The organism is Shewanella oncorhynchi (genome assembly GCF_012584455.1).
GTDB lineage: Bacteria > Pseudomonadota > Gammaproteobacteria > Enterobacterales > Shewanellaceae > Shewanella > Shewanella oncorhynchi.
Genome location: NZ_JABAEB010000001.1, coordinates 230,687 through 288,357 on the forward strand (window position 1 = coordinate 230,687; position 57,671 = coordinate 288,357).

Annotated in this window: 52 protein-coding genes and 1 tRNA gene (2 of these 53 running past the window's edge); 37 read left to right on the forward strand and 16 right to left on the reverse strand. The window is 45.9% G+C overall.

The window, feature by feature from the left end; genetic code table 11:
- Positions 1 to 718 carry the 5' portion of a substrate-binding periplasmic protein gene (locus HGO26_RS00955; protein ID WP_168822712.1) on the reverse strand. 140 nt of this gene lie to the left of the window's left edge, so the window shows 718 of its 858 coding nt (coding positions 1–718); the start codon lies at positions 716 to 718; its stop codon lies beyond the left edge, outside the window.
- Between the two features lie 151 nt (positions 719 to 869).
- Positions 870 to 1,421 (reverse strand): DUF924 family protein, encoded by a 552-nt coding sequence (locus tag HGO26_RS00960; RefSeq protein WP_168822714.1) that lies wholly within the window; start codon positions 1,419 to 1,421, stop codon positions 870 to 872.
- Positions 1,422 to 1,628: 207 nt separating this feature from the next.
- Between HGO26_RS00960 and HGO26_RS00965 the strand changes: the two genes are divergently transcribed.
- The 5 genes from HGO26_RS00965 (at position 1,629) to HGO26_RS00985 (ending at position 6,461) form a co-directional block, all read left to right on the forward strand.
- Entirely contained in the window at positions 1,629 to 1,955 is a 327-nt protein-coding gene (locus HGO26_RS00965; protein ID WP_028761704.1) for a winged helix-turn-helix domain-containing protein, read from the forward strand.
- A gap of 25 nt (positions 1,956 to 1,980) precedes the next feature.
- Complete coding sequence (locus HGO26_RS00970) at positions 1,981 to 2,301, forward strand: carbon starvation protein CstA (protein ID WP_168822716.1); 321 nt, start codon at positions 1,981 to 1,983, stop codon at positions 2,299 to 2,301.
- A 259-nt stretch (positions 2,302 to 2,560) separates the two neighbouring features.
- On the forward strand, positions 2,561 to 3,850 hold the full coding sequence (locus HGO26_RS00975) for an NCS2 family permease (RefSeq protein ID WP_168822718.1): 1,290 nt from the start codon (positions 2,561 to 2,563) through the stop codon (positions 3,848 to 3,850).
- A 202-nt stretch (positions 3,851 to 4,052) separates the two neighbouring features.
- Positions 4,053 to 5,171 (forward strand): glutamate 5-kinase, encoded by a 1,119-nt coding sequence (gene proB / locus HGO26_RS00980; RefSeq protein WP_105251651.1) that lies wholly within the window; start codon positions 4,053 to 4,055, stop codon positions 5,169 to 5,171.
- A 12-nt stretch (positions 5,172 to 5,183) separates the two neighbouring features.
- Positions 5,184 to 6,461 (forward strand): glutamate-5-semialdehyde dehydrogenase, encoded by a 1,278-nt coding sequence (locus HGO26_RS00985; protein WP_168822721.1) that lies wholly within the window; start codon positions 5,184 to 5,186, stop codon positions 6,459 to 6,461.
- A 104-nt stretch (positions 6,462 to 6,565) separates the two neighbouring features.
- Here HGO26_RS00985 and HGO26_RS00990 read toward each other — a convergent pair whose 3' ends face one another.
- From HGO26_RS00990 to HGO26_RS01000, 3 genes are all read right to left on the reverse strand, one after another.
- On the reverse strand, positions 6,566 to 6,874 hold the full coding sequence (locus tag HGO26_RS00990) for a hypothetical protein (RefSeq protein WP_105251653.1): 309 nt from the start codon (positions 6,872 to 6,874) through the stop codon (positions 6,566 to 6,568).
- Positions 6,875 to 7,082: 208 nt separating this feature from the next.
- A complete protein-coding gene (gene ybaK / locus HGO26_RS00995) occupies positions 7,083 to 7,559 on the reverse strand; it encodes a Cys-tRNA(Pro) deacylase (protein ID WP_168822729.1) in 477 nt (158 codons plus the stop codon).
- A 119-nt stretch (positions 7,560 to 7,678) separates the two neighbouring features.
- Complete coding sequence (locus tag HGO26_RS01000; RefSeq protein WP_131523197.1) at positions 7,679 to 8,599, reverse strand: DMT family transporter; 921 nt, start codon at positions 8,597 to 8,599, stop codon at positions 7,679 to 7,681.
- Positions 8,600 to 8,887: 288 nt separating this feature from the next.
- Here HGO26_RS01000 and dnaK point away from each other — a divergent pair, with 288 nt between their 5' ends.
- A complete protein-coding gene (gene dnaK, locus HGO26_RS01005) occupies positions 8,888 to 10,807 on the forward strand; it encodes a molecular chaperone DnaK (protein ID WP_105251655.1) in 1,920 nt (639 codons plus the stop codon).
- A gap of 110 nt (positions 10,808 to 10,917) precedes the next feature.
- The gene (gene dnaJ, locus HGO26_RS01010) at positions 10,918 to 12,054 is read left to right on the forward strand and encodes a molecular chaperone DnaJ (protein WP_113941183.1); all 1,137 of its coding nucleotides are present in this window, start codon (positions 10,918 to 10,920) and stop codon (positions 12,052 to 12,054) included.
- 64 nt (positions 12,055 to 12,118) lie between these two features.
- Here the strand turns inward: dnaJ and HGO26_RS01015 are convergent, their stop codons facing one another.
- Positions 12,119 to 12,268 carry a hypothetical protein gene (locus HGO26_RS01015; RefSeq protein WP_168822731.1) on the reverse strand — a complete coding sequence of 50 codons (150 nt, stop codon included), beginning with the start codon at positions 12,266 to 12,268 and terminating at the stop codon, positions 12,119 to 12,121.
- 295 nt (positions 12,269 to 12,563) lie between these two features.
- Here HGO26_RS01015 and HGO26_RS01020 point away from each other — a divergent pair, with 295 nt between their 5' ends.
- Entirely contained in the window at positions 12,564 to 13,508 is a 945-nt protein-coding gene (locus HGO26_RS01020; RefSeq protein WP_168822733.1) for a hypothetical protein, read from the forward strand.
- A gap of 2 nt (positions 13,509 to 13,510) precedes the next feature.
- Positions 13,511 to 14,098: a hypothetical protein gene (locus tag HGO26_RS01025; protein ID WP_211085779.1), complete on the forward strand. Its 588-nt coding sequence runs from the start codon at positions 13,511 to 13,513 to the stop codon at positions 14,096 to 14,098.
- 121 nt (positions 14,099 to 14,219) lie between these two features.
- Here HGO26_RS01025 and HGO26_RS01030 read toward each other — a convergent pair whose 3' ends face one another.
- The gene (locus HGO26_RS01030; protein ID WP_168822735.1) at positions 14,220 to 14,492 is read right to left on the reverse strand and encodes a DNA polymerase III subunit epsilon; all 273 of its coding nucleotides are present in this window, start codon (positions 14,490 to 14,492) and stop codon (positions 14,220 to 14,222) included.
- Positions 14,493 to 15,065: 573 nt separating this feature from the next.
- Between HGO26_RS01030 and HGO26_RS01035 the strand changes: the two genes are divergently transcribed.
- The 8 genes from HGO26_RS01035 to HGO26_RS01070 all read left to right on the forward strand — a co-directional run bounded on the left by HGO26_RS01035 (position 15,066) and on the right by HGO26_RS01070 (position 25,232).
- On the forward strand, positions 15,066 to 16,397 hold the full coding sequence (locus HGO26_RS01035) for a DEAD/DEAH box helicase (protein ID WP_168822737.1): 1,332 nt from the start codon (positions 15,066 to 15,068) through the stop codon (positions 16,395 to 16,397).
- Between the two features lie 137 nt (positions 16,398 to 16,534).
- On the forward strand, positions 16,535 to 17,119 hold the full coding sequence (locus HGO26_RS01040; RefSeq protein ID WP_168822739.1) for a GNAT family N-acetyltransferase: 585 nt from the start codon (positions 16,535 to 16,537) through the stop codon (positions 17,117 to 17,119).
- Between the two features lie 149 nt (positions 17,120 to 17,268).
- Positions 17,269 to 18,078, forward strand: coding sequence for a M48 family metallopeptidase (locus tag HGO26_RS01045; RefSeq protein WP_168822741.1), 810 nt, complete (start codon positions 17,269 to 17,271; stop codon positions 18,076 to 18,078).
- A gap of 219 nt (positions 18,079 to 18,297) precedes the next feature.
- Positions 18,298 to 18,915, forward strand: a complete 618-nt coding sequence (bamJ, locus tag HGO26_RS01050; protein WP_006083907.1) for a BamJ family beta-barrel-assembly machinery protein — start codon at positions 18,298 to 18,300, stop codon at positions 18,913 to 18,915.
- A 71-nt stretch (positions 18,916 to 18,986) separates the two neighbouring features.
- Positions 18,987 to 19,799: a 4-hydroxy-tetrahydrodipicolinate reductase gene (dapB, locus tag HGO26_RS01055; RefSeq protein ID WP_105251661.1), complete on the forward strand. Its 813-nt coding sequence runs from the start codon at positions 18,987 to 18,989 to the stop codon at positions 19,797 to 19,799.
- Between the two features lie 168 nt (positions 19,800 to 19,967).
- Positions 19,968 to 21,128 carry a glutamine-hydrolyzing carbamoyl-phosphate synthase small subunit gene (gene carA, locus HGO26_RS01060; RefSeq protein WP_113941188.1) on the forward strand — a complete coding sequence of 387 codons (1,161 nt, stop codon included), beginning with the start codon at positions 19,968 to 19,970 and terminating at the stop codon, positions 21,126 to 21,128.
- 27 nt (positions 21,129 to 21,155) lie between these two features.
- Positions 21,156 to 24,380, forward strand: coding sequence for a carbamoyl-phosphate synthase large subunit (gene carB, locus HGO26_RS01065; protein ID WP_168822749.1), 3,225 nt, complete (start codon positions 21,156 to 21,158; stop codon positions 24,378 to 24,380).
- Positions 24,381 to 24,500: 120 nt separating this feature from the next.
- On the forward strand, positions 24,501 to 25,232 hold the full coding sequence (locus HGO26_RS01070; protein WP_168822750.1) for an RluA family pseudouridine synthase: 732 nt from the start codon (positions 24,501 to 24,503) through the stop codon (positions 25,230 to 25,232).
- Positions 25,233 to 25,298: 66 nt separating this feature from the next.
- On the opposite strand, the gene HGO26_RS01075 is transcribed toward HGO26_RS01070, so the two are convergent.
- From HGO26_RS01075 to HGO26_RS01090, 4 genes are all read right to left on the reverse strand, one after another.
- The gene (locus HGO26_RS01075; RefSeq protein WP_168822751.1) at positions 25,299 to 26,072 is read right to left on the reverse strand and encodes a substrate-binding periplasmic protein; all 774 of its coding nucleotides are present in this window, start codon (positions 26,070 to 26,072) and stop codon (positions 25,299 to 25,301) included.
- A gap of 216 nt (positions 26,073 to 26,288) precedes the next feature.
- The gene (locus HGO26_RS01080; protein ID WP_028761511.1) at positions 26,289 to 27,377 is read right to left on the reverse strand and encodes a methyl-accepting chemotaxis protein; all 1,089 of its coding nucleotides are present in this window, start codon (positions 27,375 to 27,377) and stop codon (positions 26,289 to 26,291) included.
- 265 nt (positions 27,378 to 27,642) lie between these two features.
- Complete coding sequence (gene mgtE / locus HGO26_RS01085; protein WP_168822752.1) at positions 27,643 to 29,016, reverse strand: magnesium transporter; 1,374 nt, start codon at positions 29,014 to 29,016, stop codon at positions 27,643 to 27,645.
- A 19-nt stretch (positions 29,017 to 29,035) separates the two neighbouring features.
- Positions 29,036 to 29,743 carry a hypothetical protein gene (locus HGO26_RS01090; RefSeq protein WP_168822753.1) on the reverse strand — a complete coding sequence of 236 codons (708 nt, stop codon included), beginning with the start codon at positions 29,741 to 29,743 and terminating at the stop codon, positions 29,036 to 29,038.
- Positions 29,744 to 30,496: 753 nt separating this feature from the next.
- Here HGO26_RS01090 and HGO26_RS01095 point away from each other — a divergent pair.
- Positions 30,497 to 31,702 (forward strand): endonuclease/exonuclease/phosphatase family protein, encoded by a 1,206-nt coding sequence (locus HGO26_RS01095; RefSeq protein WP_168822754.1) that lies wholly within the window; start codon positions 30,497 to 30,499, stop codon positions 31,700 to 31,702.
- Positions 31,703 to 31,982: 280 nt separating this feature from the next.
- Positions 31,983 to 33,173, forward strand: a complete 1,191-nt coding sequence (locus tag HGO26_RS01100) for a class I SAM-dependent rRNA methyltransferase (RefSeq protein WP_168822755.1) — start codon at positions 31,983 to 31,985, stop codon at positions 33,171 to 33,173.
- A gap of 181 nt (positions 33,174 to 33,354) precedes the next feature.
- Here the strand turns inward: HGO26_RS01100 and rpiA are convergent, their stop codons facing one another.
- Positions 33,355 to 34,017, reverse strand: coding sequence for a ribose-5-phosphate isomerase RpiA (gene rpiA, locus HGO26_RS01105; protein ID WP_028761507.1), 663 nt, complete (start codon positions 34,015 to 34,017; stop codon positions 33,355 to 33,357).
- Between the two features lie 251 nt (positions 34,018 to 34,268).
- On the opposite strand from rpiA, the gene HGO26_RS01110 reads away from it, so the two are divergent.
- From HGO26_RS01110 to HGO26_RS01125, 4 genes are read left to right on the forward strand one after another with little or no spacing between them, the layout of a single operon-like run.
- The gene (locus tag HGO26_RS01110; RefSeq protein WP_105251669.1) at positions 34,269 to 35,201 is read left to right on the forward strand and encodes a DUF808 domain-containing protein; all 933 of its coding nucleotides are present in this window, start codon (positions 34,269 to 34,271) and stop codon (positions 35,199 to 35,201) included.
- A gap of 35 nt (positions 35,202 to 35,236) precedes the next feature.
- Positions 35,237 to 36,169, forward strand: a complete 933-nt coding sequence (locus tag HGO26_RS01115; protein ID WP_168822756.1) for a 3'-5' exonuclease — start codon at positions 35,237 to 35,239, stop codon at positions 36,167 to 36,169.
- Entirely contained in the window at positions 36,166 to 36,324 is a 159-nt protein-coding gene (locus HGO26_RS01120) for a hypothetical protein (RefSeq protein ID WP_168822757.1), read from the forward strand. The genes HGO26_RS01115 and HGO26_RS01120 overlap by 4 nt, the downstream gene beginning before the upstream one ends.
- A gap of 40 nt (positions 36,325 to 36,364) precedes the next feature.
- Positions 36,365 to 37,309: a hypothetical protein gene (locus HGO26_RS01125; protein ID WP_168822758.1), complete on the forward strand. Its 945-nt coding sequence runs from the start codon at positions 36,365 to 36,367 to the stop codon at positions 37,307 to 37,309.
- 98 nt (positions 37,310 to 37,407) lie between these two features.
- Here HGO26_RS01125 and HGO26_RS01130 read toward each other — a convergent pair whose 3' ends face one another.
- Positions 37,408 to 37,746: a PBPRA1643 family SWIM/SEC-C metal-binding motif protein gene (locus HGO26_RS01130; protein WP_028761503.1), complete on the reverse strand. Its 339-nt coding sequence runs from the start codon at positions 37,744 to 37,746 to the stop codon at positions 37,408 to 37,410.
- A 381-nt stretch (positions 37,747 to 38,127) separates the two neighbouring features.
- Between HGO26_RS01130 and HGO26_RS01135 the strand changes: the two genes are divergently transcribed.
- The 3 genes from HGO26_RS01135 (at position 38,128) to HGO26_RS01145 (ending at position 41,480) form a co-directional block, all read left to right on the forward strand.
- Positions 38,128 to 38,204: transfer RNA gene (locus HGO26_RS01135), tRNA-Trp, on the forward strand.
- A gap of 671 nt (positions 38,205 to 38,875) precedes the next feature.
- Positions 38,876 to 40,087, forward strand: coding sequence for an NnrS family protein (locus tag HGO26_RS01140; protein ID WP_168822759.1), 1,212 nt, complete (start codon positions 38,876 to 38,878; stop codon positions 40,085 to 40,087).
- Entirely contained in the window at positions 40,071 to 41,480 is a 1,410-nt protein-coding gene (locus HGO26_RS01145) for an ammonia-forming cytochrome c nitrite reductase subunit c552 (RefSeq protein WP_168823064.1), read from the forward strand. Before HGO26_RS01140 ends, HGO26_RS01145 begins: the two co-directional genes overlap by 17 nt.
- A gap of 286 nt (positions 41,481 to 41,766) precedes the next feature.
- Here HGO26_RS01145 and HGO26_RS01150 read toward each other — a convergent pair whose 3' ends face one another.
- The gene (locus HGO26_RS01150; protein WP_168822760.1) at positions 41,767 to 43,344 is read right to left on the reverse strand and encodes an ATP-binding cassette domain-containing protein; all 1,578 of its coding nucleotides are present in this window, start codon (positions 43,342 to 43,344) and stop codon (positions 41,767 to 41,769) included.
- Complete coding sequence (locus HGO26_RS01155) at positions 43,341 to 44,942, reverse strand: ATP-binding cassette domain-containing protein (protein WP_168822761.1); 1,602 nt, start codon at positions 44,940 to 44,942, stop codon at positions 43,341 to 43,343. The genes HGO26_RS01150 and HGO26_RS01155 overlap by 4 nt, the downstream gene beginning before the upstream one ends.
- Before the next feature lie 319 nt (positions 44,943 to 45,261).
- On the opposite strand from HGO26_RS01155, the gene HGO26_RS01160 reads away from it, so the two are divergent.
- The 9 genes from HGO26_RS01160 to HGO26_RS01200 all read left to right on the forward strand — a co-directional run bounded on the left by HGO26_RS01160 (position 45,262) and on the right by HGO26_RS01200 (position 55,868).
- Entirely contained in the window at positions 45,262 to 47,379 is a 2,118-nt protein-coding gene (locus HGO26_RS01160) for a TonB-dependent receptor (protein WP_168822762.1), read from the forward strand.
- A gap of 92 nt (positions 47,380 to 47,471) precedes the next feature.
- The gene (locus HGO26_RS01165) at positions 47,472 to 48,182 is read left to right on the forward strand and encodes a TetR/AcrR family transcriptional regulator (RefSeq protein ID WP_168822765.1); all 711 of its coding nucleotides are present in this window, start codon (positions 47,472 to 47,474) and stop codon (positions 48,180 to 48,182) included.
- A 72-nt stretch (positions 48,183 to 48,254) separates the two neighbouring features.
- On the forward strand, positions 48,255 to 49,196 hold the full coding sequence (locus tag HGO26_RS01170) for an iron chelate uptake ABC transporter family permease subunit (RefSeq protein ID WP_168822766.1): 942 nt from the start codon (positions 48,255 to 48,257) through the stop codon (positions 49,194 to 49,196).
- Positions 49,193 to 50,143, forward strand: a complete 951-nt coding sequence (locus tag HGO26_RS01175; RefSeq protein ID WP_168822769.1) for an iron chelate uptake ABC transporter family permease subunit — start codon at positions 49,193 to 49,195, stop codon at positions 50,141 to 50,143. The genes HGO26_RS01170 and HGO26_RS01175 overlap by 4 nt, the downstream gene beginning before the upstream one ends.
- Positions 50,140 to 50,922 carry an iron ABC transporter ATP-binding protein gene (locus tag HGO26_RS01180; RefSeq protein WP_113939275.1) on the forward strand — a complete coding sequence of 261 codons (783 nt, stop codon included), beginning with the start codon at positions 50,140 to 50,142 and terminating at the stop codon, positions 50,920 to 50,922. Before HGO26_RS01175 ends, HGO26_RS01180 begins: the two co-directional genes overlap by 4 nt.
- Positions 50,919 to 51,920: an ABC transporter substrate-binding protein gene (locus HGO26_RS01185; protein WP_168822771.1), complete on the forward strand. Its 1,002-nt coding sequence runs from the start codon at positions 50,919 to 50,921 to the stop codon at positions 51,918 to 51,920. The genes HGO26_RS01180 and HGO26_RS01185 overlap by 4 nt, the downstream gene beginning before the upstream one ends.
- A gap of 154 nt (positions 51,921 to 52,074) precedes the next feature.
- Positions 52,075 to 52,365: a DUF2607 family protein gene (locus HGO26_RS01190; protein ID WP_028761491.1), complete on the forward strand. Its 291-nt coding sequence runs from the start codon at positions 52,075 to 52,077 to the stop codon at positions 52,363 to 52,365.
- 85 nt (positions 52,366 to 52,450) lie between these two features.
- Positions 52,451 to 54,622 (forward strand): TonB-dependent siderophore receptor, encoded by a 2,172-nt coding sequence (locus tag HGO26_RS01195; RefSeq protein WP_168822773.1) that lies wholly within the window; start codon positions 52,451 to 52,453, stop codon positions 54,620 to 54,622.
- On the forward strand, positions 54,612 to 55,868 hold the full coding sequence (locus HGO26_RS01200; RefSeq protein WP_168822774.1) for an acetyltransferase domain-containing protein: 1,257 nt from the start codon (positions 54,612 to 54,614) through the stop codon (positions 55,866 to 55,868). Before HGO26_RS01195 ends, HGO26_RS01200 begins: the two co-directional genes overlap by 11 nt.
- A gap of 94 nt (positions 55,869 to 55,962) precedes the next feature.
- Here the strand turns inward: HGO26_RS01200 and dpsA are convergent, their stop codons facing one another.
- Positions 55,963 to 56,430 (reverse strand): DNA starvation/stationary phase protection protein DpsA, encoded by a 468-nt coding sequence (dpsA, locus tag HGO26_RS01205; RefSeq protein WP_028761488.1) that lies wholly within the window; start codon positions 56,428 to 56,430, stop codon positions 55,963 to 55,965.
- A 243-nt stretch (positions 56,431 to 56,673) separates the two neighbouring features.
- On the opposite strand from dpsA, the gene HGO26_RS01210 reads away from it, so the two are divergent.
- Together HGO26_RS01210 and rimI are read left to right on the forward strand one after the other, a co-directional pair.
- The gene (locus HGO26_RS01210) at positions 56,674 to 57,039 is read left to right on the forward strand and encodes a hypothetical protein (RefSeq protein ID WP_168822776.1); all 366 of its coding nucleotides are present in this window, start codon (positions 56,674 to 56,676) and stop codon (positions 57,037 to 57,039) included.
- Between the two features lie 47 nt (positions 57,040 to 57,086).
- Positions 57,087 to 57,671 carry the 5' portion of a ribosomal protein S18-alanine N-acetyltransferase gene (rimI, locus tag HGO26_RS01215; RefSeq protein ID WP_168822778.1) on the forward strand. 3 nt of this gene lie beyond the right edge of the window, so only the first 585 of its 588 coding nucleotides appear in the window; the start codon lies at positions 57,087 to 57,089; its stop codon lies off the right edge, out of view.

Below are 57,671 nucleotides of genomic sequence, written 5' to 3' on the forward strand. Positions count from 1 at the left end.
CATTAAAATCATCCCGAATTTGTTCACTGAGAAACGCGAACTTGTATTCTGTAGGTGGGAATATTTGGTGGCAAATCGCCTGTTGTTTTAAGTCTTTCTCATTGAGTTTGCCCTCAAGATAGGCCTGCTTTAAGTAGTATTTGAAAATATTTTTATCCATCACAACGACATCGGCCCTGCGCTTCATCAGCATATAAACCTGCTGCACTTGCCTCGCTTGTTCTTGGTAGCCACTATTGGTTTTAACCATGTTGGCAAACTCTTCCCCCAGTAACGATGATGCACGTTGAAAGGCGACGACTTGTTTGTTGTTTAAATCGTTTATGCTATTGATGTTAAATTGATTACTCTCGAGGCTGATGGCGCAGTTTTGGTAGGTTATCGCAACGTTGGAATAAAAAACGTTGTTAATCATTCCTTCTTTGATGTTGATGATGCCATCGAGTTTACCCTCCCTGAGTTCATGGAAAGTGCGCGCCAGTGGTAAGTAGTGGATAGAAGCAGTATGGCCTTTAACGGCGAGGGCTTGGTTAAGTAATTCGAGTTCGATCCCGCTATTTGTTGCTTGGATGATATAGGGTGGGATAGACATGCTGACGCCTATCTTAATTTCAGCCGCTTGGCCGAGCTGAGCGCCGCATAGGATGAGTAACCCCATTAATTTGTAGCGGTTACGACGAGCCACTGAGCTATTTGGCTTATTTAGTTTATGCGCCATAAGTTACCAACACCTCCGCGGTATACACTTGTAACTGTGTTTGATACTCGCCAAATCATTCCATGACTTTCTTGAGTAAGTGTAGTGTGTCTGTGAACTCAGCACGGCTTTATTTATCAAATACACATTAACGCTTTAACCTATGACAAGCTCAAAAGGATGAGCCCGGTTCAGTCAGAAAAGCAATTTCTTCCGCCGTAGACTCCCTGCCTAAGATAATATTTCTATGTGGATAGCGGCCAAACTTGTCGATAATCGCTTTATGGCGCAGTTCAAACGTTAGGTTTGTTATCGCAGCTTCGCGATTAAACAGTTTTACTGCTACTTGGTGAATGGTTGCCGATTCGCTGTGCATATAGGGCATAAATAGAAAAGGGACTTGTTTGGATTTTAGTGCTGTATCGACCCGTTGGGCAACGGCCTCTTGGGCGAGCACTAAGGCTATCGCATCGGCTTCGAATGCGGCAGGCGTATCGCGGTAAATATTACGGGAGAATTGATCGAGCACTATGATCTCAGCTAATCGACCTTGAGGCGTGATTCGCCAATGTGAAAGCTCTCCCCGTTTAGCTTGAAGTAGTACACCTTCGAAGCGCTGTTTGATCTGGGTATCAAATTCAACATCTTTAATCCACCAGAGCTTTGGGTCAATGTCTTCAAACCAAAATGTCAGTATTTGGTCTGCTGTGATTGTCTGGCTCATTTTAGCCTTTCTTCATAGGTGTTGAGTGATATTAGAAATAACAGTTGTTGGGGGAGGATGACAAGTCGTTTCGTTTGATTTAAGTGCAGATTTGTTATCTGATGATCTTGTCGCGAACCGTAAGTATTTAGTATTGGCTATTGCCTTATTGACTGAATATAAAGTAGTTTTGATGATAATTACTTTTGTTTCCAGACAGGTCATCCTATGTCACTTTCAATGCCAGCATCCCAACAGGTTTCAAAGCAAAATAAGGCGTTTCTGCGTAAGTTATATTTGGCGCATTTAATGGATGATGACCGCCATAATCTATTATCACTCAATAAGTTAACCGGAATGCCTCGCCGAACTTTACAGGATGCTATCGCAGCTTTTGAGGATATAGGTATTCGAGTCGAGTTTGTGCAGGAAGGCAGCCGTAACAATTCAGGTTATTACCGCATAGTCACTTGGGGGCCAATCAGCAGCGCTTGGGTCGATACCCATCTAAGCGAAATCGCTGAGCTGATAGGATTTTACGAGAAGTCAATTTAAACGCTGTTTGTTACCAAGGACGAATTTGAGAACTCTTCAACTGTTAGGTTTTATTCTTGCCATCGCAGGCGTCATTTTGGGATATATAACGCTAGCATCTATTGACGGTCAAACATCTGAAGCTTCTGCTGGGGCTGCGGGTTTAGGCATGATTTTTATGGTATTACCAGCCTTCGGCTGTTCTGCGTTAATGTTGGTACCTTCTTCTTTAACATTATGCAAATCAGAAGTCAGGCTACGTACATATTTTAAAGGGAGTTTTTGGTTGAGTCTGTGGAAATTGAATTTAGTTATTTCTGCTGTATATATTCTTGTTACTCTTTATGTAGGCTATTTATGGCTATAAATCAGCATTGGTCGCTAACGAGTAAATCATCTTGTTCATAACGTGTTCATTTTTTAGACTTAACCTTCAACGCGAGTCTCACCCGAGGATATTGCATTCGTTTGCATAGATATTTGAGCATTTTCTCTTCGTTACTCCTTTGCCAATTTTCTGGCCTGACCAGCCTAAACTCCCTATAATCGGCGGCAAATGTCATCACGTTACATAGTGTTCACATCTAAATACCCTACATACTTAAAATAAAAAGGAACCTTGTTCCATGTTAGAAAAACTGTTCAAACTGAAACAAAATCAAACGAGCCTCAAGCAGGAAGCTGTCGCAGGTTTGACAACATTTATGACGATGGCCTACATCATTTTTGTGAACCCAATGATGTTAGCCGATGCGGGCATGGACCATGGTGCTGTATTTGTGGCGACCTGTTTGGCGGCGGCTGTCGGCTGTTTGGTTATGGGGTTGATGGCGAATTATCCCATTGCGCTTGCTCCAGGTATGGGACTTAATGCCTTTTTTACCTACACAGTCGTGGGTGAAATGGGTTACAGCTGGGAGACTGCGTTAGGCGCAGTGTTCCTGTCGGGAATTTGCTTTTTAATCTTGTCCTTAGTGCGTATTCGAGAATGGATTGTAAATAGTATTCCCATGTCGTTACGTATCGGTATTGCTGCAGGTATTGGTTTGTTCCTTGCACTGATTGGCCTTAAGAGCGCCGGTATTGTGGTGGCAAGTCCTGCTACGCTAGTGACGCTGGGCGATATCACGGCATTTCCGGCGGTTATGGCTGTGCTGGGCTTTTTCCTCATTATTGCTATGGTGCAGCGGGGAATGAAGTCAGCGGTGATTGCCAGCATTCTGATTATCACTGGCCTAGGATTAGTGTTTGGTGATGTGCAGTATCAGGGCATTGTATCAATGCCCCCTTCAATCGCACCTACATTTATGAAGATGGATTTATCCCAAGTATTTGAAGTAACTATGCTATCAGTCGTTTTTGCTTTCTTATTTGTGGATCTCTTCGATACCTCTGGCACCTTAGTAGCGGTTGCACAGCGCGGTGGTTTTCTCGATGATAAAGGCCGTTTACCACGTCTGAATCGTGCTTTAACCGCTGACAGTTTAGCAACGATTGCGGGGGCGGCTTTTGGCACTTCCACCACGACAAGTTATATCGAAAGCACCGCGGGTGTGAGCGCGGGTGGTCGTACTGGTTTAACGGCCGTTGTGGTGGGATTACTCTTTATTGCTGCGTTATTTGTATCGCCATTGGCGGGGATGATCCCGGCTTATGCGACTGCGGGTACACTGTTTTATGTAGCGATTTTGATGATGTCGGGACTGGTGCATGTCGAATGGGAAGATTTGACTGAAGCCGCGCCTGTGGTGGTTGTGTGTATATTAATGCCGCTAACGTTTTCTATCGCGACGGGCATTGCCTTTGGGATAATCTCATATGCAGCAATCAAATTACTCACAGGTCGCTTTAGCGATCTTAATGTGGGCATTTTAGTATTAGCCGCATTGTTTGTAGCTAAGTTTGTCTATGGTTGATGCTGTCGATTAATTCACCTGCACAGTAAAAACTCGCAGCGTAGATTGTTTACATTTTTTGAGGGCCATCTAATCGATGGCCCTTTTTAATGCGCGATTCTAAGCAAAAACGAAAATTTATCTCGAGTTAATAACTCCTTGCTACCAATTACTCAGCGGATTAGGTATAAGGATTGTTCGGTTATTTTGTTACAAATGAATAATGAACTTAAGTGAGATTGCGTATCGCCGCGTGGTAGTGAAGTTAGGGACGAGTGTGCTGACCTCTGGCAGTAAACAGCTAGATAAAGCCCACATGGTTGAGCTTGCTCGTCAAATGGCCGCACTGATGAAGTCAGGGGTCGAAGTCGTATTATGCACCTCAGGGGCAATTGCCGCTGGGCGTGAACATCTCCAATACCCGACGCTGCCCGACACTATGGCCAATAAGCAATTGTTAGCCGCTGTCGGGCAAAGTCAGTTGATCCTCGCTTGGGCACAACTCTTTAGTATTTATGGGCTGCATGTGGGCCAATTGCTGCTGACCCGTGCCGATTTGCAGGATAGGGAGCGTTACCTTAACGCCCGCGACACGCTCAATGCCTTGTTGGCGAATAATATTGTGCCGATCATCAATGAAAACGATGCCGTTGCCACCAATGAGATCAAAGTGGGCGATAACGACAATTTATCGGCGCGCGCAGCACTCTTATGTGATGCTGACTTATTGATTTTATTGACGGATCAAAAGGGCTTATTTGATGCTGATCCGCGCACTAACCCGAACGCTAAGTTGATTTCACAGGTGGTGAAGATTGACGATAGTCTGCGTATGCTGGCGGGCGGTTCTGTATCGGGTTTAGGCACGGGTGGTATGTCGACTAAATTGGAAGCGGCGGATATTGCTCGCCGTGCAGGCATTGAAGTGGTTATCGCCTCTGGCCATCACCCTGATGTGATCAAAAAGGTGGTCGCCAAAGAGTCAGTCGGTACTCACTTTAGTGCCATCGAAAACCCGCTCGAAAGCCGCAAACAGTGGATTCTAGCGGGACCTGCAACTCAAGGTTCTTTAGTGCTTGATGCGGGCGCGGTCAAAGCCGTGACTGACAAGGGCCGCAGTCTATTGTCTAAAGGTATCGTAGGCGTTAAAGGTCAGTTTGAACGTGGTGCGACGCTACAATTAGTTGATCAACAAGGTAAAGTGATTGCTAAAGGGATGACACGATACTGTGGCCAAGCCTTGAGTTTGATTGCAGGTAAGCATTCCGACGAGATCGAGTCTGTACTCGGTTACGATTATGGTGACGCAATAGTGCACCGCAACGACATGGTTGTCTTATAAGCGAGGTCTGTTTTGAGTCAAATGAATCAAGATCAGTATTTACAGCAACTTGGTCAAAATGCCAAACAGGCCAGTTATGCTTTAGCCAATTTAACGGCGAGCCAAAAGGCTGACTTACTCGAAGCTATTGCCGATGCGCTAACGGCAAACTCCGCCGCCATTTTAGCGGCTAATGCTAAAGACGTTGCCGCCGCTAAGAACGATGGATTAACTGAGGCGATGATCGACAGACTGTTGCTCGATGATGCGCGTTTAGCGGGCATTATCGGTGATATCAGCGATGTGATCCGCCTTGCTGATCCCGTGGGCGAAGAGTTTGGCAGCAAGTTATTAGATAACGGTTTAAGGCTGACTCGTCGCCGCGTACCGCTGGGCGTGATTGGGGTTATCTACGAGGCGCGCCCGAATGTGACTGTCGATATCGCGGTACTTGCCCTTAAAACGGGTAATGCGGTGATCCTCCGTGGCGGTAAAGAAACCCTTGAATCGAATAAGCTTATCAGCGAAGTGATCCGCGGCGCGATTGTCGCCCAAGGTTTGCCCATAGATGCGGTGCAATTTATTGATTCTTCAGACAGAGCCCTAGTGACAGGTTTACTTAAGCTCGATCAATATGTCGACATGATAGTGCCGCGCGGCGGTCAAGCATTGCAGCGCCTATGTGCCGAGCAAGCGACGATTCCAGTGATTTTAGGCGGCATTGGTATTTGCCACTTGTATGTCGATAAAAATGCCGACCTTGAGCGTGCCTTAGGCGTAATCGCTAATGCCAAAGTGCAGCGTCCAACTGTGTGCAATGCTCTTGATACCTTGCTGGTGGATGAGCGCGTGGCGAGCAGCTTTGTACCGCAAATTGCCGAATATCTGCATCGTCTAGGTGTGCGTTTTTCAGTTTGTGACACAAGTTTTAGTCTGCTGGATGGTTTAGGGTTCGATGTGACGCTTGCTAAGTCTGAGGATTTTGGCATTGAATGGTTGTCGTTAACCTTAGGTATCAAAGTCGTGAGCGATATCGATGCCGCCGTTAGCCATATTCGCCAGTATTCTAGCGGCCATTCGGAAGCCATTTTGACCGATGATATTCATGCAGCGGCGCACTTTATGAATGAAGTGAACTCAGCCGCCGTGTATGTGAATGCCAGTACTCGTTTTACCGATGGCGGTCAGTTTGGTCTTGGCGCTGAAGTGGCTGTGAGCACGCAAAAACTGCACGCTCGCGGTCCAATGGGGCTTGAGGCATTAACCACATATAAGTGGTTAGCTTGGGGTGATTACACTAGTCGTGTTTAGCGGTAAATACCGATAAACCCAAAGCCGTTAACTTACTACGTTGACGGCTTTTTTGTTTGCGGTATCCAACTGAATAGCGACATCAATGTGTTTGGCTAACGAGTTTAGCTGCTTATGGTGAGCGGGGTATAAGTAGCAAGTAACCAGATACAGAAAAATATCGTTGACATAACGACAGTGAATTTACGAAAGGCCTTGATGTATTCCAAGGTATAAATAAAGTACTTTTCTTGTACTCTGCGAGTGAGTAAAACCGAAGGCAGCATAAAACTGCAATAGAGCATGACTACCATAGTGGTAAAACTGTTTCCCCAGAAATGCTCATAAATAAATAAGGCGATGCAGAGTAGCATGGCACACCAACTGATAGGGCTGATGCTATTTTCTGGATTCCATTGGGTTGATTTTTCCATCTGACTATCCTTAGTCGATTTGTACCTCAGTACAATTTATAGACGGATATCTCGGGTTTATCAAACGCTTTCCACTTTAGACTCAGTACGCTGGCAGTTTGTTGCCGTTTGAGCCTTGTTCATCATTTATCTAATATGAGCGCGTACAACTTAAAGTGAATTGCTTACTTAACGCCGAATGACTTGTGCTTAATGTGGTCGAGATAGCTTAAAGCGTCTTGATATCGGCAAATTCGCCTTTGCAAAGCAGGGCTAAGTCTGTTGCCGCTAAGCTTATTTCTAAACCGCGTCTGCCGGCGCTCACATAGATTCTATCGAAGCCTTGAGCGCTGGCATCAATCAAGGTTGGCAATTGTTTCTTTTGCGCTAAGGGACTAATACCGCCAACCAGATAGCCTGAGGATTTTTGTGCTAGGTCGGCATCGGCCATTTGTAGTTTCTTTTGTCTTAAGCATTTCGCTACGGCTTTTAGATTAAGCTGATGATCGACGGGCACGAGCGCGACGGCAATAGGCGCATGGGCTTTGTCGATGGCAACTAAAAGGGTTTTAAATACTTGCGCGGGGTCGAGCCCTAAGGTGTTAGCGGCTTCTTCGCCGTAGGCGGCGCAGTGTGGATCGTGGCTGTACTCTAAGATATCAAATGCAATGCTGGCTTTTTTCGCCAATCGAACGGCCGGGGTCATTCTATACTCCTTCACAAAATGGGCGATATTAGCGCTTAATCTTGGCTTAGAATGTTAGCCAGCTCTTTTAATTGGCCCATTGCCATGAGCTAACATTATTTAAGGCTGTTACTCAACGATTATTCCGCTAGCTTTGTGCTTATCTTGTTTTTACGCTCTAAATAACGGGGCAGAAGTTGCTGTAACATCATCCCCGATAAAATAAAGGCTAGGCCGAGATAGGTCGCCATCGCAATCGTTTCCTGCAAAATCCACGCGATAAAACCAATCGACATCACAGGAGATAAAAACACCATAGTGCTGATATTCGCAGTGCGAGTGGCGGTTTTCAGCGCCATTAACCAGAGCACAAAGGTAATGCCCATCTCAAACAAGCCCACATACATACCTGCAAATATCGCCTTAAGACTAAAACTGGGCAGGGTATCTGTCAGCAATAAGGTGACGGCAATAAAAGGTAAGCCGATAAGAAAACTCAATAATAAACTGACCACGGGATCGCCTTGATCTTTAGTGTTGACGATCCAATATAGGCACCAGAGTAAGGTGCTGGTCAGCGCCAATCCGATACCGAGTGGGCTATCAAAACTAAAGCCGCTGATATCGCCGCCGGTGGCAATAATAAACACACCAGTGTAGGCAATCAGCGCGGCAGCAATATCGCTCTTACGCAAATGTTGCTTTAACAAAGGCGCGGCCAGTAACGGCAGTAATACCGCCCAAGTGTAATTAAGTGACAACGCTTGCTGCGCTGGCAGTAAGGAATACGCTTTAAATAGCACTACATAGTAAAGGAAGGGATTGATGAGTCCAGTCACCAGATAAAACATGGGGCGGCGTAAAAACTGTTGCTTGAGTAAGGAAAGCTTTTTTTGCCAAGCAAGGATTCCGGCAAGGGCAATAATCGAAGTGAGTACGGCAACAAACACCAGTTGCAGCGGTGTGTAGTAACTCAAGGCAATCTTAAAGGCAGTGGCCACTGTAGACCAGAGAAAGACCGCCGCCATGCCATACACGTACGCTAAATTCGAAGACTTCACTCTGCTACCTTACTAGGATAAACATCCGCCAAATGTGGGCAGATTGAATAACAGCTTTGGTTGATAAGCAAGACTATTTTATGTGATTGGATATTTTATCCCGCTGTAGATGCGAGAAAGATAAATCAGAAAATTTTTTTGTTCGCCCTTGTAATTAAATTCCCTGTCCCAATATAGGTATCAAGGCAGAGAAGGTGGCCAACGATGGACTTGATATTTAAACCGTCTAGCCCCATATCAAAACCAACTAAACAAATTTAGATTGAATGAAATTTTTCGGAGGACCTCATGGGTAAAATTATTGGTATCGACTTAGGCACAACAAACTCTTGTGTAGCTGTCCTCGATGGTGGCAAAGCACGTGTGCTAGAAAACGCTGAAGGCGATCGCACAACCCCGTCAATCATCGCTTATACAGATGATGAAACCATTGTCGGTTCGCCAGCAAAACGTCAAGCTGTGACTAACCCGACTAACACATTCTTCGCGATTAAGCGTTTGATTGGTCGTCGCTTTAAAGATGACGAAGTCCAACGTGACGTGAACATCATGCCATTCAAAATTATTGCAGCCGACAACGGTGATGCATGGGTTGAATCGCGTGGCAATAAGATGGCTCCACCACAAGTTTCTGCAGAAATCTTGAAAAAGATGAAGAAAACCGCAGAAGACTTTTTAGGTGAAGAAGTAACAGAAGCGGTTATTACTGTTCCTGCTTACTTTAACGATTCACAACGTCAAGCGACTAAAGATGCGGGTCGTATCGCAGGTCTTGATGTTAAACGTATTATCAACGAACCAACGGCTGCAGCATTAGCCTACGGTATCGATAAGAAACAAGGCGACAACATTGTTGCAGTATACGATTTAGGTGGTGGTACATTCGATATCTCTATCATCGAAATCGACAGCAACGATGGCGACCAAACATTTGAAGTGTTGGCAACCAACGGTGATACCCACTTAGGTGGTGAAGACTTTGACAACCGTTTGATCAACTACTTAGCTGACGAATTCAAGAAAGAGCAAGGCTTAGATCTGCGTAAAGATCCATTAGCAATGCAACGTCTGAAAGAAGCAGCAGAAAAAGCGAAAATTGAACTTTCAAGCACCAACCACACTGAAGTGAACCTGCCATACATCACGGCAGACGCAACAGGTCCTAAGCATTTAGTGATTAAAATCACTCGTGCTAAATTGGAATCACTGGTTGAAGACTTGATTATCCGTACATTAGAGCCACTAAAAGTTGCCTTGGCTGATGCAGATTTATCTGTAACAGACATCAACGAAGTGATTCTAGTGGGTGGTCAAACACGTATGCCTAAGGTTCAAGAAGCAGTGACAAACTTCTTCGGCAAAGAACCTCGTAAAGACGTGAACCCAGACGAAGCGGTAGCCGTAGGTGCTGCAATTCAAGCGGGCGTACTGTCAGGCGACGTGAAAGACGTATTACTGTTAGACGTAACACCACTGTCTCTGGGTATCGAAACCATGGGCAGCGTGATGACTAAGTTGATTGAAAAGAACACTACTATTCCTACTAAGGCGCAGCAAGTGTTCTCAACAGCCGATGACAACCAAAACGCAGTGACGATTCACGTACTGCAAGGTGAGCGTAAGCAAGCGAGCGCGAACAAGTCATTAGGCCAGTTCAACTTAGACGGTATTGAGCCAGCTCCACGTGGCCAGCCACAAATTGAAGTGATGTTCGACATCGATGCCGACGGTATTCTGCATGTGTCTGCGACAGACAAGAAAACCGGCAAGAAACAAAACATCACCATCAAAGCTTCTTCTGGCTTAAGCGAAGAAGAAGTGGCACAAATGGTACGTGATGCCGAAGCTCACGCAGATGAAGACAAGAAGTTTGAAGAGTTAGTGCAAGCACGCAACCAAGCTGACGGCTTAGTCCACGCGACTAAGAAACAAGTGGAAGAAGCGGGTGATGCATTGCCAAGCGAAGATAAAGAGAAAATCCAAGCTGCTATGGCCGCTGTTGACACTGCCAGCAAAGGCAATGATAAAGAAGCCATTGAAAAGGCAACTCAAAACTTGATCGAAGCATCTGCTAAGCTGATGGAAATCGCTCAAGCTAAGTCTCAAGCTCAAGGCGGCGACAATGCCGACGCGGGCAAACAGGCTAACGCTGCTGCCGATGACGTTGTCGATGCTGAATTCGAAGAAGTGAAAGACGACAAGAAATAATGACTTGTTTTCAATCAAATAGATTGATTTCAAAGCGTTAATTTCTAGGCGGGCGTTACGGGGCAACCCTAACGCCCGTTTGTTCAACACCAGCTGAGAAGCATGAGATTATGTCAAAGCGAGATTATTACGAAGTATTAGGTGTCAGTCGTGACACCAGCGAACGTGAAATTAAAAAGGCCTACAAACGTCTGGCCATGAAATTTCACCCAGATCGCAACCCAGGCGACAAAACCGCAGAAGCTAACTTTAAAGAAATTAAAGAAGCCTACGAGATCCTAACCGACGCCGACAAAAAAGCGGCCTATGACCAATTTGGTCATGCGGGTGTGGATCCTAATCGCGGTGGCGGTGGTTACGGTGGTGGTCAAGGCGATTTCGGTGATATTTTTGGTGATGTCTTTGGCGATATTTTCGGCGGTGGACGTCGTGGTGGCGGTCAACGCCAAGCGGCCCGCGGCTCAGATTTACGTTACAACCTAGAGTTATCACTGGAAGAAGCCGTTAAAGGCTTAACCAAAGAACTGCGTATCCCAACACTGGCGACTTGCGATCTATGTGAAGGCAGCGGCGCTAAAAAAGGCACCTCTGCAACCACTTGTGGCACCTGTCATGGTCAAGGCCAAGTCCAAATGCGCCAAGGTTTCTTTGCGGTGCAGCAGCCTTGTCCAACCTGTCATGGACGCGGCAAGATCATCAAAGATCCTTGCACTAAGTGTCATGGCGATGGCCGTGTTGAAAAGAGCAAAACCTTATCGGTTAAGATCCCAGCCGGCGTTGATACGGGCGACCGTATTCGTTTAGCGGGTGAAGGCGAAGCGGGTGAGTTTGGCGCGCCTCCAGGGGATTTATACGTTCAGGTTAGCGTGCGTGAGCATGCGATTTTCGTCCGTGATGGCAACAACCTTTACTGCGAAGTGCCGATATCCTTCAGTAAAGCGGCCCTAGGCGGTGAGATTGAAGTGCCAACACTCGATGGTAAAGTCAGCCTGAAGATCCCAGCCGAAACGCAAACGGGCCGTATGTTCCGTTTACGTGGCAAAGGCGTCAAGTCGGTTCGCAGCCATGCGGTAGGCGACTTGCTCTGCAAAGTGGTTATGGAAACCCCAGTTAACTTAAACGATCGTCAAAAAGAACTGTTACGCGAATTTGAAGCCACCTTAACAGGTGAGTCGAAAAAACACAGCCCAAAGGCTGAGGGCTTTTTCGATGGCGTGAAAAAGTTCTTTCAAGATCTGAATAGCTAACTTGGTTTCGCTGCTAATGATATTAGTAGCGCGCTAGATGAATAAAGCCCCGCAGTGTTTAGCACTAGCGGGGCTTTTTTATGTTCGATTGAATGCTCAGATTTTGAGGAGTAGTGCGCAGTAACTGATTAAGCACTGTCATTCCAGTGACTCGCCATGAACTCATCCCTGAGGGCTCGACGACGGCATCCATGCCGCCAACGGTCACTTCCATGACAGTGCTTAATTCTTGTTAAGTCCTGCGTATACCTGATAGTCCGTAAAATCGTCGATTTTCATTTGCCCTGCGGCAACTCCGAGGGGATGGTGTATTCCTTTGGATTTGGTGTTATTGGTAAATCATTAAGGCATAAAAGTTATGCCTGTCCGGTCTTTCTCGGTAAATTGTTTAGGCGTAAAAGTTATGTCTATCCAATTTTTCAATTTACATCAATTCATTAACAATCAATCTTGATAGCATGTACTTCCTAGTGTAAATTATCATCAATAATGATATTAGAGCTAAGTAAATGATATTACAGGAATACCAAAGATTTGCATTAGAGTGCACATTTGTTGTGGGCAAGATACCTGATGATGCGCCAGTTTTTACTTTAGAAAGGTTTTTACCAAAACTAAAAAAACTCGTCGATGAAAACCAAGCTATTCATAAGACAAAAAATGATTCAATCACGCTTAGGTTGAGCAAGCTCGATATTTGCGATGCTAAAATCACAATGTTGTTTAAGTATGCAGATAAAAATGCAACTGATCCGTCATTCACTCATACTGAGACAGGTAAAACAAGAACTGTACAGAAGGAAGATGGTGAAGGTGTTTCAGTTTCAGCGCATTTAGTCTTGTTAAGAGTTCCAAATGGAAAATTACTCAATACTTATCATGACGCTATTCTCGAAGAAGTACCTGGGTTGAGTCGAAGTGTCATTGAAGCTGGGCTAACTCATATGCTAAGTGTTTGTGCTACAGAGCATTTTGAACGAGATGATAATAAAAAGCAGCTTCAGTGTCGCCCTAAAATATCTCTTACCTTTGACGGTAATGATACCTTAGATGAACTACTTAAAACTGGTACAATAACTGGATTTGTCGCAGTTAAGACTAAGGCCCACAATAAGTTGGATGAAAAAGCAGAACTTGTAATTTCAGACGAAAGAATTGTTTTAAAAGTTAAGCGTTCTAAGGGGCAGGAGGCTATGAGATTGATTCAATTAGCGAAAAATTATGCTTCTGATAATGAGTACTCGAGACTGCAAATTCGTTATCAAAGTAATAACAAGCGAAATAAAATTCTTGAAGTTGGTTCTAGAGAACAAGATATAGCTGAAAAAATGTTCGCAAAATCAACAATCATATATGTAGGTGATAAAGTGGAGCAATGCCAAGAAGAGATTCATGTTGAACTAGAAGGGAAGTTGGTCAAAATTCTTCAAGACAATGTTAAAGAACGAAACTGATTATGCTTGATAAACTATTCAAGCCTTTGGGGTATATAGGCATTAAGCACTCAGAAAAGCGTTGGTATGACATATTCATTCCAGCGATTCTTGCTGTGCTTATTGGTACCATCATTTTTACTTTACCAAAGCCAATTGCATTGATCGGTAAAGATAGTCTTATCAGTTTGGTGAATGGGATTTTACAGATATTATCAGGTTTTTACATAGCATCGATGGCCGCTGTTGCTACCTTTCAGAAGGAAGGGATGGATAAGGTTATGGATGGCATACCGCCTACATTGAATGGAAAAGTATTAACGAGAAGAAACTTTTTGACATATCTTTTCGGTTATTTAGCATTCATGAGTATATTGATGTACTTCGTAGGGGGCTTCATACAACTATCTGCCTCAAGTATTTCATTTTGGATGATTGAAGTTCATCGGTTTTTCAAATTTTGTTTAGTTATTTTATATCTCTTTGTTGTGTGTAATATCTTAACGACTACAGCCTTGGGTATGCATTTTTTAATAGATAAAATTCATCGTTCAGAATCTAAATTTATAGACGAGTCTGCTGAAAAATCAAGTCAAGATAATGGTGATTAGTTTAATAAAAACATTGGCTTAACACTATTTTTTTTGGTTTTTATAATTATTTGATTGGATAAATTGGGTCAGAACAAGATAAATGTGAAACTTACTCTGACCTACATTTATTTTTTGTGGATTACTCTTCAGTAAATGCGGCTTCTACTTTCTCTAACTCTTGCTCGGTTTTAAGCTGAAACGCTTGCTGCTTTTTAAGCTTGGCTTCTTCTTCAAGTGCCGCTTCTCTTTGTTTAAATTCGTGTCTCTCTGGTTTAGTCAGAAACTTAAACGCGAGCTTGTTGCCTAGCACGTAGGCGACCACGTCTTCACCTTTTGTGCGGCGTTCATCGACGCGTTGTGAAAAACGGGCGTTATCGCGGGCTTTACGTTCTTCGGCATTTAACTTACTCATAATCTTTTCTCCTCATTTAGTTAATCACGGTAGTGTTCCACTACGTTCAGTTAAACAAATGAGTTGTGTTGCACATTCATAAAGCTGATTGGGCGGGATTCTACCATAAGCGCTCACGAAAGCTGTGGGATTAAAATCTACCATCCCATCACCTGCGTTAACTTTGCGCACATAAGAAAGATGCGGCTGGAGTCTCTTTTAAATACACCACGAACACCGAAACGACCGGAATACATCTATTTCTGCGAACTGGCCGTTAGACATGGACCTTGTCGGCAAGGGAGATCCAAGAGGGGATTACAGTTGAGCCCTCTTGGTCGACTCTTGATTTAACATCAGGGGGTGAAGCCTCACGACTTTGATGTCGATTTTGATTTGATATTCGGTTTAGAAATTCAAACGAAGTTTAAAACTTAGGCTTTCTTAGCGGCGTAACGCAAATGCCGTAGCAGTATTGTTGCAAACCGTACCGTTGCAAACAGTACCAAGGCTTGCGTAAAAGCCGAAACAACATTGGTATTCACCGCCAACTCTCAGTAAACTTTCGCTCCCATGTTTTGATCCGGTGTTGTGATGACCTTTCCCGAGCTTTCTTCTTCCCCTGAGTCGTTAACTTTTGCTGAGCTTGGCTTAAATTCTGCGTTACTTAAGGCCTTGCCTGCAACACTGGCGCATCCGACAAAGGTGCAGCAATTGGCGATTCCGGCCATTCTTGCGGGACGGGATTTGTTAGCCTTAGCACAAACCGGTAGCGGGAAAACCTTAGCCTTTGGTTTGCCACTCCAACAACAAATTTTGTTGCAACAGCAAACACAGTTGCAGGGTGCTAAGTCTGTGCCGCCTCCAAATGCACTGGCGTTAGTGCTGGTACCAACACGGGAATTAGCGCTGCAAGTGACTGAGGCGCTGCAAACAGTGGCGAGTCAGTTATCGACTTCGTTGAACATTCAGCTTCTGTGTGGTGGAGTCGCGCTGGAAGACCAATTAGCCGAACTTGCAGCCAAGCCGCAGGTATTAGTGGCAACCCCTGGGCGTTTACTGGATTTATGTAAACAGTCCCACGTCAGCCTCGATTCGATAAAACATCTTGTGCTGGATGAGGCTGACCGTCTGTTGGAAATGGGGTTTTGGCCCGATGTGCAAAAGCTGATGGCGTTTATGCCTAAGCTTAAGCAAACCTTGTTATTTTCCGCCACGTTGCCCGAGGCTTTGGATACATTAGCGGGCAAGTTACTGGTGAATAAGCCGCTACGGGTCGAAGCTCACAAGGTGAATTCAGTGGCTGGTGAAATCGAAGAACAGCTCTATTTAGTCAACAAGGGCAGCAAAGCACAGGCATTAATTGCTCTGTTAAAACAGTATCAATGGCCGCAGGTGTTGGTGTTTATCAGCGCCCGTGATGATGCCGATGCCGTCGCTAAACGACTCGCCAAAGCGGGGATGAAAGTTGCCGCGCTGCACGGTGAAAAAGAGCAAACCGTTCGTAGCCAAACCTTGGCCGACTTTAAAGCCAATCGGATCCAAGTATTAGTGGCGACAGATTTGATGGCGCGCGGCATTCATGTTGATGCCTTGCCTGTCGTCATCAATTTGGATTTGCCCATGAGTGCGCCTGTGTACGTGCACCGCATTGGCCGCACCGCGCGCGCTGGCGAAAAAGGGCTGGCGATTTCCCTCGTGTGCCACGGTGAAATGGCAACTTTAACGGCGATCCGCAGTTTAACTGCGCGGGAGTTACCGCTGGCATTATTGGCTGACTTTCCTGTAACGGATAAGCCGAGTGAAAAAATCACTGATGGCGCCACTGAGGGAAAAGTTGAGCGTAAGCGACCACCACGGGATAAGCAGGCGAATCGCCGTAGCATCAATAAGCACAGCGCTAAAGAGTTTAAAGGTAAGCGCTGAGTTTGAAGCTATTCATAGCGTTCAAGCTTGGCGTCCCTCAATCACTAAACTGATAACAGAATAAAGCGCATTGGCCGCTGTTATCACTTTCGCTCTGGGTGTAACTTAGTGACTTATTTACATTAAGGAACTAAGTCATGGGATCGACATTGGCGTTAAGCAAAGCACTTCATAAAGTGGTGAATAACGGTTTAACGACCGAGCACTTTGTACTTAGGCCATTCCAGCGAGCGGATCTTGAGGCTTTTACCGCCTATCGAGCCGACCCTAAGGTCGCTAAATATCAAAGCTGGACGGATTACAGCTATAGCGATGCACTCACGTTGTTCGAGAAGATGGATTATGCACAATTTGGTGCGGTTGATACTTGGTTTCAGCTTGCAATTGTCACTGTCACGTCGGGAATTACACCAACCCAATTAGTTGGCGATCTGGCGCTGCACTTTATTGATGAGCAGCAGGTGGAAATTGGCTTTACGATTGCGCCTGAACATCAAGGTAAACATGTTGCTTTTGAGGCCGTCAGCGCATTGCTGGATTACCTCTTTATTGAATTGCATAAGCATAGAGTTATTGCCATCACCGATGCACAAAATCTTGCCTGCTGTCGCTTACTCGAAAAACTCCGCTTTAGGTGCGAAGCCCATTATGTGAAAAACATCTTCTTTAAAGGCGCGTGGGGCGATGAGTTCCTTTATGCCTTGTTAAAGGAGGAGTATTAATTCCCTTTAGGTGCAAAGTATCGCTAACGCGCGCCGCCAGTGTTTCTCTATTTGGCTTATCTTGTCTATCTCAGTAAAATCTTTCCATTAGTTGAGCCCCTGTTGGCTCAAAGATCTTCACGCCCGTCATGGGATTTAAGGAGTGCCACATGAAATCAATGCGTTTAGGCTTAGTGGGGATGGCGGTCGTGCTCGGATTATCGGCCTGTGCGACCACGCAATCGCCAACGGGGCGAGGGCAGACCTTGTTGTATTCAGCGGCGCAAATGCAGCAGATGGGCGATTCCTCCTTCGAGGAAATGAAAAAACAGCAAAAAGTGAGTAGTGATAAAAAGCTGACACAATACGTCAATTGTGTCGCTAATCGTATTACCGCAGTGCTGCCGGACCAAACCCAGCGCTGGGATGTGGTTTTGTTTGACTCTGAACAAGTTAACGCTTTTGCTCTGCCGGGTGGGCATATTGGGGTTTATACCGGATTGCTTAAGGTCGCTAAGGGACCTGATCAGCTTGCTACTGTGCTCGGTCACGAAGTCGCGCATGTGTTGGCGCAACATGGTAACGAGCAGGTTTCCCGTGGACAGTTAACGGGCGTTGGGATGCAAATAGCCGATGCGGCGCTCGGGGCGAGTGGTGTGTCAAATCGCGACTTATATATGTCGGCATTGGGACTCGGTGCTCAGGTAGGGGTTATTCTGCCTTTTGGTCGCGCCCAAGAGAGCGAAGCCGATATTATGGGCGTAGAGCTAATGGCTCGAGCGGGTTTCAATCCGGCTCAGAGTGTTGAGTTATGGCAGAATATGTCGAAGGTGGGCGGTAGCCAAGGGCCGGAGTTATTATCGACCCATCCATCGAACAGTAATCGCATTGCTCAGCTACAACAATTGCAAGCACAGATGCAGCCACTTTATGCCAGTGCTAAAGCGCAGGTGAAGAATCAATGTGTGGCGCCGAAATAAGCTGAAGTCTATTTAAGATCTAAGTGCCCGTTTGGTGAGTGTTCGCTGTCGTTTGTGGAGAGATATGTGTCCTTAACCTATTTATGCTTTTGGATAAATACGCAATAAGTGTGTAAAAAAGCCTCCTTAGTTAAATAAGCAGTCAGTTTATCAGCATAGCTCGCTGAACTATGGTAAACTGGCGCGCAAAATTCCACTGATAATTGAGAGTCGTTAATTATGTCTGATAAATTCAGTACTGTTGAACAGCAAGCAAGCTACGGTGTAGGCCGTCAAATGGGTGAGCAACTGGCCGCCAATTCTTTTGATGGTGTGGATATTCCAGCCGTTCAAGCGGGTTTAGCCGATGCGTTTGCCGGTTTAGAAAGTGCTGTGTCTATGCAAGATCTGCAAGTTGCTTTCACTGAAATTAGCGGTCGTATTCAAGCTGCTCAAGAGCAAGCTGCTGCTGCTGCGTCTGCTGAAGGCGATGCCTTCTTAGCTGAAAATGCTAAGCGTGATGGCGTGACTGTGACTGACTCTGGTCTGCAGTTCGAAGTATTAGTCCAAGGTGACGGTGCTACTCCAACTTACGAAGATACTGTTCGTACTCACTACCATGGTTCTTTCATCAATGGTGATGTGTTCGACAGCTCTGTAGTTCGTGGTCAACCTGCTGAGTTCCCAGTTTCTGGCGTTATCGCTGGCTGGACTGAAGCACTGCAACTGATGCCAGTAGGCACTAAGTTGAAATTATTTGTGCCACATCACTTAGCTTACGGTGAGCGCGGCGCGGGGGCATCGATTCCTCCTTATTCAACTTTGGTATTCGAAGTTGAATTATTAGATATCATCTAATATTGAAAAAACGCCTAAGCCTGTCTTAGGCGTTTTCTTATGGAATACAAAGAAAGATTGAGGAGATTGAAATGAGTGGACAAGTGAGAGTGGCAATCGTCGGTGCCGGTGGTCGTATGGGACGCACTCTTATTGAAGCGGCCTACAATCACGACCATATTTTACTGGGTGCCGCCATTGAGCGTGCAGGCTCAAGTTTAGTGGGTGTGGATGCGGGTGAGTTAGCTGGTGTGGGTAAATTAAACGTCATGATCATGGATTCGCTCGATTATGCGACCGATGATTTTGATGTGTTGATCGATTTCACCGCGCCAGACGCCAGTATTGTCCATTTAGATTGGTGCGTTCGCCATAAGAAAGCCATGGTGATTGGCACAACGGGTTTCAATCATGCTCAAAAAGAACAGATCAATGCCTTTGCGGAGCAAACGCCGGTCGTGATGGCACCGAATATGTCTGTGGGTGTCAATTTGATGTGGAAATTACTCGAACTGGCTGCCGAAGTCATGGGTGATTACACGGATATCGAAATTATCGAAGGCCACCACAGACACAAAAAAGATGCGCCGTCGGGCACAGCCCTGAAAATGGGTGAAGTGATTGCTAAGACCTTAGGTCGCGATCTTGAAAAATGTGCCGTATATGGCCGCGAAGGGATCACGGGTGAACGTGACCGTGAAACTATCGGTTTTGCGACTATTCGTGCCGGTGATTTAGTTGGTGAACATACGGCCATGTTTGCCGATATCGGTGAGCGTTTAGAGATCACCCATAAAGCTTCGAGTCGTATGACCTTTGCTAATGGTGCTATGCGTGCCGCTCACTGGCTCGTGGAGCAAAAGCCGGGCTTGTATGATATGCAGCAGGTTTTAGGTTTGCATTAATATTAAAAACGCCGATATGGCGTTTTTTTTTGCACCCAGTTACCAGTGGGTGGACGGTTTCGCGTTTTTACTGTAAACTCGCTGGAATTTGTCAAAATTTCGTAAATTAGCGGAAATTGGTATCTTAACATAACATAAAAACATTATATTTCAGTGGCTTGGCTCTTTATGGAGGTCGCGTTGACAAAGTCTGCCTTACTCGTACTCGAAGATGGAACTGTATTCTCTGGCACAGCAATTGGTGCCGATGGTCTCTCTGTTGGTGAAGTTGTTTTTAACACTTCCATGACAGGATACCAAGAAATTTTAACTGATCCATCCTACTCACGCCAGATTGTAACATTAACCTACCCACACATAGGCAACACTGGTACCAATGATGAAGATATTGAATCCGATGGGGTTCACGCTTGTGGTCTTATCATTCGTGATCTTCCGCTCATCGCAAGTAGTTTCCGTAATCAACAAAGCTTAAGTGATTATCTCAAAGCGAACAATGTCGTTGGCATAGCAGATATCGATACCCGCAAGTTAACTCGTATTCTCCGTGAAAAAGGTGCTCAAGCCGGTTGTATTATGGCAGGTGCAGACTTAGACGAAGCAAAAGCGCTCGCCGCTGCCAAAGCTTTCCCCGGTTTAAAAGGCATGGATCTCGCTAAAGAAGTCACGACCAAAACTGCCTATCCATGGCGTAAAGGTAGCTGGCGTTTAGTGGGCGGCTTACCAGAAGATACGCCAGCAAATGAGCTTAAATACAAAGTAGTAGCCTACGACTACGGCGTTAAGCAAAACATTCTGCGCATGTTAGTGGACCGCGGTTGTGACGTCACCGTAGTGCCTGCTAAAACTTCAGCTGCCGAAGTGTTAGCGATGAATCCCGATGGTGTGTTCCTTTCGAACGGCCCTGGCGATCCAGAGCCATGCGATTACGCGATTGAAGCGATTCAACAAATTCTGAAAACCGATACGCCGATTTTCGGTATTTGTTTAGGTCATCAGCTACTCGCGCTGGCCTCAGGTGCAAAAACCTTGAAGATGAAGTTTGGTCACCACGGTGCAAACCACCCAGTGAGCAATATCGAGAAAGGTAACGTGATGATCACCAGCCAAAACCACGGTTTTGCTGCCGATGAAACGACCTTACCTGCCAACATTAAGGTGACGCATAAGTCGCTGTTTGATGGTTCACTCCAAGGTATCCATCTGACGGACAAGCCCGCGTTCAGCTTCCAAGGTCACCCTGAAGCGAGCCCTGGCCCGAACGATGCCGCCCCGCTGTTCGATCACTTTATCGAGCTAATCGACATATACCGTCAGAACGCCAAGTAGTACGCTAGCTAGGAGAAGAGAGAAGCAATGCCAAAACGTACAGATATAAAGAGTATTCTTATCCTAGGCGCCGGCCCAATCGTGATTGGTCAGGCATGTGAATTTGACTATTCTGGCGCACAAGCGTGTAAAGCGCTGCGTGAAGAAGGCTACCGTGTCATTCTGGTGAACTCTAACCCTGCCACCATTATGACTGATCCAGAAATGGCCGATGCCACTTATATCGAGCCGATTCACTGGGAAGTGGTCCGTAACATTATTGCTAAAGAACGCCCAGATGCGATTCTGCCAACCATGGGCGGCCAAACCGCACTGAACTGCGCATTAGAACTTGAAGCCAAAGGCGTACTGAAAGAATTTAACGTCGAGATGATTGGCGCGACTGCCGATGCTATCGATAAAGCTGAAGACCGTAGCCGCTTTGATAAAGCGATGAAAAGTATTGGTCTTGACTGTCCACGCGCGGGCATTGCCCACAATATGGAAGAAGCTTACGGCGTGCTCGATCAAGTGGGTTTCCCTTGCATTATCCGCCCATCCTTTACTATGGGGGGCTCAGGCGGCGGTATCGCTTACAACAGGGAAGAGTTCGAAGAGATCTGTTCACAGGGCTTAGAGTTATCGCCAACGAGTGAACTGCTGATCGACGAATCACTGATCGGTTGGAAAGAATACGAGATGGAAGTGGTCCGTGACCGCAACGATAACTGCATTATCGTCTGCGCCATCGAAAACTTCGATCCTATGGGCGTGCACACGGGCGACTCTATTACAGTTGCACCCGCGCAAACCCTGACTGATAAAGAATACCAAATCATGCGTAACGCCTCTATGGCCGTACTGCGTGAGATTGGTGTTGAGACCGGCGGTTCGAACGTACAGTTTGGTATCAACCCGAAAGATGGCCGTATGGTTATCATCGAGATGAACCCACGTGTATCGCGCTCTTCAGCATTAGCATCAAAAGCAACGGGTTTCCCGATTGCTAAAATCGCTGCTAAGTTAGCGGTTGGTTTCACCCTTGATGAGCTGATGAACGACATTACTGGCGGTCGTACGCCAGCGTCATTCGAGCCTGCTATCGATTACGTTGTGACTAAAGTGCCACGCTTTAACTTTGAAAAGTTTGCCGGCGCGAATGATCGCTTAACCACACAGATGAAGTCTGTGGGTGAAGTGATGGCGATTGGGCGTACTTTCCAAGAGTCACTGCAAAAAGCCTTACGTGGTTTAGAGGTTAGCCGTAACGGTCTAGATCCTGTCACAGATATGTCTAAACCTGAGGCTATGTCGCGTATTCGCCACGAGCTGAAAGAGCCTGGTTGCGACCGTATTTGGTACATAGCCGATGCGATGCGTGCGGGGCTGAGCTTAGATGAAATCTTTAAACTGACCAATATCGACCCTTGGTTCCTCGTGCAAATCGAAGAGCTGGTTCAGCTCGAAGGTGTTGTTGCTGAAGCGGGTCTGGCGGGTCTGGATATCGACTTACTGCGTAAGCTGAAACGTAAAGGTTTTGCCGATGCGCGTCTGGCCGATGTATTAGGCGTGAACGAAGCCGAAGTGCGTAAGCTGCGTGATAAGTTCGACCTGCACCCAGTCTATAAGCGTGTGGATACCTGTGCGGCCGAGTTTGCGACAGACACGGCTTACATGTACTCAACGTATGAAGAAGAATGTGAAGCTAACCCATCGACCCGTGACAAAATCATGGTGTTAGGTGGCGGGCCAAACCGTATCGGTCAAGGTATTGAGTTCGATTATTGCTGTGTGCACGCGGCGTTAGCGCTACGTGAAGACGGCTATGAAACCATCATGGTGAACTGTAACCCTGAAACCGTTTCAACCGACTACGACACTTCAGACCGTCTGTACTTCGAACCCGTCACACTGGAAGACGTATTAGAAATAGTCCGTATCGAGAAGCCAAAGGGCGTTATCGTGCAGTACGGTGGTCAAACGCCATTGAAATTGGCCCGTGCCTTAGAAGCTGCTGGCGTACCTGTAATTGGTACTAGCCCAGATGCCATCGACCGCGCCGAAGACCGTGAGCGTTTCCAGCAAGCGATTCAACGCTTAGAGATGAAACAGCCTGAAAATGATACCGTGACTACGGTTGAAGGTGCTGTGATTGCCGCTGAGCGTATCGGTTATCCGCTAGTTGTGCGTCCATCCTATGTACTGGGCGGCCGCGCGATGGAAATCGTTTACGACAAGCAAGATTTGCTGCGTTACTTCAACGAAGCCGTGAGCGTATCTAACGCGTCGCCTGTACTGCTCGATCGCTTCTTAGATGATGCGATTGAAGTGGATATCGACGCAGTATGTGACGGTGAAATCGTGGTGATTGGCGCGATTATGGAGCATATCGAACAAGCGGGGGTTCACTCAGGTGACTCAGGTTGTTCACTACCGCCCTACACGCTAAGCCAAGAAATCCAAGATCGCATGCGCGTTCAAGTCGGCAAGTTGGCGATGGAACTCGGTGTTGTCGGTCTGATGAACGTACAGTTCGCCGTGAAAGATAACGAAATCTATATGATTGAAGTTAACCCACGTGCTGCCCGTACTGTGCCATTCGTGTCCAAAGCGACCGGTGTGCCTTTAGCTAAGATCGCCGCGCGTGTGATGGCGGGTCAAAGCTTAACGTCGCAAAACTTCACTAAAGAAGTGATCCCACCTTTCTACTCAGTGAAAGAAGTGGTGTTGCCATTTAATAAGTTCCCGGGTGTTGACCCACTGTTAGGCCCTGAAATGCGCTCTACTGGTGAAGTGATGGGTGTGGGTGACACCTTCGCCGAAGCCTATGCTAAGGCGCAGTTAGGTGCGACTTCTGAGGTGCCTAAGTCGGGCCGTGCATTATTGTCTGTGCGTAACAGCGATAAGAAACGCGTTGCCGATTTAGCGGCTAAGTTAATTGAGCTCGGTTACCAAATCGATGCGACTCATGGTACTGCGGTTATCCTAGGCGAAGCGGGTATCAACCCACGTTTAGTGAACAAGGTACACGAAGGACGTCCACACATTCTCGATCGCATCAAGAATGGTGAATACACTTATATCGTGAACACTACCGAAGGTCGCCAAGCGATTGAAGATTCTCGTCAATTGCGCCGCGGTGCACTGCGTTACAAAGTTAACTACACGACGACCATGAATGCTGCATTCGCCACTTGTATGGCCCATGCCGCCGATGACCGTACTAACGTGACTTCAGTACAAGAATTGCATCTGCGCGTACTGGCTAAATAAGCCACAGGGTTAATGCCGTTAATTAGAGGGCCGCATAACTTAGGTTATGCGGCCTTATTATTTCGTCCATTTTGAGCGCTTCGTTCATTTTATCTTCTACTTAGATTGCCTGAGAAAACTATGTCTGCGCCAGCCGATAGCCTTGCCAAAGTCGATACTTTTATTGCGCCGCCTTGCCTCGGGCAAATACGTGTGCTTTATCAAGATAACGATATTCTACTGATTGATAAGCCAAGCGGATTATTGAGTTTGTCGGGGAAGAATCCGCTGAATCTCGACTCGGTGCATTATCGTTTAGTGCAGGATTTTCCGACGGCCACTTTGCTGCACAGACTCGATTTTGGCACTTCCGGTATCATGCTGGTGGCGCTGAATAAAAGCGTGAATGGTTTGCTGACAAAACAGTTTCAGGCGCGCACGGTTGAAAAGCGTTATACCGCCTTGCTGCACGGGCATTTAGCCGCTGACAGCGGGGTGATTAATCTGCCGATCGCTAAAGATGTTGAGCATTTCCCACTGCAGAAGATCTGCCATAGCACAGGCAAAGTTGCGATCAGTGAATATCAGGTGCTGGAACGATTAACCGAACCTTTCGCCACGCGGGTCGAATTTACCCCTGTTTCTGGTCGCACTCATCAACTGCGGATCCACAGTCAGCAATTGGGTCACTCAATACTGGGGTGCGATCTCTACGGCGGCGTGGGTGAGTGCGTGACTGATAAGGCTGATGCAGATGAAGCTGATATCACTAATACGACGAGCAACAGATTAATGCTGCATGCGACCCGCTTAGCGTTTAATCATCCTATCACGGGTGAGCGTATCGACTGGGTTTGTGAGTGTCCTTTTTAAGCGCTTTTAAAAGAGCAATAGAGTTTAGCTCTCAGCATTCAGCACTTAGAATTTAGATCAATGGGTTTAGTTGCTAAACCCGATACGTTCGGTTTGCATGGGCGGCGCATCGTTGGGGAGCCAAGTACGGTAAATCGTTGCGAAGGTGCCATCTGCTTTTATCGCTTCTAGGCTGTTTTTCCACAGTTCGATCACATCATTGGGCGTGCCTTGTGAGAAGGCAATGTAAAGATGATTAGCACTAATCGTGAAGAGCGACTCTACATCATCAATGCTCGCGCCTGCATCCGACAGAATACTCGGCGCGGTGAGATTGGCATTACACCAAAGATCGACACGTTGCTTCATCAATTGTTTTGCACTCAATAAGGGCTCGGATGAGGCCGCAACATTCGTAAATCCCAGTTCGAGCAATAGGCGTTCTTCCACCGAGGCACGATAGACACCAATTGCCTTAGCCGTCTTTGCATCATTTATAGTGGTTATTTTTATACCGCTATTTTTTAAGGCATAAAAATTAGTCGTGCCGACAGCAACAGGCCCAATCATAGTAAACATTTGCTCCCTTTCTGCTGTGCGCGTCATAGTAAACAACACAGTATTAGGTTGCTCGGTCAGCATTTTCCAGCCGCGAGCCCAAGGTACGACCTTGATTGGATCTGGGTTGTTTATGCGCTTTTGAATTTCTTGTACTACCTGTACAGCTAAACCATCGGGTTTGCCATCGACAGAAAAGCTGATTGGTGACCATTCTTCGGTATAGATGTTGAGCGGCTGTGCGCGAAGAGAAACTGCGCTGCTAAGGGTGAGTGATAACAATAAACTTGTGACTAATTTCATTAATAACCCTAAAAATTAGAATGTTATAATTGAGTCTCACTGCTTGCTCTTGAAACGATTAAAGATGAAGGCTGTGCTCAAATCAAGTATAGCTAGGGGTTCATTTTCTAAGATTAAATTTACTATACCGTTTTGAACGATAGAAAAAGAGCGCGAGTATGGCGCTCTTAGGTAGGCTTATTTATGGGTGATAGCTTATCTTTCTGTGCCTATATATCACGCTCGATATACATCTCGCATAAGGTTATCAATGCAATGCACAACACGCATACTGGCGTCTTCCATTGAGTGTAGTTGTTTGACCATCTCAGGCAAATTACCTTTTTGTCTCGCATTGAGCGCTGCTTTTCCTGCCTCGTGTACCGCTTTATGTGGTGCATCTAATGCTTTGAAGTTACTTAAATGCTGATAATTCTCGGCACCAAATCCTTTGAAATACCATTGCCCTAGGCGGCACTCAGTGTGTGAGTTCACATTGTGGTTATGCTGTGGTTTCTCAATTAATTGATAAACGCTACTTTTCCAGACTGCGTGGTCGAGCTTAGTGGTATTCAAGAATGACGCTGTGGCTGCGTTATGGATAACGTGCTGCATTTGTTTTGAGCGTTGCAGGACATCTTCAACGACTTGACCAATTTGGGTTGAGGAGGTGGCTACATCAACGGCACTGCTTTGATTGTTATGAACAATTTCTTTAATCTCAGCTGCTTGCGCGACGATTTGTTTCACGAGCTTTTCAATATGGCTACTGGCTTCATGGGCTTTGCTCGCAAGCTGGCGCACTTCATCGGCCACCACGGCAAACCCTCGTCCTGCTTCGCCTGCACGGGCGGCTTCAATGGCGGCGTTCAATGCCAGCAAGTTTGTTTGTTCTGAAATTCCTTGAATTGCCGCAACAAATTGATTGATTGAAGAGGTCGTAGCATCGAGTTCTGTGACAGCTTTCATGCTGTTCGATGCTTGATCATTAATATAAGTTGCTCTAGTGCCTAAATTGGCAATGGCCACACGGGTTTGATCAAAAACGTGATTGAGTTCAGACAGTGATTCTTTTTCCGCAGAGAGCAATTCGGCACTGCTGGCTAAGCCTTCGCGCACGGCATTAAGCATATCTCCGCCTAGGTTTTGGCAGGCGATCACTTCAGTGTAGTGATCTGCATTTTGGCGCGACTGTTGCTGCATAGTCTCATTTTCACGGATCATGCCACGCAGTTCATCTATTTCATTTTGGTGTTGGCGTTCTAGTTGGATGAGTCGCTCTTTAAGCGCCTGATTTTCAGCTTTGAGCTGGGAATTAAACCACATATAAAACCTCTCAAGTCGCTAGGACTATCACTATTGCTTATTGACTTACTGTGACTGGGCTCAGCGGTAAATACTGCAATGTTAATAAAAAGTAAAACGATTCAGGTATGGAAATATTAACTGATCTTTAAGCTTTATTCTTAATTTTTTTAAGGTTATTGAAGCTTTTATGCGTTGTCATAAATGGGTTAGTACTATCGAATGATAAGTGAACCACGCTAAGGTTAACTTAGCTTGGTTCACTTTGAGGTCTTAGGTCTTAGGCCTATGGCATAGGTAAGTCGAGCACCACAGTGGCTATGCTGAAATACACGAGTACACCTATGATATCGGCGATGGAGGTGATGAGTGGCGCACTAGCGGCTGCAGGGTCCATCTTTAACTTGCTCAGTAAGAAAGGCAGAGACATACCAATCAAGCTGCCAATAATCACCACAATTTGCATTGTGAGTGCCACAACCAGCGCGATTTCAGGTCCGCCGCGCCAAAATCCTAGCAAGGACACTGCCGCTGCCATGCTGGCTCCTAATAATCCGGCGACAAATAACTCGCGCCCTAGCATAGATAACCAATCTTTGAGAACCACTTCCCCTGTGGCTAAGCCGCGTACCATTAAGGTCGACGATTGTGAGCCCGCATTGCCGCCGCTATCGATCAGCAGAGGTAGGAAGAAGACTAAAGAGACATAACTGGCAATGATGTCTTCGAAGAAGGCGATCCCCGCTCCCGAGAAAATATTACCAAAAACCAAGATTACCAGCCAAACCACGCGCTTACGGTAAAGTAAGCCTATGCTGGCAGTCTTGAGGTTATGGTCAATATTGCCGATGGCCGCGGTTTTTGTGAACTCAAGATCCGCCTGTGAGCTGGCGATATCCATAGCATCATCATAGGTGACGATACCGACGAGCTGGCCTTTGCCATTGACTACTGGCAGCGCCATTAAGTCGTAATGGGCGATCATCTGCACCGCTTCTTCGCGAAAGGCATTGGCATCAAGCGCGACGGGATCGGGTTTCATAAAGTCGACCACTCGCTCGTGTGGCTGCGCCAGCAATAACTGCCTTAAAGATACAGTTCCTATTAAGCGGCCTAACATATCCACCACATAGGTTTGATAAATCGTTTCTTTATCTGCCGCTTCAGTACGAAGAGTATCAATGGCTTCTGCCGCAGTATGGCGGCTATTCAGTAATGTGTAATCCGAGGTCATGACCGCGCCGACTTTAGCTTTATCATAGGCGGCGAGGGTGCGCATATCTTCCCGTTTGGCCAATGCTAGCGCAGGTAAAATCGCCGCTTGCTGGGTTTCATCGAGCAGATTATAGAGGTCGGCACGTTCATCTGCTGCCATGTGAACCAGCAGCGCAGAAAGCGTGGTTTTATCTAATTGCTGTACTAAGCTGGCTTGCAATTCATCGGTCAGATAGCGAAACAAATTGGCGCAAACCTTAGGTGAGGCCAGTTGCAATAATAGGACTTGTTGAGCTTGATTAAAGATGTTAAATACGGCTGCAATATCGGCAGGGTGGCGTTTTTCGGCTAATTCAGCCATGGCGCTGGCACTGCGTTGCTCGATAATCATTTGCAGGTTATGGATGATTTTTTTAGTGTTGTTTGTGCTGTTATTCATGTTCATAGTTCATTCTCTCAACGATCTAGTGACCAAAGTAAAAGGTGATGTCTGCGCCAAGTTGCAGCGCGTTGCCACGAAGGGCATTGCCTAAGCTCAATTCCAGCTGTAGCTGTTGTTGTGGTGTGTGTTGATAGGCGAACTGATAGGCAGTCTCGCTCAATTCTTTTTGATAAATCTCGGCTATCACGCGATGGTGACTACTGAGTTCATACGCCGCCGCGATACCCACAAGCAATTGGGTTGATTGATTAAACTCATGGGTAAAACCTAAATTGGCATAGAGACTGACATCAGAATCGTCCAAGGTTTTACCAAAAATGCCGAAGACTTCGGTGGCTAATTCGTTACTGGCATCGAGGTTTTTCTGCAAGTTAATCACCAGTGCGCTGTGCCAATCATCCTGTTGCTGCTCTGAATCTGAGTGGGAGTTTACGTTGAGCGGTAGCTTAATGCCGACTTCTGCTTGCTCCTCACGAATATCGTCATTGGCATTGGACGCTAATCCTAAATGCCATTCCCATTGATTGCGGCTGCAAGTCGTGGCCGCGTTTAATTGTGGGCGAGCATGATCCGACCTAGATTGTTGCCAGCCCATTTCTAATTCACAGCGATCCGCGAGGGCGGGATCATCTACTTCGAGATGGGATGCCGCTGCACTCATGCTGTAGTACAAGCTGATACTTGCACAGGATAAAGATCGCAAAATTGATGTGTTGTTTATGTAAGCCATATTTAGGCTCCTCAGATGTAAACCCATAGATGTAAATCCATAGGGAAAACGAAGTCCACTGAGGCAAAAAACTTGCTTTGAGATGCAATAAATACACATAACTGAACCCCAGCAAAATGCTGGAATTGCTAAAGCGCAGCCATAGGCTCAGGCTTATTGTCTGTGATTGATATTTTGGGGGAGGCTGAGTGAAGAATGGTTCACACTACTACCCTGCTTAGCAGGTAGCAGCAAATATTGCGGGCTAGTGCTAGGCGTTAAATCCTGTCTTTTGGACAGGGCATCTACTGTCGCTTATGTGTGTGCCCACAGTGGGTCTCCGCAATGATTAAAGTCGCCACATTCTAAGGGACTGAAATGTAAAGTCAACCGCACATGTTATTACATATGTTTTTGTTTGAATTTACACTTTAAGTAAAAGTTAATTTTATGATCATTCTTGGGCGTGCGTGATTTTGTTGGGAGTGCTGATGGTTTTGCGCACCATTCATTGTTATTTGATTGTTTGTTTTTTGGCTGGTGGTGGTTGATTTTTGTTGTCGGATTTAACTGTGATATTGAATTGTGGTTTTTAACGGTATGACTTATCTCAGTAAGCTGTATTTGAGTCGCCAGAGATGAGTTAGCACTTTATCCATAATGGGGATTTGGCATTAGTGCACTTCGGGTATACCCTTGTCGTGCCTGCGGTGAGTCATTGTGCTCACTCAGATTAAGATAGTTTGCTGTATTCAGATTTGGGGGGATTAAGCTGTGGCACACAATATCGATGAGTTGGAATCAATGGCTGCACCTATCGATCATAAGTGCACCGCGAATATCAAGATCGCCAGTATCAATCTGTTTAACTTTATTGAGCCGCCTTTGGCTTACTATGATTTTGAAAATATCTATAGCCATGGGCAATGGCAGAAAAAGTGTCAGTGGTTGAGTGAGTTTCTCGCACATCGTCAGCCCGATATTGTGGGATTTCAAGAAGTGTTTAGCCCTGAACCGCTCAAACGAATCGCCAGTGAGCAAGGTCTAGGGTATTTTGCGGTCGTTGATGAGCCAACTCTTATCAGTGATTACATTTATCGCAGCCCTGTGGTCGCGCTTGCCTCCCGGTATCCCATAGTGGAAATCAGCAGTGTCGAACCTGATGCGCGTTTAGTGGCAGCCATGGGATTATCGAGTGAATTTGCCTTTAGCCGTAAGGTGCTGCGCGCAACCGTTGAAGTGCCACACATCGGCAAGTGTGACTATTATGTGGTGCACTTTAAGTCAAAACGCGCCGGATTAGCGCTCGAGCCTAAGCTATTTGAACATCAGTCCCTTGAACATCAACCTCTCGAACATCAGCCACTTGGGTTAGATAACTTGGCTCCCGCAGCGAGCATGAAACTGCATTCAGAAACCCAACTACTCACGGAGCAAGCCTTAGGCCGCTGGGCATCCACCATGCAGCGCGGCGCGGAAGCTGCGTTATTATTCAATGGCATATTGGTACGCAGGCAAGAGTCTAAACATCCCGTTATCGTGATGGGGGACTTTAATGACAGTCTGACAATGGGCGCCTTAGATGCGTTAACGATACAGGGCGAGAGTATCCACAGTAATGATATTAAAGCCGCGGGCCTTGGGCATTTATCGGATGCTGCGTTAGCGGCGGTGTTTGCTCAGTATCAACTTAAGGATGCCTATGAGTTATTTATTGAAGCGAACTTGAGGGACAGTTTGACGGGCAATACCGCTTACCATAGGGAACACAGAGCGGCGACCCATTACTATGGCCCTAAAGGTTCAGTGCTGGATTATATTTTGCTTTCGAGTGAGTTTGATGCGGGCCATGGCCGCAGTTTAGCGCAAGTCGTAGATTATCAGACCTGCGATAGACACTTAGTTAGACCTGAATATGAACGCGACGCCTACAGTACTGACCATGCGCCCGTCATTGTTGAGTTAGCGCTACGTAGCTAAGTTCTCGTGTTTACTGATTAATTCGTCTTATTTCAAATCATGTCAGTTGTCTTTACGGTTTTGTTAGCGTTGTTTTATTAACCATTCCTACATCATTTCGCATGAATATCATTCAGAATTAACCGTTAAAATAAGGTATGATCGGCCACCCGTGGATGATGGTAAATAAGCGCTTCGGCGTGTTCGGTACTCGCACTTAGGTGGCATTGGGTATATCATCCGTTTCCCATTTTTAGACAGCAGCCCTTTTTTAGTGGCGGCCCTATTTTTAAAGGCAACTATGGCTATCAGAATCAAACTTAAACCCGGCCGCGAGAAGTCACTCGAGCGTCGCCATCCTTGGGTATTTTCCAATGCTATTCATAACATTAAGGGAAAACCTGAAGCGGGTGAGACAGTCGATGTGGTCGCGCATGATGGTCATTGGTTAGGTCGTGGTGCTTGGTCGCCTGAGTCGCAAATTCAAGTGCGGATTTGGACTTTCGATCGCGAAGAAGAAATTGATCGCGCGTTTTTTGCCAGACGTTTACAGCGGGCGCAAATCGGCCGTAACGATCTAATCCGCGAGCAAGGCTTAACGGGTTACCGTTTAGTGGCTGCTGAGTCCGATGGTTTACCTGGGATCACCATCGACAGATATGCCAATGTGTTGGTGTGCCAGTTACTGAGCACAGGTGCTGATTTATGGCGCGATACCTTAGTCGAGCTATTAGCTGAGCAATATCCTGATTGCGCTATTTATGAGCGTTCCGATGTGGATTCCCGTAAGAAAGAAGGCCTGCTGCCTGTTACCGGTTTACTGCACGGCACTCTGCCTGAAATGCCGGTGATTATCGAAGAAAACGGCATCAAGATCGCCGTCGATGTGATTAAAGGCCATAAGACAGGTTTCTATCTCGATCAGCGTGATAACCGCGCCATTGCCGCCCGTTTTGTCAAAGATAAATCGGTATTGAACTGTTTTTGCTACACGGGGACTTTTGGTCTGTACGCTGCGAAAGCAGGTGCTGCCAGTATTGAAAACGTCGATGTGTCTTCTCTAGCCTTGGGGACAGCGCGCCTCAATATGCAAGTGAACGGTTTGAGTGATGACAATGTGCATTACAACGAAGCCGATGTGTTCAAGTTGTTGCGCCAGTACCGTGATGAAGGCAAAACCTTTGATGTGATTGTGCTCGACCCGCCTAAGTTTGCCGATAACAAGGCACAGTTAAACGGGGCTTGCCGTGGTTATAAAGACATCAATATGATTGCATTGCAGTTGTTGAATCCGGGCGGCGTGTTATTGACCTTCTCTTGCTCAGGATTAATGCCTGCGGATCTGTTCCAAAAAATCGTGGCCGATGCCGCGCTCGATGCGAAACGTGAAATCCAGTTTATTGAACGCTTAAGCCAAGCGAGCGATCACCCTATCGGTAGCGCCTTCCCTGAAGGATTCTACTTAAAAGGTCTAGTCGCCAGAGCTTGGTAAGCCAAGCGTTTGATATAAGCTGTCTGCGATGGGCTGCTGAGTCAGATAACATTGAATCCTAAAAAGAACCATAAAAAATGCCAGCCCTTTGAATAAAGTGGCTGGCATTTTTACAGCGTATTTTGACAGTGTTTTTTACATCTGCAGCCGTGTGACTGGGATGTGAGTGTTAACGCTTAACTTATTTGGCGGTAAAGGTTTTTACGCCATCAGGGGTGCCAACGAGTAACACATCCGCACCGCGTTTGGCAAACAGACCGTTAGTCACTACACCGACTATCTCATTGATCTGACTTTCTAATTCTTTTGGATTAAGGATCTTAAGATTGTACACATCGAGGATCACGTTGCCGTTATCGGTAACAACGCCTTCACGGTACACAGGATCGCCGCCAAGTTTAACGAGTTGACGCGCCACATAAGAGCGTGCCATCGGAATGACTTCTACGGGTAGTGGAAATTCGCCTAGTATGTCGACTTGCTTAGTGTTATCCACGATACAGATAAACTTCTCAGCCACAGCCGCTACAATTTTCTCGCGAGTTAATGCCGCGCCGCCACCTTTAATCATATCCATGCGGTCGTTGATTTCATCGGCACCGTCCACATAGACAGATAAACGATCGACGCTGTTTAAGTCATAAACGGGAATACCCAGCGCTTTCATTTTCTGAGTTGATGCCTCAGAGCTAGAGACTGCGCCTTCGATATCGGCTTTCATGGTCGCCAGTGCATCGATAAAGTGATTCACAGTCGAACCCGTACCAACACCAACAATGCTGTCTTTTTCAACGTACTTAAGTGCGGCCCAACCGGCAGCTTTTTTCATTTCATCTTGAGTCATGTTGACATCCTGTAACGGCAAATGAGTAAAAAATTCTGGGCTTAGTATACTCTTTTCCGATAAATAATGTGGCGCAATTCCACCGTGGGTGTGATCTAGATTGCTGGCATTTTCACATTAGCAAGCAGTCCCAATAACGTAAGTAACTTAAGCAGTTAAGTTGGAAAGCATTTCGCTATACGCAACTAATCTAACTAAGCTACTATGGCAAAAGCAGAATGGTTTATAGATGATTTGTAGAGGGATTTAGCATGGCAGGCGCGAGTTTATTAACCTTACTCGACGATATCGCATCGATTTTGGATGACGTAGCGGTAATGAGTAAAGTGGCGGCAAAGAAAACCGCGGGTGTATTGGGGGATGATTTAGCCCTCAATGCCCAGCAAGTGACGGGCGTAAGCGCCGATCGTGAATTACCTGTAGTGTGGGCGGTGGCCAAGGGATCATTCCGTAATAAGTTGATTTTAGTGCCAGCAGCAATGCTTATCAGTGCTTTTATTCCCTGGGCTGTCACCCCTTTATTAATGTTTGGTGGACTGTTTTTATGCTACGAAGGGTTTGAAAAACTGCATCACAGCTATAGCCATAGAAAAGGCCAGCAACAACACGAAACCCAAGTAGAGAATGAGTTACCTGAGATTAAAGATTTCGCCGCCTACGAGGCCGAAAAAGTCAAAGGGGCGATTCGTACCGACTTTGTGTTATCGGCGGAAATTATTGCCATTACCCTTGGTATCGTGGCGGACAAATCCCTATCGACACAGTTTTTTACGTTAGCTGTCATAGGGATAGTCATGACCATAGGCGTGTATGGCTTAGTGGCGGCAATTGTGAAAATGGATGATGCGGGTTTGTACTTGAGCCAACGTGAAGGTGCCTCTGTATTAACTCAAATGAACCGTAAATTAGGTTTTGGTTTATTGAGCGCAGCTCCCGTATTAATGAAAAGTTTAACGATTATTGGCACGGCAGCCATGTTTATGGTGGGCGGTGGGATTTTAACTCATGGCCTACACCTAGTCGGCGAGCAAATCCACCATGCTGAACAAGCGGTTGCTGCCATTGGTGTTGTTGGACCTGTGTTTGCTGTGCTGACGCCAAGTATTCTTAATGGCTTATTTGGTGTCGTTGCTGGCGCTGTTGCACTTATTGCGATGACAGGAATACAGAAATTGCGTAGTTAACTAGCTGCGCGCATCAACCATCAAGGATGAGCACAATGAAGTTAATGAAGTACTGTGTCTCCCCGAGTAAGCTGGCTTGGTTACGTAAAGAGTTTGGCAAAGATGCCGATGGGTTAATGGCGGCAATGGATGCTGCTGGCACGGCTTATCTTGATAACCTCAATGCCTCGACTGAGCCGCTGAAAAGTGAGCGGGTATCGGCCGAGGCTGAAAATGCGATTAAAGCTAAAACTCAGCTTCAAGCGCAGCGTCAGTGGGCATATTTGTGGCTGCAGCAACGTATCGCTTTGACTACACGTATTGATGATATTGAACTTGAAGCGTTAGCTGCTTTTGAATTTCAACATGTCCGCATCGAGGTAGTTGAGCCGTCGGAGTTTAATACAGTATTAGCACTATTACAGGCTGAGCAAGTCTTAGGTTTTGATACAGAAACCCGTGCAAGCTTTGAGCGCGGCGTGCAACATCCCTTGAGTCTTATTCAAATCGCGACAGTGGATACCTGTTATTTATTTCAGCATGCCATTTTGGGTGAGCAATTCACCCAGTTAAAAGCCTTATTAGAAGATGAAACCATACTCAAAGTCGGGGTTGGTTTACGCAGTGATGCACACGCTCTCAGGCGGCAATGGGGCATTAATGTCGCCTCAACTTTAGATTTAAATTGGGCACTGGCGCAACTTGGAGCGGAGAAGGAAATGGGGACGCGCCAGTTAGTTGCGGCGCTTTTGGGGGTTCGTATCGACAAACCTAAAAAAGTCACCTTATCGAATTGGCAGCTCGTGCCTTTATCCAGTGCGCAAATTCATTATGCCGCCGCCGATGCCTTGGCCGCACTCAAATGCTTCAACGCGCTAATCACTCAACTGACACCCTTTTATCATGCATCAAGTGCCGCAAAAGCCGCATTATTAATTCCTTCAAGTTTGATAGTGCCATTGGCGAAATATTTTAAGGATGCAGAATGAAACACAAAACCCAAGATGCCGCAAAAGTTAAAATCATGTCATTACATTCGGATGCGAGCTCGCAAGGCACCAGTACTTTAGGTTTGATTTACCGCGTACTTGGCATCTTGCTTCTGTTAAGTGTCATAACTTTTGGGATTAATGCTTGGGCATAGATAGCGGTATTGCCAGCAGTCGAAAATAAAGGACAACACTATGTTAGATGCTATTTGTGAACTCGAAACAGAGGATCATTTAATTGCGAGAACGACTTATAGTGTTTTTAAGTTTCAACAATTACCCGATGAGGATATCGAGCGTTTGCGGCAATGGTTAATTTGCCCCGCCTGCGGTGGTAAAGCATATTTCCGTAAAGCCTCAAAAGACGGTAAAGCCGCTTGTTTTGGCTCGCGATATCACCAAGCCGATTGCATTGAATTTAAACCTTCGGCACAAAAGTCCCGTGAGGAGCAAGATGCCATTGAAGTGCAGCAACAGCTGGTGGACGCCGATGCCTTAATGATCGATTTTAGCCGTAAACCTCGTCGCCATTCACCTGCAAACAAAGTTTCGACTGCACAGGCATTAAGCAGCAAGACTGAGCCAACGCCTAAATTGGCCTCTATGCCTGAGTCATCGAAAGCGTCTGTTGCATCGTCAGTGGATGATCGGATACAAGAGTCGAAAACAGGCTACCAAGTTAACACCGCTGAACATACCACTGAAAAACGCGTGCCCAGCCAAGGGCTCGAAAAGTTACTCCACAGTTTATTGCGCGGTACAGATTTAGCAAAATCGGATCTCTGGGTATACACAGACGCTGAGCTAAAATACCGTTGGCGGGCGAAGAACCTGTTTGTCAATTTTGCCGATGCGGACCCAAACGACAATAAACCCCACATGTATTGGGGCACGATATCCCACACTGACCCGACGATGAGCTGGCTTAACCCCGCCGACAGTAAAGATATCGGCATTCCTATCGATGGGATAAAACAGCCATTATTAGCGCAATTTGAAATAGAAGATAAACGCTGCTTTGAAGGTGCAGGTTTGATTTTATTTGGTAAATGTTTTTGGAATAAAGAAAAGACCCGTAAAATTATTCAGCTATGGAATAACGATTTGCAGCGGATTTTTATCTCAAAGTTGGAAGATTAGCTTCGGGCAGAAACTAAAAAGAGGGGGGAGAAAAGGGGCGATTCCCGACGCACAAAAGCGTTACAGCAAAAGTCCCTATCTATCGCTGATGAAAGCGCTTACTTGCCGCAGCACTTCTTGAATTTTTGACCGCTACCACAAACGCAAGGCTCGTTACGATTCGGTTTTTTCTCGAAAGTCGTGGTCTTAGGCTTATTTAATAAACCTTCTAATTCAACAATATCTTCAGCGACGTCGGCATTGACTTCGATATTGGCGAACAGCTGGTGTTCGGCAACAATCGCGGCAACTTCGAGTTTACGCGCTTCGTCGGCAACAATTAATTGTAATGGTAATGCTTCTGTACCCGGTTTAGCGGCACGCTTAGTGTTGTAGCCATAGCTTTCGTGCTTTGGCTTAGGGGTTTTACGACCCTTGAAGAAAAATTTGTCAGACATGAGTGGTTCCGTCGAGCTGTGTATGAAATTGACGATGCTTATACTATAAAACGCCGATTTTATAAATCGAACTCAGATCTTTTTTCGATAAATGTGCGTCTTTAACCCTTAAGCACCTCAAAATGGCCGAAACGGCACACTTATTCGACGTCATCAAACTGATTTGTTGTGGGATCATTTAGTCGAGTTACTATTAACCTATGGGCTCTAAACTAAGTATCTACTACGTCATTAAGCTAATATGCGATGGCTTTGTAATCTCAGTGGCAGTTAAATCAACAGCAATAGCCTAACTTGTTTGAAAAACCTTCAGTTAATGAGTTTTGCCATAAAAAGTACTTTACCTTTGGAAGTGCTTTTAGCATAATGCCCCACGTCAACAGGGGTGTAGTTCCAATTGGTAGAACAGCGGTCTCCAAAACCGATGGTTGCGGGTTCGAGTCCTGCCACCCCTGCCAAATAAAACAACGGCTTGCATAGAAATATGCGAGCCGTTTTATTTTGTGTTGAATAAAACGTAAAAAATGATTTTGCTTGGATTGAATAACTCGCCATTTTTTAACGCTACCAATTGCCGGTACTATTTCCATTTTTTTGTCGTAACCCTCCACATAACTGAGGCTTGTAGGCCTATTTACTGCCAATGCTTGTTCATCAAATAGGTTGTTGGCGAAGCCACTAATCCGTCAGTTTTTAGCCTGATAATCGACGCTAAAGCGAGTTACCACATAATCATCTGCAACTGTTATCGCCGTTATAAATCGAGCTGCCTGTGCTATCAAAGTCTTGGCTATGTTCGAAATAAGATAGGCCAATAAAGCCACGGTTATTTAAATCAAAACGGTATTTCTCCCATCTAAAATTTACCAATGTGTGACTGTTTGTGCCGTTACCTGTGTAAAAGTTTGCATTGAACCTTTGTCCGTCATGAACCCGCAGTACATTGATTAAGCCTATTAGCCGTCAGAAATGATTATTCCACGACACTTTATTTTTTGTTCATCTTTGGGATCTTAGTTCCAAAATCTAAGATTTAGTTTGAATTGAAGGTCATAACAGTACAATATAAGGGCTATATTGAATGCATCTTAAGTGTGTTCGTCATCGTTCTGCAACTCGGCTAACAACTATGCTAAATATTGATGATCCTACACAAACCGAATGTACTCACGCATTATGGCGCTTAGGCTTTAGACCTTTTTTCCTTGGGGGAGCCATATTAGCTGCGCTATATATCCCTTTGTGGCTATTAACTTGGTTTACTCCCCAATATAGCTTTTTCCCTTCATCCTTTTGGAGCAAGATACTGCCGCTATGGTGGCATCCACATGAAATGCTGTTCGGTTTCGCTATGGCAATTGTGTGTGGATTTTTGCTGACTGCCGTTCAAAATTGGACCAACCAACCCACATTAAAGAGATGGCCACTCGCATTGACCTTTAGCTGCTGGCTATTGGCACGATTATTACTCTTACTCCCAATGCAAGTTCCGCTCATTTTGCCCGCCGTGTTTGATTCATTGTTCCTTGGTATGGCAAGCCTTACCCTATGGCGCTGTATTTATAAGGTGAAGCAATGGCGCAATATTGGTTTTCCGATCATGTTGTTTGCTGCACTCGTGATTAACAATGTCAGCTATTACGCCCTTTTTGAGCGCGACTTTATTCTTGCCAACCAGATCTGGCAGGCGATGTTATGGTGGTTAGCCTTACTTATCACCATAGTCGGTGGGCGTGTGATTCCATTTTTTACCGCGATGCGCATTAAGGCCACTAAAGCAGATCCCTTAACTTGGATTGAATACCCGCTGATCCTGACGATGATCTTGCTCGTCATTCAATCACTCATCCACCTTATACCTCTGGAAGTCGAGCGAGGCTTACTGCTCATTGCGGGGCTTTTGCAGCTGGTCCGATTTGCACGCTGGTTACCCCATAAAACACTGAAAGAACCTATGCTGTGGTCCTTGCATCTTGCCTATTTAATGTTGCCACTCAGCCTGTTAGCCATGAGTTGGTATCTCGATAATGAATATGCCTATCGCAGTTTGCTTCACCTATTTGCTATTGGTTGTATGGCTACCCTGTGTCTTTCGATGATTTCCAGAGTGTCACTCGGGCACACAAGTCGAAATATTTATGAGGGCCCTAAGATGATCTTGGCATTTATTTGCCTACCGTTAGCGGCACTGCTCAGGGCGCTAATGCCCATCTGGTTTCCGGCCCACACCCAAGTCTGGTTATGGTTGGCTGGCAGTTGCTGGTTTATCGCATTTGCACTGTTTGTATGGCATTACTTGCCGATACTTTCTCGCCCCCGTATTGATGGGCGCCCAGGTTAATATTGATGTTAGGACAAAAGGATACAAAGTGAAAACTTATTTTAAAACAGTCACATTGCTAAAAATGATTTGCTTGCTCGCCATAACTACATGTACATCTGTAGCGGCTTCCGATACTAGCAATCAACAAAAATATCCTAACCAATATCAATCTTGGCAAGCCACCTCTGAACAAGTTGAACGCGAGGATATGCTCGCCAATTATCCCGCCAGCATCATACTCTGGGCAGGATCTTCCTATGCCAAAGAGTACCATAGCCCACGTGGGCACCATTTTGCCGTTGCTGATGTGACGCATACTTTACGTACAGGTGTCCCCCCTAAAGCAGGAGAGAAAGGATTATCCGCCAGTTGTTGGACCTGCAAGACACCGGATGCCCCTAGATTGATTGAACAACTGGGATTTGAAGGATACTCCGCTAAAAACTTTACCGATCTGGGCAAAGAGATCCAAAGCGTAGTGTATTGCAGTGATTGCCATGAATCTGGCACTAATAAGTTAACTTTACCTCGTCCCCATGCCCAAGAGGCTATGGCTAAAATTCACCTGCCATTCGATAAACAAGATACCGATATGCAAGGTGCGCAGGTATGTGGTCAATGTCATGTCACTTACTATTTTCGTCCGGGAAAAAGTAATGTTGTTAATATTCCCTGGATTTTTGGCAGCACCGCAGATGATATTGAAAAATATTATGACACTCGCCGCTTCTTCGAATGGATCCATCCTCTTTCGAAAACGCCCATACTCAAAGCACGTCATCCTGAGTTTGAACACTGGAGTCGCAGTAAACATGCCGAAGTCGGTGTCACTTGCATTACCTGCCATATGCCTACCCAGCAGGATGCAAAAGGTGTTGAATTTACTAGCCATAAAGTTGATAAAGCCTTACCGCATTTTGATAACAGTTGCAGTGGCTGCCATAGCAGTAAAACCAAAATTGAAACCAAGCTCGCGGCTAATAAATTAACGATTGAGACCAAAGCCCGCGAAGTTGAAGTTCTGCTCGTCAAGGCCCACTATGAAGCCAAAGCGGCATGGGATGCAGGTGCTAAATGGGAGAATATGAATGAGCCAATTATGGCGATACGGCACAGTCAGTGGCGCTGGGACTTTGCCATGTCTTCGCATGGTTTGTATGCACATAATCCACAAGAAGGTAAGCAGCTTTTAGATAAAGCCATCGAACAAGCGAACGAAGCACGTCATCTGCTCGCTGGAATATTGAAGCAACTTAACGTTACTCAAGTTAGCTATCCAGATATCAGTACTAAGGAAAAAGCCCATCAAGCGATAGGGTTAATTGAATCGGATTTAATCAAAGAAAAACAAAAGTTTATTGAAGATGATGTTAATAAAAATTGGCACCCTGCCGCAAAATATGGTTATTAGTTTATTAGCGGGTGGCTGATAATTTGAGGGATTTTAAAGCTCAAAAGCGAGAGGAAGTTCGAGTATTTATGCTTTGATTCAGTGAGCGTTATGCCAACAAGGCTTGGTCGGTTCTACAGCGATGCTCATCTTCCTTTGCACGAGCAATAACTGCAGCCGAAATGATTCATGTCATTTCGGCTGCAGTACATAACTCATTGAGATGTTGGTCTGTAACGACAAATTAATCACTGTAATCTGTGTCAGATATCTGTAATTCAGTTTTTTAATGCGTAGAAAGCCGATCTTACTTTGAGGTAACTGATTGATGAAATTCTATTATCTTGGTTGGATGCCAAAGTGATTGGTTTCGGTGCGAAACTAAAACCAGTGTGCAGCTTTGTTCGCAAATAGCTTTGGCTACACGCTTTTCTGTCTCTTCATCCAATGCAGATGTGGCCTCATCCATTATCAGAATCGGCGCATTTTTGATAAGCGCGCGTGCTAAGGCAAGCCTTTGGCGTTCCCCTCCCGATAACCCTGCGCCTTGCAGGCCTACTTCTTGGTAAATGCCCAGTTTTGATCTATCTAATACTTCATCCAATGCCATTTGACGTGCCGTTTTATCTACGGCTTGATCGTCGGCATCAGGGTTACCAATACGAATGTTACTGGCAATGGTGCCGGTAAAGATGAGTGGATCCTGTGGCACATAGGCGAAAAAGCGGGCAAGTTCAGCGGCGGGGATTGACGTGAGTGGCACCTTGCCCAAAGTGATCAGGCCTAGAGTGGGATCATCAAAGCGCATCAATAACTTAAGTAAGCTGGTTTTACCTGAACCGCTCGGGCCACAAATCAGCACGCGTTCATCTGGCTCGATAGTGGCATTGATATTTTGCACCGCAGGGGGAAATGTTACGTTATTCAATTCGATTGTATGATTGTTCGGTGTCTTTTGTTGCGCTTGGCTTGGCTCTTTGAGCGTTGGCGCATGAGTCGCTTGTCGATAGTGTTTAATAGCCGCTAACTGATCATTAATGCTTATTGCCGCCACGGCGAGAGTTTCAAGTGGCGCAGCCGCGCGCATGGTCAACATCAAAACAGCGAGCAGCATTGTCGTATTGTTTATACCGGATAGCACCAGATAGAGTGCCATGCCTGCAATAGGTAAAAAGCTGGCGATAGCCGACAGTAATGTTGCTATAGCTGCGGCGCGATTAGTTCGTTCCAATGCGATTTCTTGTGTTTGCCAGTTTTGCTCCACCCGTGTTGTTGCGCCGCTATATCCTGCTGCTGTGCGCAGTAACTCTAAGTGGTCGATCAGTTCAAGGGTTGACTGCTCTGCAGCCAATTCAGTGTTGTTTCGGTCCATATCTGCGCGGGCAAGGGCTCGTTGCGCCATACTCTGAATCACAAATGACACGAGCAACAAGCTAGCCAACATCAGTACCAGTGGTATGCCACCGATCAATCCTATGCCAAAGGTAATGCAGAGCGGAATAAGCGGTGCATGAATAAATACCTGAAATTGATGTGCCGGAATACTCATAAAGCCAGGAATGCTCCGGGAGACAGTTTCTATGAGTAGTGTCCTGACACTCGGTGTAAACCAAGAGAGTTTAGCTTGTTGCATGGTCGTGCCTAATGCACTGTAGAGCGCATTGGCCAGCCTTGCGCCAGCCCAAAAACCTGAACGCGAAGCCAGTATTGTAGTGAGTATGGTTATTGCGGCAATCAATAGCACTTTTTGCGGTGATTGCTGCTCAATAATGGCTAAAGCCAGTTGAATGTAGCATGCCGCTTCCAATATGGCCGCCACAGCCCAACCGCAGGCAACAGGTATTAAGTGTTTTATGGCTGCGTAATCTTGGGGACGATTTATCATTGGCCTTCTCCTTCCCTGTGATGATGCTTGAGTGCGAGCTTGTCATCCGCCAGCTCGGCAAGCGTTAAGTCATGGGTGACCATCACAATGGTTTTGTGGTTTGTTTTTGCGTGATGGCGTAGTGCTGTGAACACGTTAAACGCCGTTTCGCTGTCTAGGGCCGATGTGGGTTCATCAAGCAATATCACCCTAGCGGGTGAAAGAAACACACGGGCAAGATTAACGCGTTGTATTTCACCGCCAGACAGTGTGCTTGCATGAGTATTTAAGGGTTTATCCAATTGCGCACAGTGTAATGCTGCTAAGTAATCCTCATCCGTGGCATCAGGTGCGGTGAGTGCGAGATTGTCCGCGATGGAGGTTGCCAGTAGTCCCGCACTTTGTGGTAATAGCATGATCGCGCGATTAATTGAGACTTCATCCATCTCATTGAGTGCAATACCAGCGAGTCGAATCTCTCCGGTATTTAGCGGCTCCATGCCAGCTAATAAGCGCAGTAATGTGGATTTGCCAACACCACTGATCCCTGTAACTGCCGTCACTCTGCCAGATCTAAATTGATAGTTAATGGGCACAGATTGATTGCTTGTAGACATTGAAGGCACAACATTCGTGAGGGTGAGTGGCATAGGTGTATTAAGCTCAATATTACCGCTACCAACAGGAACTCTCGATTGCTCAAGAAAATCCGTTAGCCGCTGAGCGGCAGCGCGGCCCGTGGCAAGATAATCAAGCCCATGCCCGAGCTTTAGGGCTGGCGTGACTATGGCCAGACTGAAGAACAAGGCTGCAGCAAGGTTTTCTGGGGGCCATTCATACCCGATGGCATAGACAATGGCAAAAGTACAGACAGCCTGCAGTAGTGATGTGGCCACGGCGACCGAAGTTGATACCTTGCTTACCCGCTCAAGAATATCCCCAATAAAATGTGTCGTTGCATTTTGGTAATCGGCCATAGCACCCGTTTGTGCGCCATAAATGCGAAATACAGGCGCACCACGGGCGTAGTCATCTACTGCTGCAGTGATATTTCCCATCACATTAACTCGTGCTTCACCCTGTTTTGCAGCAAGCCTTGGGATCACCACCAAATAGAAAAGCGCGGCGACTAGACCTGGGATAAGGGCAAGTAATGCCACTAAGCCCGCACTTAAGATCAGCAAACCAATAGTGATGGCAGGGACAATGATAAAAGTCGCTAACTCTGAGGGTAAATGCGCGATCATATGATGCAATGACACTATGTCATCGACCATTAATCGCTTTAACTTTTCGCCCTTATATTTTGCCAAAGTACTTGGTGGCAGCCTGACAAGATGCGCTGCAACATGACGCCTTAATCTTCCTGAAAATTGCGCCTCAGCATTGTGGTTAACCCAAGATGCGCCAGCTGATAGCAACGCTGACACTACCCCAAATATGAGCGCCCCCGCTAACCATAGCGAGTGATGACCAGCAATAAGTTGAATCATGCACCAGAGTGCACCTAGTGTCGTTACGCCAGCACCTGCCGCTAGCAGCATTCCGAAAGTGAGTGCGGGAATCGCCGGACGTAGGGCGAAGGCTAATGTTGAAGTGGGACTGAAAAGTCGCTGCATTTTAATGTTCACCTAAAAAATCGAAGTGGAACAGGCTGGGCTTCGGTCTGGAAAGTGTGATTAACACAAGGCCAATGAAGCGATGAAGTCTTGATATTGCAGAGTAAAAAAGAGTCTGAGTGCCAGAGTTTATGGGCAAATGAACATCCACGAGCCAAATTCCTTGTTTCATAAAAATTGAACCGCCATGAGATGGCGACCATATTAAGCGGTCATTTTTATTTATCAACACGGTGTTGATAAATGTTTTGAACGGCGATAATATAATTGATAACTATTCTCATTGGCAACAAATCTTTCGTATAAGGAGTTATTACACATGCCCCGATTTGGTAAGTTTTACCCACAATCAAAGTGGGTTATCGGTTCTCTTGCGCTGGGGCTTAGCGCTATTTCAGGCTCAACTATTGCTGACAGTGGAACTGCTCCAGATAAGCAATCCAAGCAAAAAGATGCAGCGGGAAATATTGAAGTTATCACAGTTTACGGTCAGAAAATCGAGCGGACGCTGAAGGAAACGGCGAGCTCAGTGACAGTGATCACCGAAGAACAGTTGAGGAAAAATGCCGACCAATCAACGATTTCTGAAATTCTCGGCGGTACGCCAAACTTAATTTATGCCGGAAATACCGATGCGCCCATTATCCGCGGAACAGATACTAAAGGGCCTGTTGCAGCGGGTAATGCCTACTTATCTAAGCCTGTGCCCGGGGCAACTATCAGTGTTGATGGTAAATATCTGAGCCCCGCAGAACTGGATTTAGGTGCCGCTGGCGTGTGGGATGTGTCGTCTATTGAAGTTTACCGTGGTCCGCAAACGACCAGTCAAGGAGCCAACAGTATTGCTGGCGCTGTAGTGATCCATACCCATAATCCCACTTATACGCCAGAATTTGCAGCGCAAGCACTTTATGGCAGTCGGGATAAGAAGCGCTTTTCGGTCATGGCGTCCGGTGCGCTAAGTAATGACTTTGCCGCAAGAATTAGCGCAGATTACAGCGCTAGAGATACTTTTGTTGATTACGTTAACCCCGATTTTACTGCCCATGATTTAGATTTTGAGTTTAAAAACCAAAATCTACGGGCGAAGTTGTTATGGGAACCCGAAAAATACAGCAACTTTTCCGCCATGCTGACTTATTCCTCTACTGAGGCTAAACGTCCCAGAAACGAGGTGGTATCAGAACCCTATGATGACTTAGAAAATCGTTCAATTTTTCAGGATAATCAAGAAGTCAGCAATCATGTTGGAATTTTTGATCTTGAATATGTGTTCGACAATGGGATGAAGTTGCATAACCAACTGCAGTATTCAGAAGGGCAGTTTGATTATCGGTTCGCAGCACCTTATCAAGGGATCGCAAAACGAGATAATGAAAACTTTTCGAATGATATAAGGCTGAACTTTGGTGACAAAAGTTCAGAATTTAGTGGGGTTGCCGGTGTCTTCTACTGGGATGATAAAACCAACAACAAGCTGAACAACATATTTGGTAATGCCGACGCCGACCTGAGACATACCAGTTTTGCCCCCTACGGTGAAGTCATATGGCGCTTCTCACCCAAGTGGGCATTCACCAGCGCACTCCGTTATCAGTCTGATGAAATTAGCCACGATGGTATTGCCAGCTACATCCCAGGTGTGCGCCATCAATATGAAGAAACGTTTACGGCGTTATTACCTAAGGTTGCCCTGTCCTATGATCTGACAGATAACGTCTTAGTCGGCGCTATGATCAGTGAAGGTAACATTCCTGGGGGCACAGGCATTAACTTTCGCGGCGGCGAATATTATACATTCGATGCCGAATCGGCATGGAACTATGAACTTTTTACCCGTATCGATCTGCTTGAACAGCGCTTAATCATAAATAGCAATCTCTTTTACACCCGCTTTAAGGATTCACAACGTTCTGTTACTGATTACCTCGATGGACGTCCCTTTGGTTCTGTCATTATTAATGCCGATGAAGCGCAAAGCTATGGGATTGAATTAGATTGGAACTTTAAAGTGGTCGATAGTTTTAGCCTATATGGTGGGCTGGGTTTACTTGAAACTGAGATAAGTGAATTTAATGACTACCGTGGCGAGGAGTTTGTCGGCAACGAGTTTAGTAAAGCGCCGGGATATATGTTCAATATAGGGTTTGACTATTCAATCACAGACACTATCAAACTGAGCGGTGATGTGCGCCATACGGATGGATACTTTTCAACGGATACCAATGAGCCAGAGTTAAGAGTGGGATCTTACACTACGGTAAACCTGAATTCTTCCTATCAAATCAACCAATATTTTGAAGCCTTTGTTTATGCACGTAATTTGCTGGATGAACGTGCACCTGTGGCAAAAATGGCTGACAGAAGTACCGGAGGCGTGGATGCATATTTACTTGAACCTCGAGAAATAGGTGTAGGCGTCAGGGCGAAGTTTTAGCGGCTAGCTTCTACCCGCGGTATTGGCTATTGCCATGCAGCGGGTAGCAAGAGCGGTTAGAATGGCTTTTTTGCCTTGGAAACCTTATCGATATGACACAAGTACCGGATCAACCCACTCAAAAACGCCAGCGTGGTAGACCTAGCCGTATTTCCCGTGAGGCTATCGCCAGAGCTGCGTTGGAGATTGGGGTTGATCAAGCGACCATCCCAGCTATAGCGGCGCATTTAAAGGTCGATCATTCTTCCCTCTACTATCACGTAGCAGGTCGGAATGATGTTATCTCCATTGCCGCTGAGCTTGCAATTAATGAGCTGGACTGGCGAGCGCCAGCGGCCACAGATTGGCGGAGCGAATTGATCATATTGACCGATGCCATTTGGGCACTCTATGAGCGTTATCCTGGCCTCGCTGAGTCTATCCATCAGGCCAGTGTTACGCCGTCATCGGGTATACGTTCTTTTGCTGAATCGGTCGAAAAGCTGCAACAAAAAGGCTTCTCCCTCGATGAAGCAGTGCTGGCCGTTGATATCTTAGTTGACATGGTGGGGGAGTGCTTTTTGGGATGGTGGTCAACCACTAAACCAGAAGCCGATGGTCGGACACGTAAAGAGCGAATTATCGCAATTTGGGAAGATGAAGCCACCAAGCTCCCTGATAAAGCTGAGCAGATAAATGCGATGGTAGACATTATGAAGGTGGGCGCCCGCAAATGGTGGGAGCGAAAACGTGACTTAGTGTTAGCGGGTATTGCCGTTACCCATGCCCAAAAGGCAGGGGGATCTGATAAGGCTCAAACATAGCGCGTCGATATGAAAACCTCATAGCGGCTGCAGATTAGTACAAGATTTATTGCGTATAGGAAGTAACAGTTTGTGAAGGTGGTTTATGCACTGACGTGCTTTTTTGTGCTTTGTTTTGCCTCATTGCTGCTAGGTGCAAAGTATGCCTCTGTGGCGCAGATGCTGACGTTATCGGATGATGTCTGGTTGGTGTTATCTGCGAGTCGTCTGCCGCGGCTCTTTGCCTTGATTTGCTCAGGTGTAGGGCTCGCTGTCTGTGGCGTGATATTGCAGCAGATTGTGCAAAACAAGTTTGTTGAACCTGCTACTTGTGGCGGGCTTGATGCCGCCAAACTAGGCATATTAATTTCAATCATTCATGCCCCGAGTATGGGTGTCACCGCCAGAATGTTGGGGGCTTTGGTTTTTTGCTTGCTTGCGAGCTTAGCTTTTATTCTGATTATTCGTGGTATTCGGTATAAGAGTCCGGTGCTCATTCCAATTATTGGGATTATGTTTGGCAGTGTACTCAGTGCGATAGCGGAACTTTATGCTTATCAAAACAATATGATGCAAAATATGCAGGGATGGATGCTGGGTGATTTTTCAAAAATCGTGCAGGGTAACTACGAAATCATCTATCTGATCCTTCCCGTAGTCATACTGACCTACCTTTATGCACAGCGCTTTACCATTGTAGGAATGGGCGAAGGCTTAGCTACCACACTAGGCCTGAGTTATTTCAACCTAGTTATCTTAGGGTTAGTGCTGGTTTCCCTGACCATAGCGACCACAGTTATCACAGTCGGGAGCATTCCATTTATTGGTTTGATTATTCCTAATCTTGTCGCTATGCGTTACGGCGATAATTTAAAACGTACCTTGCCTATTATCGCCTTTGCTGGCGCAACACTACTGATTATCTGCGACTTACTTGGTCGGCTTATTTTGTATCCCTTTGAAATTCCGATAGGTCTAACGGCAAGCTGTTTAGGTGGACTCATATTTTTAGTTATCGTTTGGAAAATCAAATGAAAGACAGTGCATGGCGTTTTTTGAGCTGGGGACTGCCTATTATGTTGGCAGTCACATTTTTATTGATGGGCTCAGGCTTTGATTTTGACTATGTCATACCGAATCGATTGGTGCGTTTGGGCACTATTTGCCTTGGTGGTGTCTGTATTGCGTTTTCTTCGATACTGTTTCAGACCTTAGCCGGAAATCGCATTTTAACGCCATCTATCATGGGGTATGAAGGGATTTACTTGATTTTTCAGGCTCTGTTGATCCTTATCTTAGGGACGGGCAGCAGTATTCTGATCACCGCTAACAGCAATTTCTTTGTCTCAGTCGTGGTGATGTTGCTTTACTCAATGGCGATTCACCGCTGGCTATTTAGTGGAGATCGACATGATGTGTTCTTCCTACTGCTTGTAGGCTTAGTGCTCACTGTGGTGTTAGGCAGTTTTACTCAGTTAATCCAATATTCTATCAGTCCCGGTGAGTTTTCTATTTTCCAGAGCTACAGCTTAGCGTCGTTCAACCGCGCTCAACCAGAGCAATTGCTTATCTCACTAGTACTTGTCAGTGCCGTGTGTATTGCCGCTTGGAGAGTGCGTGCTGTGCTTGATGTATTACTGATGGGGCGGGAGCAAGCTATCTCTATTGGTATTGATTATCAAAAAGTGGTGCGCCTGCTATTGGGTCTTATCGCGGTATTGGTCGCAATATCAACCAGTTTAGTGGGGCCGACTGCTTTTATGGGGATATTTGTCGCGAACATGGCCTATGCACTGGCAAGGCATCCGTCGCACTCATTTACTTTGATAACAGGATGCGCCGTTGCTATCTCGGTTTTTCTGATCGCGCAAATGCTCGTTGAGCATCTGTTTAATTATCAAACCAGTGTTGGGCTATTAATTAATCTATTTTGTGGCGCCTATTTCTTTGTCTTAATTCTTAAACCTCGGAGCGCAGTGTGATAACCGTCAATAACTTATATCAGTCTTATGGCGCGAAACCTGTGCTAAAAAATGTCACGGCACAATTTCCAGAACATCAGATGACTTCTCTCATCGGTCCCAACGGTGCCGGCAAAAGTACCTTACTGATGTCGATTGGTCGGTTACTGAATATCCAGCAGGGCGAGGTATTACTCAAAGGTACTGCTATCCACAATATTCCCTTGAAGGATTATGCCAAGCAAGTGGCAACCATGCGTCAGTTTAACAGCCTCAATTTACGCCTAACGGTCAGGGAGTTAGTGGCATTTGGTCGTTTTCCCTATAGCCAAGGGGCACTCACAAAGGAAGATCATCGCGCCATTGATGAAGCGCTGTCGTTTTTAGCTTTACAGTCATTAGCCAATGTATTTATTGATGAACTTAGCGGTGGACAACGCCAAATGGCTTTTCTGGCAATGGCGATTGCGCAGCAAACGGATTATTTATTGTTAGATGAACCGCTCAACAATCTGGATATGAAACATGCCGTTAGCATCATGCGGGCACTTCGCCATCTGTGTGACGATTACAAACGAACGGTAGTGTTAGTGGTTCACGATATCAATTTTGCGGCTAACTACTCCGACTATATTGTCGGTATGAAGCAAGGCGTTGTGCACTGCGCTGGACCCGTTGAAGAGGTCGTCACAGCACAAAGGTTAAAAGCACTGTACGAACTGGATCTTGAGGTGCTGAAAACGAGTCAAGGAACAGTATGTAACTATTTCAACTTCAACTTACAAGGAGAATACAAGTGACGTCGAAATGTAGAAGTGGGACTAAAGTGATAGCGATTCTGTTATTTAGCTCGGCTTTTTTGCTGGCCTGCGACAATAAAACTGAATCAGTACAACTTGCATCATTGGATACGAGTGCTTCAACGGCTGAGTTGGATTTTGCCCCGATAGAGGTAGAGCATAAGCTGGGCACTACTGTTATTACAAAACGGCCAGTACGTGTTGCGGCCCTAGATATGAATGAAGTCGACTATCTCGAACAGTTGGGTATTCCCATTGTCGGTATGCCAAAGGATTTTGTTCCTTACTACCTGAAAGACTACAGCAACAATAGTGATATCGTTGATTTAGGTGCTATCGTTCAACCCAATATGGAACGTATTTATGCACTTAAACCCGATTTGGTGCTGATGTCATCCGTTCAAGCTAGTCATTATCAAGCGCTTTCCAATTTGGCACCAACCATTCATTTGGATATTGATTACCAAGACAGCAACAGCGATTACTTTGATATAGTCACAAAACACTTATTGATGCTGGGTAAATTATTCGATAAGCAAACCTTGGCAAAACATAAAGTGGATGAACTGGAAAGTAAGATCCAAGCCGCCAGAATGGTGATTAAGGACAGGCCAGAAAAAGCCTTAGTGGTGCTACATAATAATGGTGCTTTTCGATTTTTAGGTATTCGTTCTCGGTATGGGTTTATTTACAGTGCGCTAGGGGTTAAACCCGCTAGCTTATCAGAGCAGATGGGATTGCACGGTCAACCTGTATCAAGCGAGTTTATTCTTGAAAACAATCCCGACATTATTTATGTCGTCGACAGAACCGCAGTGATGGAGCGAAGCCCCGTATTGGATAAACAGTCCATAGATAACCCTCTCTTGCGTGAAACTAACGCTTGGAAGACGGGGAATGTTATTTTTGTGGATCCTGAGGCTTGGTATATCACAGGTGCGGGCATAACATCCCTTAATATCATGATTGATGATGTGTTAAAGGGTTATGTAAAGTAGCTGGCTGCAAATCGTCTATGGACGGCATAGCTAATGACTCATGGGATAAGTTACCTCTTGTAACATTTAAGCCCTACGGCTTAGGTAAATCGGTTTGCAACTTTAGTCGTGCTTAACATACAATCGCCTGCCAAATTATCTGAGGAAGTAGGGTTTGAATAGTGTGATACAAACAAGACGCACCCTAGCAATATGGCTTGCTGCCATATTGGTGCTATTGTCTGTTGCCATTGCTGTTCACAGTGTTTCCCATGCTAGTGAAGACTCCAAGGCCAATTGTTCGCTGTGCTTACATCAGCACCAGTTGCAACATGCGCTAACCAGCACCCCCTTTCATTTCCAACTCGCTCAACAGGGTTATATTTCGGTTGAGTTTCAGGCCGTTTCCTTTAAGCGACCTTTTAGTCGTTTCTTCAATAGTCGTGCTCCGCCCATAACAGCATAAGTTACTGTTTATTCAATTTATCTTAATTAACTTTGAGCGCCTTGGCTTAGCTAAGGCGCCGATGCTGTTTATTTTCGGAGTGAAAATGACTTCTTTTTATGTCCCTAAGCGCACTGCGCTGTTGCTGGGTGCCTTGTTTGTGTTCAATCCTATTTCAATGCTGTTGGCCGCAGAAAGCAGTCAATCGAGTTCACAAGCTATTGATACTGTGAGTGACGCAGTGCTTGACACTGATATTGAACGTTTAAGTATCCACTATCGCCAAGCCTATCGTGGCAATGTGTCCTCAACTGAACTTCCCCAAGCGATCAGTGTGTTAGACGAGCAATTGATAAAAGACGCGGGGCTGACGCGGTTTCAAGATGTACTGGACTATTCTGCCAGTGTGGCGCGGCAAAATAATGGCGGCGGCTTATGGGATAGTTTTTCCCTACGCGGCTTTCCGGGCAACGAAAACATGCCATCGGGGTATTTAATTAATGGATTTAATGGTGGCCGAGGTTTTAGTGGTCATAGAGATTTATCAAACGTTGCCTATGTCGAGATTTTAAAAGGCCCAGGTTCGGCACTTTATGGCCGCTCGGAGCCCGGTGGCACAGTTAATATCGTCACTAAGAAACCCCAATATGAAACCAGTGGTTATTTAAAAGCATCGGCTGGGAGTTTCGACCAATATCGGTTAGAAGGTGATGTGACCTCAGGTTTAACCGATAACTTGGCATTTCGGATTAATGGCGCTTGGCAGGAACACGATAGTTTTCGTGATTATGTGTTTAGCGATAAAAAAATCGTTACGCCGTCTGTGCGTTGGCAGATTTCCGAAAAAGCTTCCTTGCTGTATGAAATGGAATATCTCAAGCAGGAACAGCTATTCGATCGCGGCATTATTGTGCTCAATAACGATATTAATACCGTACCCCGCTCGCGTTATTTAGGTGAGCCTAATGATGGCGCAACGGAGGTGAATGCCACAGGGCATCAGCTGACCTATGACTATGAATTAAATGATGATTGGTCATTAACTGCTGGCTATAACTACCGAGACTCTAGCTTGAAGGGTTATTCGTCTGATGCTGAGTTAGTAAAGGGGCGGCAATCGCTATTTGATGATGGTCGCACGCTGACTAGGCAGCACAGATATCGTGACTACGCCTCTGAGGACAATTCGCTGCGTCTAGAGTTAAGTGGTCATGTGGATACGGGTTTTATTCGTCATAATTTGCTGCTCGGTGCCGATGCCTATCACTACAATTTGAAGACGGGACTGTATCGTTATCGGGGCAAAAAAGGTGAATACGCCATCGATATCTATACCCCTCAATACGGTGGGCCTCAGCCAGAGGTGAGTTTGTTGTATGAGAATAACGAGACTCAAAAGGCGTGGGGGACCTATCTGCAAGATCAAATGGATTTAACTGAAAAGTGGAAGCTGCACCTCGGGCTAAGGTTCGATAGTTATCAGCAAGATATCAGTGAAGTCGTGAAAGATACTCTGTCAGAGCAAACCGATAGTCGAGTCAGCCCCAAGGTGGGTCTGGTGTATTTATGGTCCGATGCCTTAAGTTTCTATAGCTCTTATTCTGAAGGCTTTTTACCGCTTTCTGGAACTGACTTTGCGGGTAAGCCCTTCGAAGCGGAAGAGAGTCAGTCGGTTGAACTGGGGATGAAGTTTAATGGTACTTGGTTAAACGATCTTCCTATAAACGGTAGTTTAGCCGTGTTCGATGCCCAAAAGAGCAATATCTTGACCTCAGATCCTATCAATGTTGGTTTTTCTGCCACCTTAGGTAAAGCTAAAAGTAGCGGGGTTGAACTCGATTTAGCCGCCGAACTGACGGAGGATTTACAAGCAAAATTATCCTATGCCTATCTTAATACCCGTACCGCCAATGACAGCTTGAATCCTGATTGGGGCGTGCTCATTCCTGCAGGCAGTCCACTGGTGAATGTGCCAAAGCATACCGCGAGTGTGATTCTGAAACAGGATTTGAATAGGCTTTCTATTGATGGTCATCTAGGGCTTAGCTGGCGTTATGTGGATTCGCGTCTCGGTGATTCTGCCGATCCGAGTTTTCAATTGCCTTCTTATCAGTTAGTTGGGTTGTTTATGAACACCCACTTAAGCGACAACTTAAGCCTTGGAGTGAATCTGGATAACTTACTGGATGAACATTACATCGCGAGTAGCTATTCCGCTCTTTGGGCCGTGCCGGGTGAGCCACGTAGCATTAAAGTGAGTGTTAGCTATGAATTCTAATATCAGCGCTAACCCAGCGTTATCTTCAGGTTTTGCTGAGCAAGAACTGGGTCGTTCTATTGGCCGCACCCGGATTAATAGTATCGATATGATGCGCGGCATGGTGATGCTTATCATGTTACTCGACCATGTGCGGGAGCGGTTTTTCTTTCACATGCAGGTGAGCGATCCTATGGATTTGAGTTCGACCTCTTGGGGGCTTTTTGTGAGTCGCTTTGCCGCCCATTTTTGTGCGCCGGTCTTTGTGTTCTTAACCGGGGTTTCTGCATGGCTTTATGCCAATCGTAGCCATGGCGAGCCACGTTCAGCACGTATGTTTTTGATTAAACGCGGGCTGTTTTTAATCGCGCTGGAAATTTTAGTGATTAACTTCTCTAACCTCTCTTGGATGGTCAGCTATTACACCCTTTGGTTGCAGGTGATTTGGGTGATTGGTCTGAGTATGTTAGCGCTCGCTGCGCTGATAAACCTGCCTAGACCTTGGATGGCCCTTTTAGGATTTGCGATTGTTTTTGGCCATAATCTGTTGACGCCAATTGGTTTTCAGCCCAATGAGTGGGCTTACGGTCTGTGGACCATATTGCACGACCGCGGTTATCTCGTCAGCGAAGGTGCGCTTAGGGTTAAGGTGAGTTATCCCGTGCTGCCTTGGATTGGGGTGATTTTACTGGGTTATGTTGCAGGGCCTCTTTTTAGTAATAAACCGAACGGAAGCCATCTTGATACATTGGCTCGCCAGCAAAAGCTGCTGTTTTTAGGGATCAGCTGTTGGGTACTTTTTGCGGTACTACGTGGGTTTAACCTTTATGGCGAAACCTTGCCTTGGCAGTCGGGGGCACATTTGGGTGAAACCTTAATGTCGGTATTCAATTTAACGAAATACCCGCCATCATTAAGCTTTTTACTGGTGACCTTAGGCGGCATGTTTTTTTGCTTAGTGGCCTTTGAGCGGTATTTTGCATCAAGTGGGAAAGTGGGTGGGAGATTAGCGCGAGTGGGCCATGGGTTGTCTGTGTTTGGCTCAGTCCCTATGTTCTTCTATATCTTACATTTGTACGTGCTGTTACTGCTTTATACTTTAGCGAAATTCATCTTTGGCGCAAACCATGGTGAGTACTTTGGCGTGAGCAATATAGGATGGGTTTGGTTTATCGCGGGCGTGTTAGCCATCGCATTGTATTATCCCGTTAAGCGATTTAGCGAGTATAAAAAACACAGCACTCAGGCTTGGATTAAGTACCTCTAATCTATTCTGTTTGATCAAGCTTTAAAGGCAAAAGTCGCCAAGTGTTTACTTGGCGACTTTTTTGCTTTGGTCAGAGCAATAATCTATTTAGCAATTATTCTGCGAGTAAGCTGCGTAGCATCCAGGCATTTTTTTCATGCAGTTGGATGCGCTGGGTGAGTAAGTCCGCAGTCGCCTCATCATTCGCTTGATTTACCAGCGGATACAAGGCTCTGGCATTGCGGATTACTAGCTCCTGATCGCTTAATAGTTCGCGGATCATGGTTTCGGCTTGAGTGACACCTTGATCTTCTTTTATCTCGGTCAGCGCGGCATAAGCTGAATATGAGCCGAGTGCTCTGGCGCCTAATGCACGTACACGCTCTGCGATAAGGTCGACCGCAAGGGCAAGTTCGGTATACTGCTGTTCAAATAGCAAGTGTAAGCTAGTGAACATTGGGCCAGTAACGTTCCAGTGAAAGCTATGGGTCTTAAGGTAAAGACTGTAGCTGTCAGCCAATAGTTGGTTTAGCCCTGCGGCGATTTCTTCTCTGTGAGCTTGATTGATACCTATGTTAATCATGGCGTTTTCCTTCTATTGTCTTACTGAGTGTGTTTAGTCTAATCTTCTGATATTAAATGTAAAATGAGTAAATTAGATTTTATAAATCTATAAATTCGATTGAACTTCCGAGTGTTAAATCTCGTAAGCGATAAAGCCAGATATCATCTCCTTTCGCCGTGCAGCAGTAACAATGCCATGGCAGAACTGCTATCCTAGCGGGATATTGTGAGTCGATACTTTAATTGAATAAAACTGACCTTAATGAATAAATCAGCCTATTTAACCGCCATGAATGTGACAACTTGGCGAGTGCGCGACACTAAGGTGAAACCTTATTTAGTGATTTGGGATGAAAACGGTGAGTTACCAGAAGCAGAGCCGCTTATCGACGCTGTGCTAACGCTTATCGACATACAGCGTGATGAATGTGATTTTGACTGTGAGCCCCATACGGGTAAACAGATCGTTTGGGATCTGCGACGTCACAAAGTCAGGCCACGTACCGCATGGTTAGTGTCTGAGCCGTTGGCCGATTTATTAGTGGGTTGGCAGGCTAAAAGCGCGCTCTGGCAGCAGATTTACCAATGGCGCGACCAAGTTAGCGGCCAAGCGCCAAGCAAGTCTTAAGCTTTACTCGTAAATACATTAATAACCAATACTTTGGAATACCAGCGTTGAACATCCCACCAGTAGATAGTCTATTCACGACACCATTCGCAGCACAATTGACAGTAGGTTTGCCTGTTGATCTTGTGGCTCTCACGCTTGAAGATGTTCCCCAAATGGCGCAGCTTGAATCCTTGGCCCATAGCCATCCCATGAGTGAGGGGAATCTTGCCGATTGTTTTGGTCACTTGTACCGTGTCCTAGGTTTAAAGCTGAGTGCTCACTTAGAGGTAGATGCAAATACTGAGGCAAATATTGACGTCGTTTCGGATTCAGATACTTATCACGTCGAAGGACTCTTAGGGTTTGCGATAGTGCAGCAAATTATCGATGAAGTGACTTTATTGGATATTTGCCTATTACCGAGTCAGCAGGGTAAAGGTTACGGTAAGTTATTACTCAAGGCTGTGATGGCATCGGCCAAGGTATCGGGCGCTGTGGTGCTTATGTTAGAAGTGCGAGAGTCTAATCTCGGCGCCCGTGCTTTATATCAAAAGGCTGGCTTTATTGAATCGGGACGTCGCAAAGGTTACTACCCGATAGAGGGCGGTAAAGAAGATGCTATCTTGATGGATTTAGCGATAACCCAAGAA

Bases quoted from the DNA above. Each gene is read 5' to 3' on its own strand.
- HGO26_RS00965 (WP_028761704.1), top strand. From the start codon at position 1,629: ATGTCACTTTCAATGCCAGCATCCCAACAGGTTTCAAAGCAAAATAAG.
- carA (WP_113941188.1), top strand. From the start codon at position 19,968: ATGGAGGTCGCGTTGACAAAGTCTGCCTTACTCGTACTCGAAGATGGA.
- HGO26_RS01140 (WP_168822759.1), top strand. From the start codon at position 38,876: ATGCTAAATATTGATGATCCTACACAAACCGAATGTACTCACGCATTA.
- HGO26_RS01200 (WP_168822774.1), top strand. From the start codon at position 54,612: ATGAATTCTAATATCAGCGCTAACCCAGCGTTATCTTCAGGTTTTGCT.
- proB (WP_105251651.1), top strand. From the start codon at position 4,053: ATGAACTTAAGTGAGATTGCGTATCGCCGCGTGGTAGTGAAGTTAGGG.
- mgtE (WP_168822752.1), bottom strand. From the start codon at position 29,016: ATGAACATGAATAACAGCACAAACAACACTAAAAAAATCATCCATAAC.
- rpiA (WP_028761507.1), bottom strand. From the start codon at position 34,017: ATGACTCAAGATGAAATGAAAAAAGCTGCCGGTTGGGCCGCACTTAAG.
- HGO26_RS01025 (WP_211085779.1), top strand. From the start codon at position 13,511: ATGCTTGATAAACTATTCAAGCCTTTGGGGTATATAGGCATTAAGCAC.
- dnaJ (WP_113941183.1), top strand. From the start codon at position 10,918: ATGTCAAAGCGAGATTATTACGAAGTATTAGGTGTCAGTCGTGACACC.
- carB (WP_168822749.1), top strand. From the start codon at position 21,156: ATGCCAAAACGTACAGATATAAAGAGTATTCTTATCCTAGGCGCCGGC.
- ybaK (WP_168822729.1), bottom strand. From the start codon at position 7,559: ATGACCCCGGCCGTTCGATTGGCGAAAAAAGCCAGCATTGCATTTGAT.
- HGO26_RS01120 (WP_168822757.1), top strand. From the start codon at position 36,166: ATGAAACACAAAACCCAAGATGCCGCAAAAGTTAAAATCATGTCATTA.
- HGO26_RS01145 (WP_168823064.1), top strand. From the start codon at position 40,071: ATGGGCGCCCAGGTTAATATTGATGTTAGGACAAAAGGATACAAAGTG.
- HGO26_RS01110 (WP_105251669.1), top strand. From the start codon at position 34,269: ATGGCAGGCGCGAGTTTATTAACCTTACTCGACGATATCGCATCGATT.
- HGO26_RS01100 (WP_168822755.1), top strand. From the start codon at position 31,983: ATGGCTATCAGAATCAAACTTAAACCCGGCCGCGAGAAGTCACTCGAG.
- HGO26_RS01210 (WP_168822776.1), top strand. From the start codon at position 56,674: ATGAATAAATCAGCCTATTTAACCGCCATGAATGTGACAACTTGGCGA.
- dnaK (WP_105251655.1), top strand. From the start codon at position 8,888: ATGGGTAAAATTATTGGTATCGACTTAGGCACAACAAACTCTTGTGTA.
- HGO26_RS01045 (WP_168822741.1), top strand. From the start codon at position 17,269: ATGAAATCAATGCGTTTAGGCTTAGTGGGGATGGCGGTCGTGCTCGGA.
- HGO26_RS01020 (WP_168822733.1), top strand. From the start codon at position 12,564: ATGATATTACAGGAATACCAAAGATTTGCATTAGAGTGCACATTTGTT.
- HGO26_RS00990 (WP_105251653.1), bottom strand. From the start codon at position 6,874: ATGGAAAAATCAACCCAATGGAATCCAGAAAATAGCATCAGCCCTATC.
- HGO26_RS01150 (WP_168822760.1), bottom strand. From the start codon at position 43,344: ATGATAAATCGTCCCCAAGATTACGCAGCCATAAAACACTTAATACCT.
- HGO26_RS01015 (WP_168822731.1), bottom strand. From the start codon at position 12,268: ATGGAAGTGACCGTTGGCGGCATGGATGCCGTCGTCGAGCCCTCAGGG.
- dapB (WP_105251661.1), top strand. From the start codon at position 18,987: ATGAGTGGACAAGTGAGAGTGGCAATCGTCGGTGCCGGTGGTCGTATG.
- HGO26_RS00960 (WP_168822714.1), bottom strand. From the start codon at position 1,421: ATGAGCCAGACAATCACAGCAGACCAAATACTGACATTTTGGTTTGAA.
- HGO26_RS01160 (WP_168822762.1), top strand. From the start codon at position 45,262: ATGCCCCGATTTGGTAAGTTTTACCCACAATCAAAGTGGGTTATCGGT.
- HGO26_RS01155 (WP_168822761.1), bottom strand. From the start codon at position 44,942: ATGCAGCGACTTTTCAGTCCCACTTCAACATTAGCCTTCGCCCTACGT.
- HGO26_RS01125 (WP_168822758.1), top strand. From the start codon at position 36,365: ATGTTAGATGCTATTTGTGAACTCGAAACAGAGGATCATTTAATTGCG.
- HGO26_RS01090 (WP_168822753.1), bottom strand. From the start codon at position 29,743: ATGGCTTACATAAACAACACATCAATTTTGCGATCTTTATCCTGTGCA.
- HGO26_RS01130 (WP_028761503.1), bottom strand. From the start codon at position 37,746: ATGTCTGACAAATTTTTCTTCAAGGGTCGTAAAACCCCTAAGCCAAAG.
- HGO26_RS01165 (WP_168822765.1), top strand. From the start codon at position 47,472: ATGACACAAGTACCGGATCAACCCACTCAAAAACGCCAGCGTGGTAGA.
- HGO26_RS01070 (WP_168822750.1), top strand. From the start codon at position 24,501: ATGTCTGCGCCAGCCGATAGCCTTGCCAAAGTCGATACTTTTATTGCG.
- HGO26_RS01075 (WP_168822751.1), bottom strand. From the start codon at position 26,072: ATGAAATTAGTCACAAGTTTATTGTTATCACTCACCCTTAGCAGCGCA.
- HGO26_RS01175 (WP_168822769.1), top strand. From the start codon at position 49,193: ATGAAAGACAGTGCATGGCGTTTTTTGAGCTGGGGACTGCCTATTATG.
- HGO26_RS00975 (WP_168822718.1), top strand. From the start codon at position 2,561: ATGTTAGAAAAACTGTTCAAACTGAAACAAAATCAAACGAGCCTCAAG.
- bamJ (WP_006083907.1), top strand. From the start codon at position 18,298: ATGTCTGATAAATTCAGTACTGTTGAACAGCAAGCAAGCTACGGTGTA.
- HGO26_RS01040 (WP_168822739.1), top strand. From the start codon at position 16,535: ATGGGATCGACATTGGCGTTAAGCAAAGCACTTCATAAAGTGGTGAAT.
- HGO26_RS01080 (WP_028761511.1), bottom strand. From the start codon at position 27,377: ATGTGGTTTAATTCCCAGCTCAAAGCTGAAAATCAGGCGCTTAAAGAG.
- HGO26_RS01030 (WP_168822735.1), bottom strand. From the start codon at position 14,492: ATGAGTAAGTTAAATGCCGAAGAACGTAAAGCCCGCGATAACGCCCGT.
- HGO26_RS01115 (WP_168822756.1), top strand. From the start codon at position 35,237: ATGAAGTTAATGAAGTACTGTGTCTCCCCGAGTAAGCTGGCTTGGTTA.
- HGO26_RS01035 (WP_168822737.1), top strand. From the start codon at position 15,066: ATGACCTTTCCCGAGCTTTCTTCTTCCCCTGAGTCGTTAACTTTTGCT.
- HGO26_RS01195 (WP_168822773.1), top strand. From the start codon at position 52,451: ATGACTTCTTTTTATGTCCCTAAGCGCACTGCGCTGTTGCTGGGTGCC.
- dpsA (WP_028761488.1), bottom strand. From the start codon at position 56,430: ATGATTAACATAGGTATCAATCAAGCTCACAGAGAAGAAATCGCCGCA.